The sequence below is a fragment of the Chryseobacterium sp. FG46 genome (assembly GCF_057809135.1).
This window is the reverse complement of sequence record NZ_JBMDJJ010000025.1, coordinates 1-57,671: the sequence shown is the minus strand read 5'-3', so window position 1 is coordinate 57,671 and position 57,671 is coordinate 1. Positions and strand designations below refer to the sequence as shown.

Annotated in this window: 50 protein-coding genes and 1 riboswitch (1 of these 51 running past the window's edge); of the genes, 29 read left to right on the top strand and 21 right to left on the bottom strand. The window is 36.7% G+C overall.

All coding sequences use genetic code 11. The annotated features are described in order from the left end of the window. From ACODR7_RS17075 to ACODR7_RS17060, 4 genes are all read left to right on the top strand, one after another. Positions 1-1,045: the 3' portion of a cytochrome-c peroxidase gene (locus ACODR7_RS17075; RefSeq protein ID WP_488840873.1), read on the top strand. It extends 770 nt beyond the left edge of the window; only the last 1,045 of its 1,815 coding nucleotides appear in the window; the start codon falls outside the window, past its left edge; it ends in the stop codon at positions 1,043-1,045. 306 nt (positions 1,046-1,351) lie between these two features. After that, a complete protein-coding gene (locus tag ACODR7_RS17070) occupies positions 1,352-3,679 on the top strand; it encodes a hypothetical protein (protein ID WP_488840871.1) in 2,328 nt (775 codons plus the stop codon). A 76-nt stretch (positions 3,680-3,755) separates the two neighbouring features. Beyond that, on the top strand, positions 3,756-3,992 hold the full coding sequence (locus ACODR7_RS17065; RefSeq protein WP_076595780.1) for a hypothetical protein: 237 nt from the start codon (positions 3,756-3,758) through the stop codon (positions 3,990-3,992). Positions 3,993-4,000: 8 nt separating this feature from the next. Then, positions 4,001-5,470 carry a M20/M25/M40 family metallo-hydrolase gene (locus tag ACODR7_RS17060; RefSeq protein ID WP_488840869.1) on the top strand — a complete coding sequence of 490 codons (1,470 nt, stop codon included), beginning with the start codon at positions 4,001-4,003 and terminating at the stop codon, positions 5,468-5,470. 322 nt (positions 5,471-5,792) lie between these two features. Here ACODR7_RS17060 and ilvA read toward each other — a convergent pair whose 3' ends face one another. From ilvA to folP, 7 genes are all read right to left on the bottom strand, one after another. After that, entirely contained in the window at positions 5,793-7,055 is a 1,263-nt protein-coding gene (gene ilvA / locus ACODR7_RS17055) for a threonine ammonia-lyase (protein ID WP_488840867.1), read from the bottom strand. A gap of 11 nt (positions 7,056-7,066) precedes the next feature. Then, on the bottom strand, positions 7,067-8,113 hold the full coding sequence (gene ilvC / locus ACODR7_RS17050) for a ketol-acid reductoisomerase (protein ID WP_488840866.1): 1,047 nt from the start codon (positions 8,111-8,113) through the stop codon (positions 7,067-7,069). A 45-nt stretch (positions 8,114-8,158) separates the two neighbouring features. Next, entirely contained in the window at positions 8,159-8,440 is a 282-nt protein-coding gene (locus ACODR7_RS17045; protein ID WP_076595724.1) for an ACT domain-containing protein, read from the bottom strand. Positions 8,441-8,450: 10 nt separating this feature from the next. Continuing rightward, entirely contained in the window at positions 8,451-10,175 is a 1,725-nt protein-coding gene (ilvB, locus tag ACODR7_RS17040; RefSeq protein WP_488840864.1) for a biosynthetic-type acetolactate synthase large subunit, read from the bottom strand. A 5-nt stretch (positions 10,176-10,180) separates the two neighbouring features. Further along, entirely contained in the window at positions 10,181-11,863 is a 1,683-nt protein-coding gene (gene ilvD, locus ACODR7_RS17035) for a dihydroxy-acid dehydratase (RefSeq protein WP_488840862.1), read from the bottom strand. Between the two features lie 180 nt (positions 11,864-12,043). Continuing rightward, the gene (gene ilvE, locus ACODR7_RS17030) at positions 12,044-12,916 is read right to left on the bottom strand and encodes a branched-chain-amino-acid transaminase (RefSeq protein ID WP_076595727.1); all 873 of its coding nucleotides are present in this window, start codon (positions 12,914-12,916) and stop codon (positions 12,044-12,046) included. 369 nt (positions 12,917-13,285) lie between these two features. Next, positions 13,286-14,152, bottom strand: coding sequence for a dihydropteroate synthase (gene folP, locus ACODR7_RS17025; RefSeq protein ID WP_488840884.1), 867 nt, complete (start codon positions 14,150-14,152; stop codon positions 13,286-13,288). A gap of 247 nt (positions 14,153-14,399) precedes the next feature. Here folP and ACODR7_RS17020 point away from each other — a divergent pair, with 247 nt between their 5' ends. From ACODR7_RS17020 to tpiA, 4 genes are all read left to right on the top strand, one after another. Then, positions 14,400-14,966 (top strand): DUF1599 domain-containing protein, encoded by a 567-nt coding sequence (locus ACODR7_RS17020; RefSeq protein WP_076595729.1) that lies wholly within the window; start codon positions 14,400-14,402, stop codon positions 14,964-14,966. 1 nt (position 14,967) lies between these two features. Further along, positions 14,968-16,077 (top strand): BT_3928 family protein, encoded by a 1,110-nt coding sequence (locus ACODR7_RS17015; RefSeq protein ID WP_488840860.1) that lies wholly within the window; start codon positions 14,968-14,970, stop codon positions 16,075-16,077. Between the two features lie 136 nt (positions 16,078-16,213). After that, positions 16,214-16,561 carry a tellurite resistance TerB family protein gene (locus ACODR7_RS17010; protein ID WP_488840858.1) on the top strand — a complete coding sequence of 116 codons (348 nt, stop codon included), beginning with the start codon at positions 16,214-16,216 and terminating at the stop codon, positions 16,559-16,561. A 40-nt stretch (positions 16,562-16,601) separates the two neighbouring features. Then, a complete protein-coding gene (gene tpiA, locus ACODR7_RS17005; RefSeq protein WP_488840856.1) occupies positions 16,602-17,360 on the top strand; it encodes a triose-phosphate isomerase in 759 nt (252 codons plus the stop codon). A gap of 370 nt (positions 17,361-17,730) precedes the next feature. Here the strand turns inward: tpiA and ACODR7_RS17000 are convergent, their stop codons facing one another. Next, positions 17,731-18,999, bottom strand: coding sequence for an esterase-like activity of phytase family protein (locus ACODR7_RS17000; protein ID WP_488840854.1), 1,269 nt, complete (start codon positions 18,997-18,999; stop codon positions 17,731-17,733). Positions 19,000-19,233: 234 nt separating this feature from the next. After that, positions 19,234-19,425, top strand: a riboswitch (cobalamin riboswitch). 63 nt (positions 19,426-19,488) lie between these two features. Between ACODR7_RS17000 and ACODR7_RS16995 the strand changes: the two genes are divergently transcribed. After that, complete coding sequence (locus ACODR7_RS16995; protein WP_488840852.1) at positions 19,489-20,595, top strand: T9SS type A sorting domain-containing protein; 1,107 nt, start codon at positions 19,489-19,491, stop codon at positions 20,593-20,595. Positions 20,596-20,835: 240 nt separating this feature from the next. Here the strand turns inward: ACODR7_RS16995 and clpP are convergent, their stop codons facing one another. Together clpP and dnaG are read right to left on the bottom strand one after the other, a co-directional pair. Beyond that, positions 20,836-21,522 (bottom strand): ATP-dependent Clp endopeptidase proteolytic subunit ClpP, encoded by a 687-nt coding sequence (gene clpP / locus ACODR7_RS16990; protein WP_027373257.1) that lies wholly within the window; start codon positions 21,520-21,522, stop codon positions 20,836-20,838. 112 nt (positions 21,523-21,634) lie between these two features. Next, a complete protein-coding gene (gene dnaG, locus ACODR7_RS16985; RefSeq protein ID WP_488840849.1) occupies positions 21,635-23,620 on the bottom strand; it encodes a DNA primase in 1,986 nt (661 codons plus the stop codon). A gap of 211 nt (positions 23,621-23,831) precedes the next feature. On the opposite strand from dnaG, the gene tsaE reads away from it, so the two are divergent. The 8 genes from tsaE to ACODR7_RS16945 all read left to right on the top strand — a co-directional run bounded on the left by tsaE (position 23,832) and on the right by ACODR7_RS16945 (position 31,037). Further along, the gene (tsaE, locus tag ACODR7_RS16980) at positions 23,832-24,239 is read left to right on the top strand and encodes a tRNA (adenosine(37)-N6)-threonylcarbamoyltransferase complex ATPase subunit type 1 TsaE (protein WP_488840847.1); all 408 of its coding nucleotides are present in this window, start codon (positions 23,832-23,834) and stop codon (positions 24,237-24,239) included. Positions 24,240-24,306: 67 nt separating this feature from the next. Then, positions 24,307-25,497: an alanine dehydrogenase gene (locus tag ACODR7_RS16975; RefSeq protein WP_488840846.1), complete on the top strand. Its 1,191-nt coding sequence runs from the start codon at positions 24,307-24,309 to the stop codon at positions 25,495-25,497. After that, on the top strand, positions 25,497-25,868 hold the full coding sequence (locus tag ACODR7_RS16970; protein ID WP_488840844.1) for a hypothetical protein: 372 nt from the start codon (positions 25,497-25,499) through the stop codon (positions 25,866-25,868). The genes ACODR7_RS16975 and ACODR7_RS16970 overlap by 1 nt, the downstream gene beginning before the upstream one ends. 19 nt (positions 25,869-25,887) lie before the next feature. Beyond that, the gene (locus ACODR7_RS16965) at positions 25,888-26,661 is read left to right on the top strand and encodes a histidine kinase (protein ID WP_276967329.1); all 774 of its coding nucleotides are present in this window, start codon (positions 25,888-25,890) and stop codon (positions 26,659-26,661) included. Continuing rightward, positions 26,636-27,346, top strand: coding sequence for a LytR/AlgR family response regulator transcription factor (locus ACODR7_RS16960; protein ID WP_076595741.1), 711 nt, complete (start codon positions 26,636-26,638; stop codon positions 27,344-27,346). Before ACODR7_RS16965 ends, ACODR7_RS16960 begins: the two co-directional genes overlap by 26 nt. A 250-nt stretch (positions 27,347-27,596) precedes the next feature. After that, on the top strand, positions 27,597-29,876 hold the full coding sequence (locus ACODR7_RS16955) for a cation:proton antiporter (protein ID WP_488840841.1): 2,280 nt from the start codon (positions 27,597-27,599) through the stop codon (positions 29,874-29,876). 82 nt (positions 29,877-29,958) lie between these two features. Then, complete coding sequence (locus ACODR7_RS16950; RefSeq protein ID WP_488840839.1) at positions 29,959-30,477, top strand: hypothetical protein; 519 nt, start codon at positions 29,959-29,961, stop codon at positions 30,475-30,477. Between the two features lie 20 nt (positions 30,478-30,497). After that, the gene (locus ACODR7_RS16945; RefSeq protein ID WP_488840837.1) at positions 30,498-31,037 is read left to right on the top strand and encodes a hypothetical protein; all 540 of its coding nucleotides are present in this window, start codon (positions 30,498-30,500) and stop codon (positions 31,035-31,037) included. Here ACODR7_RS16945 and ACODR7_RS16940 read toward each other — a convergent pair. Further along, positions 31,018-31,692, bottom strand: a complete 675-nt coding sequence (locus ACODR7_RS16940) for a hypothetical protein (protein ID WP_488840835.1) — start codon at positions 31,690-31,692, stop codon at positions 31,018-31,020. The genes ACODR7_RS16945 and ACODR7_RS16940 overlap by 20 nt on opposite strands. 461 nt (positions 31,693-32,153) lie before the next feature. Here ACODR7_RS16940 and ACODR7_RS16935 point away from each other — a divergent pair, with 461 nt between their 5' ends. From ACODR7_RS16935 to ACODR7_RS16900, 8 genes are all read left to right on the top strand, one after another. Continuing rightward, positions 32,154-33,176: a LysM peptidoglycan-binding domain-containing protein gene (locus ACODR7_RS16935; protein ID WP_488840834.1), complete on the top strand. Its 1,023-nt coding sequence runs from the start codon at positions 32,154-32,156 to the stop codon at positions 33,174-33,176. Between the two features lies 1 nt (position 33,177). Continuing rightward, on the top strand, positions 33,178-34,029 hold the full coding sequence (locus ACODR7_RS16930) for a PAAR-like protein (RefSeq protein ID WP_488840832.1): 852 nt from the start codon (positions 33,178-33,180) through the stop codon (positions 34,027-34,029). Positions 34,030-34,032: 3 nt separating this feature from the next. After that, the gene (locus tag ACODR7_RS16925; protein WP_488840831.1) at positions 34,033-36,699 is read left to right on the top strand and encodes a glycoside hydrolase family 19 protein; all 2,667 of its coding nucleotides are present in this window, start codon (positions 34,033-34,035) and stop codon (positions 36,697-36,699) included. 10 nt (positions 36,700-36,709) lie between these two features. Further along, positions 36,710-37,858, top strand: coding sequence for an SH3 domain-containing protein (locus ACODR7_RS16920; protein WP_488840829.1), 1,149 nt, complete (start codon positions 36,710-36,712; stop codon positions 37,856-37,858). A 13-nt stretch (positions 37,859-37,871) separates the two neighbouring features. Beyond that, positions 37,872-38,612: a hypothetical protein gene (locus ACODR7_RS16915; protein WP_488840827.1), complete on the top strand. Its 741-nt coding sequence runs from the start codon at positions 37,872-37,874 to the stop codon at positions 38,610-38,612. Positions 38,613-38,677: 65 nt separating this feature from the next. After that, on the top strand, positions 38,678-39,475 hold the full coding sequence (locus ACODR7_RS16910) for an SH3 domain-containing protein (RefSeq protein ID WP_488840825.1): 798 nt from the start codon (positions 38,678-38,680) through the stop codon (positions 39,473-39,475). Positions 39,476-39,488: 13 nt separating this feature from the next. Continuing rightward, positions 39,489-40,124 (top strand): hypothetical protein, encoded by a 636-nt coding sequence (locus ACODR7_RS16905; protein ID WP_488840823.1) that lies wholly within the window; start codon positions 39,489-39,491, stop codon positions 40,122-40,124. An 836-nt stretch (positions 40,125-40,960) separates the two neighbouring features. Further along, on the top strand, positions 40,961-41,803 hold the full coding sequence (locus tag ACODR7_RS16900; protein ID WP_488840821.1) for a prephenate dehydrogenase: 843 nt from the start codon (positions 40,961-40,963) through the stop codon (positions 41,801-41,803). Positions 41,804-41,921: 118 nt separating this feature from the next. Here the strand turns inward: ACODR7_RS16900 and ACODR7_RS16895 are convergent, their stop codons facing one another. The 7 genes from ACODR7_RS16895 to ACODR7_RS16865 form a co-directional block, all read right to left on the bottom strand. Continuing rightward, the gene (locus tag ACODR7_RS16895) at positions 41,922-43,340 is read right to left on the bottom strand and encodes an L-serine ammonia-lyase (protein WP_076595757.1); all 1,419 of its coding nucleotides are present in this window, start codon (positions 43,338-43,340) and stop codon (positions 41,922-41,924) included. Between the two features lie 100 nt (positions 43,341-43,440). Continuing rightward, positions 43,441-44,784 (bottom strand): ammonium transporter, encoded by a 1,344-nt coding sequence (locus tag ACODR7_RS16890; RefSeq protein WP_488840819.1) that lies wholly within the window; start codon positions 44,782-44,784, stop codon positions 43,441-43,443. 84 nt (positions 44,785-44,868) lie between these two features. Then, the gene (locus ACODR7_RS16885) at positions 44,869-45,534 is read right to left on the bottom strand and encodes an alpha/beta hydrolase (protein ID WP_488840817.1); all 666 of its coding nucleotides are present in this window, start codon (positions 45,532-45,534) and stop codon (positions 44,869-44,871) included. A 113-nt stretch (positions 45,535-45,647) separates the two neighbouring features. After that, entirely contained in the window at positions 45,648-46,274 is a 627-nt protein-coding gene (locus tag ACODR7_RS16880) for a YceI family protein (RefSeq protein WP_076595760.1), read from the bottom strand. A 78-nt stretch (positions 46,275-46,352) separates the two neighbouring features. Next, on the bottom strand, positions 46,353-46,919 hold the full coding sequence (locus ACODR7_RS16875) for a YceI family protein (RefSeq protein ID WP_488840815.1): 567 nt from the start codon (positions 46,917-46,919) through the stop codon (positions 46,353-46,355). Positions 46,920-47,062: 143 nt separating this feature from the next. Continuing rightward, positions 47,063-48,112: a glucokinase gene (locus ACODR7_RS16870; RefSeq protein WP_488840813.1), complete on the bottom strand. Its 1,050-nt coding sequence runs from the start codon at positions 48,110-48,112 to the stop codon at positions 47,063-47,065. Positions 48,113-48,228: 116 nt separating this feature from the next. Further along, positions 48,229-48,792 (bottom strand): hypothetical protein, encoded by a 564-nt coding sequence (locus ACODR7_RS16865; protein WP_488840811.1) that lies wholly within the window; start codon positions 48,790-48,792, stop codon positions 48,229-48,231. 382 nt (positions 48,793-49,174) lie between these two features. Between ACODR7_RS16865 and ACODR7_RS16860 the strand changes: the two genes are divergently transcribed. Together ACODR7_RS16860 and ACODR7_RS16855 are read left to right on the top strand one after the other, a co-directional pair. Next, positions 49,175-50,557, top strand: coding sequence for a DUF1800 domain-containing protein (locus ACODR7_RS16860; protein ID WP_488840809.1), 1,383 nt, complete (start codon positions 49,175-49,177; stop codon positions 50,555-50,557). Positions 50,558-50,721: 164 nt separating this feature from the next. Next, entirely contained in the window at positions 50,722-51,906 is a 1,185-nt protein-coding gene (locus ACODR7_RS16855; RefSeq protein WP_488840807.1) for a DUF1501 domain-containing protein, read from the top strand. 351 nt (positions 51,907-52,257) lie between these two features. Here ACODR7_RS16855 and ACODR7_RS16850 read toward each other — a convergent pair whose 3' ends face one another. The 3 genes from ACODR7_RS16850 to ACODR7_RS16840 form a co-directional block, all read right to left on the bottom strand. Continuing rightward, positions 52,258-52,395 carry a hypothetical protein gene (locus ACODR7_RS16850; protein WP_168801952.1) on the bottom strand — a complete coding sequence of 46 codons (138 nt, stop codon included), beginning with the start codon at positions 52,393-52,395 and terminating at the stop codon, positions 52,258-52,260. A gap of 106 nt (positions 52,396-52,501) precedes the next feature. Then, complete coding sequence (locus tag ACODR7_RS16845; protein ID WP_488840805.1) at positions 52,502-53,521, bottom strand: helix-turn-helix transcriptional regulator; 1,020 nt, start codon at positions 53,519-53,521, stop codon at positions 52,502-52,504. Positions 53,522-53,588: 67 nt separating this feature from the next. Beyond that, entirely contained in the window at positions 53,589-53,924 is a 336-nt protein-coding gene (locus tag ACODR7_RS16840; RefSeq protein ID WP_276966932.1) for a HopJ type III effector protein, read from the bottom strand. 740 nt (positions 53,925-54,664) lie between these two features. Between ACODR7_RS16840 and ACODR7_RS16835 the strand changes: the two genes are divergently transcribed. Next, the gene (locus ACODR7_RS16835) at positions 54,665-55,465 is read left to right on the top strand and encodes an RtcB family protein (protein WP_394343704.1); all 801 of its coding nucleotides are present in this window, start codon (positions 54,665-54,667) and stop codon (positions 55,463-55,465) included. A 326-nt stretch (positions 55,466-55,791) separates the two neighbouring features. Beyond that, positions 55,792-57,546: a hypothetical protein gene (locus ACODR7_RS16830; protein ID WP_488840804.1), complete on the top strand. Its 1,755-nt coding sequence runs from the start codon at positions 55,792-55,794 to the stop codon at positions 57,544-57,546. The last annotated feature ends 125 nt before the right edge of the window (positions 57,547-57,671 follow it).

Genomic DNA, 57,671 nt, shown 5'->3' with positions numbered 1-57,671 from the left:
GATCACAGCTTTGATGTTGGATTTTAAAAATCAGGAGAACATTCCGGATGTTGAAGTAACCACTGCTTTAAATAAAAATGCAGCTACTTTTTTCACTAAAAATGCTTTTAATCCTAATGCCTTCACTCCCGGAAAAGAATATGCCTACACGGAAGAAAAGGCAACACTAGGGCATCAGCTTTTTAATGACAAAATATTATCCAACAGCAATAGCCGAAGCTGTGCAACATGTCATATTCCAGAAAAAGCGTTTACAGACGGGCTTGCCAAGGCAATGTCCCTTGAAAAATCTGAACTGGCGAGAAATACACCTTCGCTTAACTATGCAGGATATCAGCATGGCCAGTTTTGGGATATGAGAAAGGATGATCTGGAAGGACAAAGCTCAGATGTGATTTCCAATAAGGAAGAGATGCATGGTGACCTGAATGTGATCCTTGTCAAAATCAATCAGGATAAAAATTATCAGGCCGCATTCAAAAAAATCTATCACTCCCCAAAAGCCGAAGTATGGCAGCTCCAGAATGTGCTGGCGAGTTATATTCGTTCTCTGGCGAAATTCGATTCTGCTTTTGATGAATATATGAGAGGAAACAAATCTGCAATGACAGAAAATCAAAAACTTGGTTTCAATCTGTTTGTGGGAAAAGCTCAGTGTGCTATCTGTCATTTTCTTCCTTTATTCAACGGGACAGTTCCTCCGAACTTCAAGAAAACCGAGCAGGAAATTCTTGGTGTTGCTGTGAATGCAGAGAATACAATATTTGATACTGATCCGGGAAGAGGAAAATTCCACGAAACGGTTCCTTCATTACAGCATTCTTTCAAAACCCCCACTCTTAGAAACATTCAAAAGACAGCTCCTTATATGCACAACGGAGGCTATAAAACCCTGAAAGAAGTGATGATTTTCTATAACAAAGGCGGTGGAAAAGCTTTTGGATTTAAAGTAGAAAACCAGACACTTTCTGATACTCCACTCCAGCTTACTGATAAGGAAATTGACAATATTATTGAGTTTATGAAAGCTCTTGATGATCAATAAATACGATTCCGGAAAACAAAACAGCGAAAAACAATCAAAACTCCTGAAACTTAACGGCAAAGGAGTTTTTATATTTAAAAATTCCGTTAAGATACAGAAAGACTATCTGTCAATTTCTTCATGGGGCTTTGTTCTTGCAAAGTCCATGAAAACATTAGATTAAATCAATGTTATACTCTGTTAAAAACTTTTCTACAATAATAAATATCATTATTTTTGACGTAGTTTTTTTACATGAAAAGGGGTTTACTGTTATTATTTTTTATGATCTGCTTTTTGGGGTATTCACAAACAAAAATTAAGGTTGTGGATGACGCCAGTCAAAAACCTGTCTTTAAAGCAAAGGTATCCTGTAATAATTCCGTTATCGGATATACTAATGAACAAGGTATTCTGGAATTTAAAACAGGATGTAAAAACATTGATGTGGCTGCTGATTCTTACCAAAAAGAAACCATTACAGTAGAAAGCAGTATGGAAGTTTCCCTGCTAAAAAAAACAAACAAAACTACCGATATTGAAACCGTAGTTATTGAGGATAAAAGTGATCCCAGGGCTCTGGAAATCCTTAGAAAAGTTAATAAGCTCTTCAAAGAAAACTCACCGAAAAGCTTAGGGTCTTATTCTTACAAATCTTACGAGAAAATATCTCTGGATATTGATGAAGACAGTCTTTCTGAATTTAATCAGTATTTCAATGATCTCAATATTTTCAAGAAAAAAAGAGAAAAAGATTCCCTGAATAATAGTAACGCAAGAAAAATATTTTCAAAAAGCAAACTCTTCCTTTGGGAAAGGGCTCAGGAGTTTTTATATTCCAAAAAGTACGGGGAAAAGATCAATATTCTGGACAACAGAATCTCCGGCCTGAAGCAGCCTATTTACGAAATGATTGCGCTCCAGCAAAGTAACAGAGATGTTGTTCCGGAGCAGTTGAAGCCTGAAAACAGAGGTCTTTACCGGTTCTTTCTTTCAGATACCATTACCCTTGACGGCAGGAAAAACTTTGTGATCCGCTTCCGTGAGGTGAATTACAAAAAGCCGGACAGAAAACGAAAGTATAATGGTGCTATCTATGTAGATACTGAAACTTACGGAGTCAAAAAAATTGAAAATTTCAGTAAAAACAAAAACGAAGGAATTATTACCAGTACCTGGGTATTTTATAATAACAAATGGTTTCTTGCCCACGAAAAAGCGAAGCTTAAAATGGGTAAAATGGCTATGGATGACAAAGTGCATGCCGATGATAAGAAAGACAAAAAAAGCTTTGGCACTTACGCTTTTCTTACCTCAAAATATTTTGATTTTGAAGCTCCTATTGAAGAGAACCCAAAAGACTTCAAAGGCTATACTTTCTCTGTAAAGAATATCGACGGGCAATCTCTGGACCAGTATAGAACGGAACCTCTTACCGAGAGGGAACAAAATACCTATAAAACCATCGATAGTTTAGGAAAAAAGTATAAAATTGACACCAAAGCCCAGATTTTATCAGGATTACTGAACGGACAGATCAGAGTAGGTTCCGTAGATTTTGCTGTAGATGAAATTGTTAATTATAACTCCTATGAAGGTTTCAGATTAGGTTTAAAAGCCAAGCTGAATGAAAACTTCAACCCTTATTTTTCACCGGATTACTACTTTGCATATGGTGTAAAAGACAGAAAATGGAAGTATGGAATGGGGCTTGATATGAGAACCACACTGGAGAAAAACTCCTTTTTCAGATTTGAAGTCTATGATGATGTAACGGCCTCAGGAGAATTCAACAGAAAGCTGTGGAATTTCAAGATGAGGATGATGAATTTCGGAAATAACCTGAATAACGACAGATATTTTCACTTTAAAGGAATGTCATTATCTTATCTGAACGATGTCACCAACGGACTTACTGTTGCCCTTGCTGTAAGAAGAAATACGGAAGAGGCTGAATTCGACTACCAGTTCAGGGACAGAGGAACTTCATACAGAAATTTCAATACCCTTTTTACCTTAAAATATTCCCCGAATTCTACCAATATTATGACACCACAGGGAAAATCTCTGATTGATCAGAAATACCCTGAACTCTATTTTAATTATGAGCAGAGTTACAAAATACTGCAGGGAGATTTTAATTATTCCCGTTTTGATGCCTTGTTTGTTCATAATTTCAAAACACCGATCGGGACTACAGGTTTCAGATTATACGGAGGTCTTGTTCTGGGTGGAGCACCTATCTGGAAAAACTTTACGATGAACGGACTGGCTTCTCCGGGTAAAGATTTTAATTTCAACCTTACTTCTTACCTTGGGTTTGCAACACTGGAAGGTGGAAAATACTATAATGATAGATTCGTAGCCTATTACTTTACCCATAAACTTCCCTGGTATTTCAAGAGTTTCGGCCATAATGTTTCCAGCTTTGATTTTGTCTTAAGAGGAACTATCGGGGATATGAAACATCCTGAATACCATCAGTTTAAGTTCAGAAAACTGGATCATCTGTATCAGGAAGTAGGTTTGGAATGGAACAATTTCCTTTCCAGTTATTTTAATCTTGGTTTATTCTACAGAGTGGGTTATTATGCGACACCCCATTTCAGAGAAAATTTTGCCATCCAGTTTAAGCTGAAGTTTCTGGAGTTTTAACACCTCGGGAAATACAAAATCTTTATTTTTGAATCAGAATTCAGAAATATTCAACGATAATATATATAAAAAGAACATGCAGAAAATCGAAATCAAAGCAGAACAGTTTTTTGAATTATTAAAATTAAAAGACACTCCAATGTGGGAGATTTTCTCACAAATGATTGATGGAAATGAGAAGGAAATTATCTTTTTAGACCATGAAGACAAGATCCTGTTTAATTATATTTTACCTTCTACAAAGGAAAAACTGGAAGAAGACAGAAAAGAGTTTTCAAAACAGTTTTCAGATAAACTGGCCAACTTCAATTAAGAGCTACCATGAATAAAAATTATGTTTTTTCTCTGCTTGGACTCTTCATACTTGCCTTTGGAAATGCTCAGAATTATAAGAAGCCTTTGGTTTCTGCCATCAAAGAAGCAGATCTACGCACCGATATGTATCAGCTGGCTGCAGACCAGTTCTGGGGACGTGAAGCCGGAACCCTGAATGAATTGAAAGTGTCTATGTGGCTGGCCGACAAAGCCAAAGAAGCAGGAATGAAACCTGCCGGAGATAACGGAACTTTTTTCCAGTTCTTTGATATGTACAGACATCAGGTGATCCCGCAAAGTACCCTTAAAATTGGAGATAACAGTTTAAAATTATGGAAAGATTTTCTGGTGGCAGAACCTGTAAATGCTTCTTTAGACGCTGAAATTGTATATGCCGGAAACACAGAGCCTGAAGATCTTGCGAAATTGAATATCCAAGGTAAAATTCTTGCTATAAACGCTTCTGACAAAAATATCCCGAAAGATATGACCCTTTTTGTAAGAAGATATCCTGGATTTGTAAGAAATAAATATTATGACAAAGCTTTTCAATTGGGAGCTAAAGCCATTATTTTCATTACAGATGATATTTCTGAACAAAGCTGGGTGGAAGTATTGCCTCAAATGACAAGAGGAAGCTATGGCGTAGAAGGATTAAGAGAAAAAATCACCAATAATATTCCTGTTCTGTGGATCAAAAGAGAAAATGCCGGCTGGGTAAAAAACAATCCTAAAGCTTCTCTGAGTCTGATTACTGAAACTTACCAATATCCTTCAGTGAATATCATAGGAAAAATAGAAGGTACAGATCCTGTTCTTAAAAATGAATATGTTTTATTGAGCGGACACCAGGATCATGACGGGATAAGACATCCTGTAAAGAATGACACTATCTACAATGGTGCTGATGATAATGCGAGTACCTGTGTGGCAATGCTTGCAATGGCGAGGGCTTACAAAAAACAGCCGGGAAAAAGAAGTATTTTGTTTGTTTTCCATGGCGCTGAAGAAAGAGGATTGCTGGGTTCAAGATGGCATGCAGCCCACCCTGTTGTTCCTAAAGAGAACATTGTAGCCGTTCTGAATGGTGATATGATCGGGAGAAATGACAATAATGAAGCCGCTTTATTAGGAGGAAATTCTCCTCACAAAAACTCTGAAGAACTTGTAAAAATGGCTGAAGATGCCAATAATGAAAGTACAAAATTCAAATACCTGAAAGATTGGGATTCTCCAAGTCATGCTGAGTATTTCTATTTCAGAAGTGACCATCTTCCGTATGCTAAAATCGGGATTCCTGCGATATTTTTCACCAGTGTGCTGCATGATCAGTATCATACCCCACAGGACGAATCTGAAAATATCAATTACAAAAAGCTTTTCAAAATGACCGAATGGATGTACAGAACATCATGGAAAGTAGCTAATGAAACGGTACGTCCAAAAGTAATTTCGAATTTTTCACTTGAAAGATAAAAATAAAAGCTTCACAGATTGTGAAGCTTTTTTCATCATTGTGTTTTTAGAATCTGCGAAAAAAATATCTTTTACTATTCTTTTACTTTGAAGCAAAAGAACCCAACATTCAAGACTTGCAAACTTCCGCTAAAAATGAAATCTGTTCTCTAACACTCTAGTTTGTACGGAAACATTCTATATTGAGGATTATATATTAGCCCACATTCAAACAGTAGAGTTTTTTTAATGTTCACAGAATTCATTTTCTTAACGCTTCAGGTTGTTATGTCATTTTTTAATTTCATCAAAAAAATATTTTTCTTTTTTCATCTAAAGTCTTTTAAATAAGAAGGTTCATCAGCGAAGGATCATTGTTCAGATAGTTGACAAAGAAATCATATTGTTTCATCTTATCGATCAATGGAGTGAAATCTTTATTTTGCTTCAGAGCAATTCCTACAACTGCAATTCCCTTTTCTTTTGAATTTTTTTGGGTGTACTCAAAATAGGTAATATCATCATCAGGTCCCAGCACATCTATCACAAAGGTTTTCAATGCTCCGGGACGCTGTGGAAATCTGACGAGGAAATAATGCTTTAATCCTGCATAAAGCAATGCTTTTTCCTTGATCTCTTCCATACGGGTAATATCATTATTACTTCCGCTGATGATACACACTACGTTTTTACCTTTTATTTCTTCTCTATATTTTTCCAATACTGCTACTGAAAGTGCGCCCGCAGGTTCTACTACGATAGCATCTTTATTGTAGAGTGACAGTATGGTTTCACAGACAAGTCCTTCATCTACCGTAGCCATATCATACAGGATATTTTTACAGCATTCAAAAGTGAGATCTCCCACTTGTTGTACGGCGGCTCCATCTACAAAACGGCTTATCTTTTCAAGAAGAACAGGTTTTCCCTTTTCCAGGGCTTTTTTCATGCTTGCTGCTGCGGAGGGTTCTACTCCAATAATCTTTGTTTGTGGAGACAAATGCTGAAATACAGTACAAACTCCTGCTGCCAGTCCACCACCGCCTATTGGAACAAAAAGATAGTCGACAATACCTTCTGCCTGTTCCAGAATCTCCAATGCTGTTGTAGCTTGGCCTTCAATAATAGCCGGATCATCAAAAGGATGAATAAATGCGCTGTTATGATCTTTGCAAAACCTCATTGCAGCATCTTTTGCCGCATCAAAAGTATCTCCATAAAGTATAACATCTATGTATTCTCCTCCGAACATCTTTACCTGTTCAAGCTTTTGTCCGGGTGTTGGCAAAGGCATAAAAATGGTGCCTTTCACCTTCATTGTCTGACATGCAAATGCAACACCCTGCGCGTGATTTCCGGCACTGGCACAAACAACTCCATTTGAAAGTTCTTTTTCAGACATGGTTGCCATCTTATTATAGGCACCTCTTATTTTATAGGATCTTACCCTTTGAAGATCTTCTCTTTTAAAACGAATATTCGCATTGTAAATAGCTGACAGATTATTATTGACAGCCAAAGGTGTTTTTACCACTACATTTCTTAATCGTTCCTCCGCTTTATAGACATTCTCTAAAACGGAGGAACTTACTCCCTCTTTCATCATCTGTTTAGTAATTAATTGTTTTCAGGTCTCAGGCTTCGTACCGTCTTACCCGCTTTCCACATTTCGCTTTCTCTCAACTCAGTAAGTTCGGCTTCTAATTTTTCACGATAATCCGGTTTGCTGTTACTGTCAATAGAACGTTGTGCTTCGTTTCCTTTCGCAACATTGTCATACAGTTCTTCAAACAAAGGTGAAGTAGCATCTCTGAAACGCTTCCACCAGTCTAAAGCTCCTCTCTGAGCTGTTGTGCTGCAATTGGCATACATCCAGTCCATTCCGTTTTCTGCAACTAAAGGCATTAATGACTGAGTGAGCTCTTCTACGGTTTCGTTAAATGCTTCGGAAGGGCTGTGTCCGTTTTTTCTCAATACATCGTACTGGGCAGCAAATATTCCCTGTACAGCTCCCATCAGTGTTCCACGTTCTCCTGCAAGGTCACTGTATACTTCTTTTTTAAAGTCGGTTTCAAAAAGATACCCGCTTCCGATTGCGATCCCCAATGCTGTTACCCTTTCTCTGGCTTTTCCGGTAGCATCCTGATATACGGCAAAACTGCTGTTCAGACCTCTATTCTGCAAAAACATTCTTCTCAAGGATGTTCCTGAACCTTTTGGTGCTACCAGAAATACGTCTACATCAGCTGGAGGAACAATTCCCGTACGTTCGCTGAACGTTATTCCGAAGCCATGAGAAAAGTATAATGCTTTTCCTGGGGTAAGATGCTGTTTTACTTTTGGCCAGTATTCAATCTGTGCAGCATCACTTAAAAGATAACAGATAACAGTTCCTTTTTCCAATGCTTCTTCAATTTCAAATAAGGTTTCTCCCGGTACAAATCCGTCTGCTACCGCTTTATCCCATGATTTAGAATTCTTTCTCTGCCCTACAATGACATTAATTCCGTTATCTTTTTGATTCAAAGCCTGTCCTGGTCCCTGTACTCCATATCCGATTACTGCTACTACTTCATTTTTTAATACTTCCTGAGCTTTTTCCAATGGAAATTCTTCTCTTGTTACTACATTTTCCTCTACTCCTCCGAAATTTAATTTTGCCATTTTATTTATTTTATTGATTATTGATTATGATGTTTAGTTTTATGCTTAGCTTGCGTGTTCTACTGCTGTCAGATATGGAGTTCTGTGATAATGTACTTCAAGAACATCTACCTGTTTTTCCATTTGTCTGCTGATCTTCTGAACAGAGTCTTCTGTTTCTCTGATTACAATAACAAACTTTTTTACCTTTTCAATTTCCGAAGGGCCTACATTGAAGGTCACCATAGAAATTCTTCTTCTTGAAAAAATAGCATTGATGCGGCTGATCAACCCTAAATAGTCTTCTGTATACGCTGTAATGGTATATTCTTTATAATCTGTTTTCATCTTTTTATTTTTACATTTTATTATTTAATACAATCTCCGAAACACTTTTTCCCTGGGGAATCATCGGAAATACATTATGTTCTTTTCCTGTCATTACTTCAAGCAGAAAAGATCCTTTATGATCAAGCATTTCACGAAGTGCCCATTTTAGTTCTTTCCTCTCGGATACTTTCTTTCCAGATATATTGTACCCCTTTGCTACCTGAACAAAATCCGGACTCTGAATATCTACTGAGGAATATCTTTCTTCGTGAAACAATTCCTGCCACTGCCTTACCATTCCCAGATAGCAATTATTAAGAATTAAAATCTTTACTTCCGGTTGGTACTGCATTATAGTTCCCAGTTCCTGAATATTCATCTGAGCTCCCCCATCACCCATTACTGCAATCACAGGGCGATTGGTCTCTGCATAGGAAGCTCCTATCGCAGCGGGAAGACAGAATCCCATTGTTCCCAGCCCTCCACTTGTTACATTGGTTCGGGAATGTTTGAAATGAGAGTAACGGCAAGTCGTCATCTGGTGCTGTCCTACATCTGTTACAATAATTGCTTCACCTTCTGTCATCTCATTCAGATGACGGATAACTTCCCCCATTGTAATCTCACCTTCTTCAGGGTACAGCTCTATATTAATCAGATTGATAGTTTCAATTTCATTACATTTTTTAAATCTTTTATGCCAGTGATGATGTTCTCTTTTTATAATCCTTTCCGTAAGAAGAGGAAGAGTATGTTTGCAGTTCCCAAGAACCGGAACATCCACTTTTACATTTTTATTAATCTCAGCATGATCAATATCAAAGTGAATAATCTTTGCCTGTTTTGCATACTGATCCAGTCTTCCGGTAACACGGTCATCGAACCTCATCCCGACAGCAATAAGAACATCACATTCGTTGGTTAATATATTCGGTCCATAGTTTCCATGCATGCCTACCATTCCTACAGCTTGCGGATGATTGGTTGGGATAGCGCTCATTCCTAAAACAGTCCATGCTACCGGAATTCCCGATTTTTCAGCAAACTGTAAAAACTCTTTTTCTGCTTTCCCCAGCATAATCCCCTGTCCTGCAATGATGAATGGTTTTTCTCCATTATTGATAAGCTCTGCAGCTTTTTCGATACTATTAAAACATGGATCAGGATCCGGTTTATAACTCCTCAATGAATAACATGGAGAATATCCTTTATAAGCAACAGACTGCAGCTGGGCATTTTTAGTCACATCAATCAATACAGGACCGGGACGACCCGATTTTGCAATGTAAAATGCTTTTGCCAATACTTCGGAAAGCTCATTGGCATCAGTAACCTGATAATTCCATTTGGTAACCGGACTTGTAACGTTGATTACATCTATTTCCTGAAAGGCATCGGTTCCGAGAAGGTGTTCAAAAACCTGTCCTGTGATACAGACCAAAGGAGTATTATCCAGTAGAGCATCTGCCAAACCTGTTACAAGATTAGTTGCTCCGGGTCCACTGGTTGCCAATACAACACCAACTTCTCCTGAGACTCTGGCTAAACCCTGCGCCGCATGTACAGCCGCCTGCTCATGGCGTACAAGTATATGTTTCAGATTTTCCTGATAGTCGTAAAGGGCATCATAAATAGGGATAATAGCACCTCCCGGATATCCGAAAATGGTTTTCACCCCTTCCTGCAGAAATGTTTCAAGAATGATACGGCTTCCGCTAAGTTGTATTTCTGTTGATGTATTAAGGTTTTCCATATTTTTTATTGAGTGATTTCGTCTGTTACACAGCCTTCTGCCGCTGATGATACTGTTAATGCATATTTATAAAGCAATCCTTTCTGTACTTTAAGGGGTGGCTTTTGCCATCCTTTCTTTCTTCTTTCTATTTCTTCTTCCGAAACTTTGAGCTGTATGGTATTGTTTACGGCATCAATTTCAATCAGGTCGTCATTATTTACAAAGGCGATCAGACCTCCTTCATGAGCTTCCGGAGTAATATGTCCTACTACAAAACCATGAGTTCCTCCGCTAAATCTTCCGTCTGTAATCAAGGCAACACTGCTTCCCAGTCCTGCTCCTATCAGCGCGCTGGTAGGTTTCAGCATTTCCGGCATTCCGGGAGCTCCTTTCGGACCTTCATGACGGATGACGATGACATCACCATGCTGTACAGTTCCATCCTGAATTCCTCTGATCAGATTTTTTTCACCATCAAATACACGGGCTTTGCCTACGAAGCGTTCGCCCTCTTTCCCTGTAATCTTTGCAACACTTCCCTTTTCAGCAAGATTTCCATATAATATTCTCAGGTGTCCTGTCTCTTTTACAGGTTCTGATAATGGTTTAATAATTTTTTGAGTATTAAAATCAAGATCAGGAACATTTTCTAAATTTTCGGCTACTGTTTTCCCGGTTACTGTTAAGCAATCACCGTGTAATAATCCCTGATTTAAAAGGTATTTCATTACTGATGGTATTCCTCCGTGTTCATACAGATCCTGCATCAGATATTTTCCGCTTGGCTTCAGGTCCGCCAGTACCGGAGTTTTATCACTCATCTTCTGGAAATCATCCTGAGTAAGTGGTACTCCAACACTTTTTGCCATGGCTATAAAATGTAAAACCGCATTGGTACTTCCTCCAAGAATAACAATCATACGAAGAGCGTTCTCAAAAGCTTTGCGGGTCATGATATCCGAAGGTTTAATGTCTTTTTCCAATAATACTTTCAGATATTTTCCTGCTTCAAGACATTCTTCCTGTTTTTCTTTACTTAAAGCCGGGTTGGAAGAAGAATACGGAAGACTCATTCCTAAAGCCTCAATAGCGGAAGCCATTGTATTGGCTGTATACATTCCGCCACATGCACCTGCCCCCGGACATGAATTCTTTACAACTCCATCAAAATCTTCTTCAGTAATTTCTCCTGCAATCTTTTTCCCCAACGCTTCAAAAGCAGAAACAATATTAAGCTGTTCTCCTTTATAGCATCCCGGAGCTATAGTTCCTCCGTACACCATGATTGAGGGTCTGTTCAGCCTTCCCATCGCAATGATGGTTCCCGGCATATTTTTGTCGCAGCCTGGCAATGCGATCAATCCGTCGTAGTATTGTGCTCCACAGATGGCTTCGATACTGTCTGCAATTACATCACGGCTTACAAGAGAATAGCGCATTCCATCTGTTCCGTTGCTCATTCCGTCACTTACTCCGATGGTGTTAAAAATCAATCCGGCTAATCCATGATTCCATGTTCCCTTTTTTACAACCTGAGCAAGATCATTCAAATGCATATTGCAGGTGTTTCCATCATAGCCCATACTGGCGATTCCGACCTGAGCCTTGTGCATATCTTCTTCTGTAAATCCTATCCCGTACAACATAGCTTTGGCTGCGGGCTGTTCACTGTTCTGCGTGAATGTTTTTGAATATTTATTTAACATATTTATTATGCATTTCCTGTTATTTTCTTCTCCTAAAAATGGAGTTCTTTACTAAATTTCGATCCAAAACTACATTTTGTAATACTCTTTTCATTTTCCGTTTTTCTAAAAAATACAATATTCAATCATTTACAAAACACACACAATCAACTAATAATCAAATATTTAAATCCTAAAAATCTACAATGACAGAACTCTTACCAATTTTAAATATGCCTGCTGTACTCTCCTGCTTGCCGTATTTTCCCAATTTTTGGCAAACGGAACATCATCAAGCGAATCCAGGGCAACAATTTCTGCTGCAGTACCACAAAAAAAGCCTGCATCTGCACCTCTCATTTCTTCCGGCTTAAAAAAGGTTTCTTTTACTGGAATATCAAGCTCATTACAAATCTCCATCACGGTTTGTCTTGTAATTCCCGGGAGGATACTTCCTTTGGCCGGAGTATATAAAACCCCGTCTTTTTCGTAGAAAACGTTAGCGCCTGAACTCTCGGCAACATTTCCGTTTTCATCCAGAACCAGCGCTTCATCATAGCCTTTGTCTTTGGCATCCTGACAGGCTAATATGGAATTTACATAATGCCCTCCTACTTTGGCCTCCACCTTGAAGGCTTTAGGATTAGGACGTTGAAAAGGAGAAGTCATAATTTTCATTTTATCTGCCAGATAGCCGTTGTTCCATTCCCAGGCAAGAAGAGACAGGTAAGATTTTTGTCCTTTTGAAAGTGACATATTGGGAGAACACGTAACCAATGGACGGATATAAGCATCTGTAAACCCATTTCGATCCAGAAGTTCATAAGTCAATTCTGTAAGCTGCTCTGCAGAATAATCAAAGGGAATATGCATGAGTTCTGCTGATCTTTTCAGTCTTTCGTAATGTTCTTTTGCTTTGAAGATTTGGGTTCCCTGATCTGTGCTGTAGGATTTGATTCCTTCAAAAACAGAGTAACCATAGTGAAGTGATTGTCCATAAAGATCTGTTCCGGCATCTTTTGCTTTCATAAATTTTCCGTCAAAATAGATCGTCGTGTCGTCGTTGTAATACATGTTATAGAGATTTAAAAAATTAATAATTGGAAATAAAAAAGCCCTCTCACGTTGTGAGAGGGCTCAATATATGTACAGTCATACATTTTCCTTCTCACAGACGCAAGGGAATAATAATGACGATAATAATTACTGATAATAACTGATACATATTTTTGTACTATAAAAAATTAAAATAAAAAAAACCGTTTCATAATTTGAAACGGTTTTATATATAATTTAAATTAAAATCTATTTAAAATGCCGTTTCCTTACTGTTGCTAATGACAACAGCGATAATAGAAATGACAATAATATTTTTCTGATTCGTAAAATCCATATTGCAAATGTATAAAATTTTTAATTACTCACAAATTTTTTTCAAACTTTTTATTTTTTTCGTAAAAAAAGAGTCAATGTTTCCTTTGCTGAAGCTACATCATGGACTCTTAAAATTTTTGCTCCCTGCTCCAATACCTTCATATGAAGTGTTTGTGTTTCCTCATTGATATCAAGAGGTGATTTTCCCAAAGGTTTATAGATAAATGATTTTCTGGAAATACCTATTAAGATAGGGAATTTTCCAAATCCGAGATATTCCACTTCGTGGATCATTTTCATCTGGTCTTCTACTGTTTTTCCGAAACCAAAACCGGGATCAAGAATGATGTCATTCACTCCTTTTTCTAAAAGCTCTTTTGTTTTTTTGGAAAAATATTGGTTCACTTCCAGCGTAATATCTTCGAATTTAATTTTATCGTGCATGGTTTCATAGGAAGGATTTATATGCATCAGGATGTAAGGAAGCTTCGTTTCAGCAGCTGTATCAAACATTTCTGCATCATACTGACCGCCAGAAATATCGTTGATGAGATCTATTCCTTCATTAAATCCGAATCTTACTGTTTCCGCATAAAAAGTATCAAGCGAAATCAGAGCTTCCGGAAATTCTTTTTTGATCAGAGAAATAAGATTTCCTATTCGGTTTATTTCTTCGGCAGCGTTTAAGAATTCGGCATTTGGACGTGTAGACTGAGGTCCGATATCCAGTATTTCAGCTCCTTCTTTCAAGAGCTTTTCGGCATGATTCAACGCAGATTTTTCATTATTGAATTTTCCACCATCAGAGAATGAATCCGGTGTCAGATTAAGGATTCCCATGATTTTTGGAGTGTCGAGCTGTACTAATCGGCCATTGCAATTGATTGAATAGACTTTAGGGTCTGAGGATTCGAGAGTTAGAGGGTTGGAGAGCATAAGTTTGATGATGATAGATAAATGATAGTTGATAATTAATGAATGATTTCTGTATTGCAAAATTAGTGATTTATAAGTTTTTAATGAGAAGAAATTAGAATTTACAGGTTGAAGGCTAGAAGTTGGAGGTTGGGCCCTCTCTAATCCTAAAACCCTCTTACTCTCCAACCCTCTTACTCACAAACTCAGCTTTTCAAATTCAAAAATCTAAAACCGAATTCGTATATTTGGAAGATTAAGAAAATTTATGCTAAAAACATCAGTACAGTTCGAGAAAGTTATCAGTCAGTGTCGTGATCTTTTCGGTAAAAAATTACAGGATTATGGTGCGGCATGGAGGGTTTTGAGGCCTAGTTCCATTACAGATCAGATTTATATCAAAGTCAACAGGATCCGTACGCTGCAGATGACTGATAAAAAAATGGTGGATGAGAGTGAGGAAGATGAATTTATCGCCATTGTGAACTATTCTATCATTGGGCTTATTCAGCTGGAGAAAGGTCTTTCCAATGATTTCAATGAAAATAAAGAAGAAATTTTAGGTCTGTATGACCAATATGCCAATGAAGCGAAAGCTTTGATGGAAAGAAAAAACCATGATTATGGTGAAGCATGGAGGGATATGAGAATTTCTTCCATTACGGATCTTATTTATCAGAAAGTATTGAGAACTAAACAGATTGAAGATAATCAGGGAAAAACAATCGTTTCAGAAGGGCTTGATGCCAACTATTTCGATATGCTGAATTATGCGGTCTTCTGTCTGATCAAGTTCTCAGAAAAAGAAAATCAATTCGAACCCAAAACTATTTAATATGCTCAAAGGTTTATTACGCTTTATTATTGCTGTTATTTTTATCCTTTCAGGCTTTGTGAAAGCCGTGGATCTGGTAGGTTTTTCTTTCAAGATGGAAGAATATTTTGCGCCTCCGGTTTTCAACATGCCATTTTTAGAAAAGTTTGCCCTGCTGTTTTCCATTATTGTGGTGGTACTGGAGCTTTTCTTAGGATTTATGCTGCTGCTTAAATTAAAGCTTAAATTTACCTTGTCCATATTAATTGCACTTTGTATTTTCTTTGGATTCCTTACATTCTATTCAGCCTATTTCAATGTGGTAACAGACTGTGGATGTTTTGGAGATGCCATTAAATTCACTCCCTGGCAGAGTTTCCTGAAGGATGTTGTACTGCTCGTGGGATTGATTATTCTTTTTGTTCTGTACAGAAAAGATTTCCGTAAAAAGGATGAGTATGGAATCACTCAAAAAGAGCCTTCCAACACATTTAAATATATTCTTTTAACCATATTTTCTCTAGGTATGATTTACGTTATGGCACAGGGAATTATGCATGAACCGATCATTGATTTCCGTGATTATAAAATCGGTACTGATATTAAAGGTGAAAAAATAAAAATTGATAAAAATCCTTCAGAATATAAAACTTTCTACACGCTGAAAAATCAGAAGACAGGAGCTGTTGTAAAAGTAAATCAGGATGATTATATCAAAAAAACAGAATACTGGGCAGAAGGATCTCCCTGGAAAATTGAGGATGGAAAGAATGAATCTGTCCTGATCAAAGAAGGTTATAAATCCGAAATTGTAAAATTTAAGATTGAAGATCCTACAGGAATGGAAGTTACCCAGGAAATCATTAACGCTCCTAAAGCCATTCTGGTTTTCTCATACCAGCCAAAAGATGTTCCTGCAGATCTGCTTCAGAAAGTGGAAGCGAAAGTAAATGCCCAGAAAGGTACTCTCATCTATGGAATTTCCACAGAGCCTAATACTTTTAAAACCATCAAAAATGGACTAATGGATGGTACCGCCATCAAAACGATAGCGAGAAGCAACCCATTTATATTGATTCTTGAAAAAGGAAAAATTGTGGATAAACAACCTGCAAAAGACTACATTAACTAATTATAAATGATGAGTGATGAATTATAAATGATCTTTTTGACGAGAGCCAATCGTAGATCAATTATCAATTATCAATTATCAATTATCAATTATCAATTATCAAATTTAAACACTAAACTTAAACATACAACAACTCATGCAAAAATCAAATAAATCAATAGCCGGTTATCACTTATTAATGATCCTTTCATCTGTAGACGGAGAATTTGCTCCTGAAGAAGGAATGCTGGTACAGCAATACATGGCGGATGAATTTCCGTTCAGAATGAACCTTGACAACGAATTAGACACCTTAGCTCTTTTACAGCCTGAAGAATGGAAAGATCATTTTGAATTCCATGCAAGATGTTTCCATGAAGATTCTACAGAAGACGAACGTGTAAAATTTGTTCAATTTGCAAAGTCGCTGATCAAAGCCGATAATAAAGTAACCGAAGAGGAACATACGTTTTACGTACTGTTGAAAAACCTTTGGGGATTGTAAACAACTACGAAAAAATAAAATAAATCTATATTTAAATCTTATGAGAAGAAAAATAGTTGCAGGAAACTGGAAAATGAACAAAAATGTAATTGATGCACAACAATTAATGATTCAGTTACTAAGCTATAAAAACAACAATGCTACGAACTGTGAGGTTTGGATTGCTCCACCTGCATTGTATTTGATGATGGCAAAAGATGTTTTTGAAAAGGATGAAATCGGGGTATTTTCTCAGGATATGAGCGAGCATGAAAGCGGTGCCTATACTGGTGAAATTTCTGCAGATATGCTGGAATCTATTGATGCAACAGGTTCATTGATCGGGCACTCTGAAAGAAGACAATACCACGGAGAAACAGACTCTCACTGTAACAGAAAAATCAAATTAGCGCTTGATAAAGGTCTTATTCCTGTTTACTGTAATGGAGAAACTCTTGAGCAGAGAAAAGCAGGACAACACCTTGAAGTCGTAAAAAATCAGACTGAAGTAGCTCTTTTTACGCTTTCTGCTGAAGAGATCAAAAAAGTTGTGATTGCTTACGAGCCGGTTTGGGCTATCGGAACGGGAGAAACGGCAAGTCCGGAGCAGGCTCAGGAAATCCACGCTCATATCAGAAAAATTATTGCTGCAAAATACGGGCAGGAAGTTGCTGACGAAGTTTCAATCCTTTACGGAGGTTCTGTAAAGCCAGATAACGCTAAAGAAATTTTCTCTCAGCCTGATATCGACGGTGGTCTTATCGGAGGAGCAGCCTTAAAATTAGAGGATTTCTCTAAGATCATCGAAGCTTTTAACTAAAATAAAGGAAGTTTTAGGACAGACATGAAAAATTTCATTTTAATATTCTTCGGACTTCTTTTATTTGATTTTATTTATGTCTTTGTTTATGATCAGTTTTTAATTGGCATAAAACCTGACTTTTTGAGTTATCTATTGGCTCTGATCAAGGTTCTGGCATTATTTCCAGCTGTATTATTTAATAAATCATTGCCGTTTTATGCCATTATTCCAACTTATCAGGCGGTGCTCATATTCATTGGAAATGTTCTGATACAAACGTTTTTATTGTATAGAGTTTTCTTTAAAAAGACAAAGGTTAGCTAAAAACACCATACAATAAAAAGCGGCGGAATCTTCGATTCCGCCGCTTTTTCGTTAAAAAATCTAATTATTGAATATCGACTACATACATTGTTCCTTTGTCTACCTTACCTGTTTTAGGTAAAATTTTGGCTTTAGGATTTCCGCTTCCGTCATCCACTACTCCAAAGTCATCATCATTGAAAACAGCCAGTTTATTATTCCCCAAATAAACAATTCCTTCGAATTTATCATGCTCATAGCCCAGTTTTGCTACCAGATCTACGGCTAATGTTTTGGTAACAGCTTTTATTCCGGCATTGGTAATTTCATCCCATGAACACTGTTCTAAAGCTTTTCCGTTAATTTTCATTCCGTCCACTGCATTAATATCGGCTCCGTTTACATCGGAAGCGTTGCTGAGGCTGATTCTGTATACTCTTTTAATTCCTCCCTGAGAACCGAAATTTCCGTCCCTTTCTATCACCAGAAATTCATTATTACTTAATGCTGTAATATCACACACCGAATCAGAAGCTCCACCATCCTGTTTGTATAAAAACTGCCTGGTCTGCCCTGTAATAATATCAAAAGTGACAATTCTCGTTAAAGTTGTATTAGTTGCCAATGCCTTACTAGGAACAAACATCATCGATTGCATTGTACCTACCAGCGTTCTTCCATCCGGAGTGATGCAAAGTCCTTCCATTCCTCTGTTAGCTCTTCTTTTTGCTAAAACAGCAGGTAATTTTCTTGGTCCTGTATCTACCCCAATCGGGCTTATTCTTTCCATCTCCATTCCATCAGCACTGTAATGCACAATATGTGGTCCATATTCATCAGAAACCCAGAATGTACCATCAGCAGCGGCAACAATACTTTCACTGTCTAATCCATATTTATCTGTTCCTAACACATTCCCGGAAGCATCATAAGCAATTTCCCCCGTACTTCCCATTCCGATAGGATTTGGAAGGCCTGTAATAGGCTGTCCGGATGGGTTTTTAAGTTTAATATATTTGATCACCTCTACATTTCCGTCAGCATTGATTTTAAAGTGCATAATGGTTGGGGTAAAATTAGGCGCAAGAAACTTTTTACCATTCTGGAAATCGGTATTAGGGCCTCTATCCGTAATGACGTAGAATTCACCTTTTCTTGTAGGGTGAGCGGCTGCACCGGAGCCAAATCCTCCGTTTATCACATCTACTCCATTGATGGTAGCCAGTTTTGTAAATGGAAATTCCTGAGGCAGTTTGGAATAATTAATATCCTGATTAATCATTGTGGTATCGTCATCATTTTTACATGAAGCCAATACTGCCAGCACTACGGCAGACAATAGCAATTTTTTCATATTTACTTTTATGGCTGCGAAAGTATAAATTGATTGTAAACTGATCTTGAATATAATGATAATTGTTTTTTAACAATGGAACAGATAAAATAGCTGGAAGATGAACAGAAAAACAACAGATTTAGAAATAAAAATCCAATAATCCGGTTAAATAACCAATCAATATGAAAATCAAATTTTTAAGAATATCTGAAAAATAATAATTCACAAAACGGACTCACAGATTTATATGATATATTTGCAGCGTTTTAAGGCTGAACAATGTTCATTAATAGGGAATCAAGTGAGAATGATATTCAAATCTTGAGCTGTACCCGCAACTGTAAACTGTTTAAACTTACCGCACAAAAATCCACTGGATCTTAAAATCCGGGAAGGAAGCTGTAAGATGTGAGCCAGGAGACCTGCCTTAGAATACTGACTTCAGAGAACGAACCGTTTCTACTCTGAAGATAAGTTTCGGGAATAAAACTTTAAATTAATTATATCATGAGGAAAATTTATCTTTTTTTCTTACTGCTTTGCATGCAGGTATTATCAGCCCAATTCACAGAAAACGACATTAAATTTTGGGTAGGAACCGGATCTAAAAAAGCATATTTCATTGCGGACTTTAATGACAACAACACACCCAATTCTTATGCATGGGGATACCGTTTTGATGGCGATGGACTGTTGATGGAAGATCTTATCAATGCAATTGTGGCAGCAGAACCCAAAATGCAGGTTGACATTCCTACAGGATATCTTTCTATTCTGAATTATAATCATCACACTTCCACTACTGATGACAGCTGGATAACATGGTCTGGATCCAGCTCATCAAACATGACATGGAACAATGGGGTAGGTTATACTCCCTTGGTGGACGGAAAATGGTATGGGGTTACATACGGCCTTGATCATTACGACATTCCTCCCTCTCCTCCCGTTCCAGCCTACAGTTCTGCATGGTTTACTCCGTCTCAGGTTACAAACTGGGTGGGAAGCGGAAGTAATAAAAGCCTAATAGTTATTGATTTCGGAACTGATAATGCTAACGGGAATGCCAATTCTTTTGTTTTTGGAATTAAATATAACGGAAGCATCACTGCTGAACAGGCGTTACAATTGATCCAGGTTCAGGCTTCCTATTTTAATTTTACATCAGCGAATAATCAAATTACTACCCTATCATTAAATTCCTTTACCGGAAATACTTCCGGATCAGACGGATGGAAATTGTATAAAGGAAAAGACCTATCAAGCTGGCAAACGAAAGCCAATCTTTCTCAGATTCAACTGGGCAATAATGAGTGGTTGGGATTAAGTTTCGGGCAAAGAAGACCATTTACACCCACCGAGGCACAGCTGACTTTAGGAATTTCTTCCGTTACAAAGAAAAAATTCAGTGTTTATCCAAATCCGGCAAGTGATTTCATTCAGATTGAAACGGCTGAGAAACTGAAAGAAGTGAATATTTATTCAGCTACAGGACAAAAGGTAATAACTTCTCAAGAATTAAAGATTGCTATCCAGCCTTTACCTTCAGGTGTTTATTTTGTTGAGATTAAAACCAATGATAGTTCCACGATACATAAGATGGTTAAGAAATAAAGAAAAGTACCTTTAAAAAGGCGCTTTTTTAATGAGGATATGTGGGAAAATCACCCCGTCAAAAATTCTTTGAATTTTCGCAACCTTTCCAAAGGATGGGAATTTTTACATCTTCAGTTGGAGTTTGGCCTGGATTACAGATTCCTTCTGAATAATCAAGAATACAGTTCAAAATCCATAATTGATTCAACAAAAAAACCGCACCAGATGGGTGCGGTTTTCTTATGATATTACCATCAATTATTTTTTCTCAGTAGATCTTTGTAAAACCTCATCTACCATTCCGTAGCCTTTAGCTTCTTCAGAAGTCATCCAGTAATCTCTGTCAGATGATTTTTCTACCCACTCATACGTTTGTCCTGAGTGATGGCCGATGATTTCATAAAGCTCCTGCTTCAGTTTCAACATCTCTCTCAAGTTGATCTCCATATCAGAAGCGACCCCCTGTGCACCTCCTGAAGGCTGGTGAATCATTACTCTGGAATGTTTAAGCGCAGAACGCTTTCCTTTTTCTCCGGCAACCAGTAATACAGCTCCCATGGAAGCTGCCATACCTGTACAGATAGTCGCTACATCCGGCTTAATGATCTGCATAGTGTCATAAATACCTAGACCTGCATATACACTACCACCAGGAGAGTTGATATAGATCTGAATATCTTTTGATGGATCAGCACTTTCTAAGAATAAAAGCTGAGCCGTAACGATGTTTGCAACCTGATCATCAATACCTGTTCCCAAGAAGATAATTCTGTCCATCATCAAACGGGAAAAAACGTCCATCTGAGCAACGTTTAATCTTCTCTCTTCCATGATGTACGGAGTAAGATTCGTTGGGCCATACATTCCCATATACTGATCGGTAACCAAACCGTTGTTTCCTAAATGTTTTACAGAGAAATCTCTGAATTCCTTTTTAATGTCCATATTTCTATTATGTATTATTTTTAAAATATTCTCGAAGTTTAAATTACAATATTTATTCCTAAAATTTTATAGGACTTTTTGTCATAGGATGCCAAAAAAATCTGACTTCAAATTATCTTTTTCTGTCTACATAAATTCCTTTGATAGGTGAATATTCGATGATATTGCTCAACCGTATGGAAGCCTGCTTCAGTAAAGTGATTTTTTTGATCAGCTCATAATACTTTACTTCATCCGTACTGCTGTACTGATCAAGTTCTTTAGCTGTTTCCCTGATCAGATAATCAATATATCTGTATTTATGTAACAGAACATCTCCCTGGATCTGATCTGCCACTTTATCACCATAATTGGGAGGGTAAATATTTCTGGAAGCCCAGTTTTCAAGCTCGTCCAGCGGGATCAGAGCATCTACAACCTTTGTGGTGATTTCTTCGTCCATAAAAGATACAAAAAAGTTTCCACTTCTGAGCTCATCTTTTTGAATCCCTTCCCTCACCTGATTGATAATAATTTCATTTTCTCTGACTAAAAATGTATACTGCTCTTCTTCGAAATGATGAAGGATTTCTTCAATAACAGTTATCTCATATTCTTCATTCTGTTCGTTTTTTCTTTTCAGAATGATATCTCCGAACATCAGCATATGATCTACCAGCTTGTTTTCCATGAACAGTACATCATACAGAAAAGGATCTTCTTTTTCCTGATCCAAAGGAACAATCTCCATCTTCGGAGCTGCTTTTTCCTTCTGCTGTTGCTGAACATGATGGGTCTGATTTTGCGTAATCTGCTTCTGAACATCCAGCTCATTAAACAAGCTTTGCTCCGAAAGTCCGAATTTGTTGGAAACCTCTTTAAGGTAAACCTCTCTTTTCAGGGCATTCTGTACAAAAGATACGGATTTTACAATATCTCTGATCGCTTCAGCCTTTTTAATCGGATCATTTCCGATATCTCTTAAGAGAATTTCCGCCTTGAAGTCGATGAAATCCATCGCTTCATTTTCAATGTATTTTTCAACATACTCCTGCGGATGTTTTCTGGCAAAGGAATCCGGGTCATCTCCATCAGGGAAAAGCAGAACACGAATGTTCATTCCCTCAGTCAGTAACATGTCAATACTTCGGAAACTGGCTTTGATACCTGCATTATCACCGTCAAAAAGAATCGTTACGTTTTCCGTAAGTCTTTTAATCAGTTTGATCTGCTCTGTAGTCAGAGACGTTCCGGAACTTGCCACTACGTTTTCAATTCCGGACATGTGAAGGGAAATCACATCCATATATCCTTCTACCAAAAGACAGGCATTCTTCCTTGAAATTGCCTGTTTACTCTGGTTTAATCCATAAAGAACATTGGATTTATGATAGATCTCCGTTTCCGGTGAATTGAGATATTTTGCTGTTTTGATGTTGTTCTTCAGGATTCTTGCCCCAAAACCTAAAACCCTTCCAGAAAAACTGTGAATAGGGAAAATGACCCTTTCTCTGAAACGGTCAACGCCAGCAGGTGTATTTTCCGGAAAAATAGAAAGTCCTGATTTTTCAAGAATGTCTTTATTATATCCTTTTTCCAGAGCATAAGCCGTAAAAGCGTTTTTCTTTTCCGGAGAATATCCCAGCTGAAATTTTTTGATGATATCATCCCTCAATTCCCTTTCTTTGAAATACGAAAGACCTATGCTTCTGCCTTCCTGATCATCCCAAAGAATCTCCTGAAAATAAGTATTCGCTACTTCATGGATCTTATACAAAAGATCTTTTTCAGTCTGGGCATTTTTGGCTTCTTCAGAAATTTCACGCTGGTCTTCTTCAATTTCAATCCCGTACTTTTTCGCAGCGTGGCGGAGGGCTTCAGGATAGGTAAAGTTCTCAATTTCCATAAGGAAAGAGATGGCTGTACCTCCTTTTCCGGTTGAAAAGTCCTTCCATATCTGTTTGCTTGGTGAAACAACAAAACTTGGAGACTTTTCTTCATGAAACGGACTGAGTCCTTTATAGTTAGACCCTGCTCTTTTCAACTGCACGTATTCACCCACAATCTCTTCAACGCGGATCGTGGAGAATATCTTATCAATGGTCTGTTTGGAAATCATGCTGTAAAATTAAGTATTTTTATGGATAAGTTGGAAGAGTTTCAAAGTTTGAGAGTCGGAGGGTTTGAGGGTTTAAGAGTGGGAGTGTAAAAGTTGCTTTTTTCAACTTCCAGCCTCTAACTTCCAGCTTCCAGCCTGCAATTTATAATTTCTAACTTCTTCCACTCATTAAAAACTCATAAATCACTATTTTTGCAAAACAAATTAGTATATGCAGTTCACTATCAATACAATCGAAGACTGGCAGGAAGTTGTTGACACCATCATTCCTCAATTAAAACATAATATCTTTTTATTAAAGGGAAATCTTGGAGCCGGGAAAACGACCTTCACGCAATTTCTGCTTAAAAACATGGGCAGCAAAGACGAAGTAAACTCTCCTACTTATTCTATTGTGAATGAATACAATACAGAAAAAGGGAAAGTCTATCATTTTGATCTTTACCGCTTAAAAAATATTGAAGAGGTTTATGATATCGGGATTGAAGAGTACCTTGACAATTCTTTTTTATGCATTATTGAATGGCCGGAAGTCTATGAAGAGGAGCTTTATGGTCTTAACTACCACACAATGAGTATTGTGAATACGGGCGAAAAAAGAGAAATTTCATTCGAGTAAATATTATGTATCTTTGCTTCTTAATTGAGTGTAAAAAACAATCTGTAAGACATAATTTAATTTAAGGATGAGTACAAATATTTTTACTCCTTTCACAGAAGAAGAATTAATGCCGAAAGAGGAAAAATTGGAGGTTATAAAGAAGGGAAAACAGTTCAGTATTGGAATTCCTAAAGAAACCTGTCTCAACGAAAGGAGAACCTGCATTACTCCTGACGCCGTACAGGTGTTGGTAGAACACGGCCATGAGATCATTATTGAGGCGGGGGCCGGAGAAGGTTCATTCTTTACAGATTTACAATATTCGGAATCAGGAGCGAAGATCACTAATGATCCTAAGGAAGCTTTCGGACAGGATCTTATCCTGAAGATAAATCCCCCTACAGAAGATGAAATTGAGTACATGAAACCTAATACTTATCTGGTTTCGGCACTTCAGATCAATCTCAGAGACAAGGAATATTTCTTAAAGCTTGCAGAGAAAAAAATAAATGCCATCGCCTTTGAATTTATCGTGGATGAATACAAGCAGTTAGCTTTGGTAAGACTGGTCGGGGAAATTGCAGGAACTGTTTCTATTTTATACGCTTCCGAATTATTAGCCTTATCCAATGGTTTAATGCTTGGAGGTATTACAGGAGTAAGACCTGCTGAAGTAGTTGTTCTGGGTGCTGGTATTGTAGGAGAATTTGCTACGAAAGCCGCAATAGGTCTTGGAGCCAGCGTAAAAGTTTTCGATAACTCTTTATCAAAACTGAGAAGGCTTCATACTATCGTTGACAGCCGTGTACCTACTTCCATTATTGATCCCAAAGAACTCAGCAAAAGTTTAAGACGTGCTGATGTAGTGATCGGGGCACTTCCAAGATTGAACATGACGCCTATCGTTACAGAAGATATGGTCATGAAAATGAAAAAAGGCAGTGTCATCATCGATATTACCATAGATAACGGTAAAGTGATCGAGACTTCAGAACTTACCACCATGGAAGATCCTTATGTCATCAAACACGGTGTCATCCACTGCGGACTTCCGAACCTTACTTCAAGAATGCCGAGAACCACCACCAAAGCCATCTCGAATTTCTTCCTTTCCTATATTTTAAATTATGATGAGGAGGGCGGCTTTGAAAACATGCTGATCCGCAAAAATGAAATGAAGCAGAGCTTATATATGTACAAAGGAAGACATACCAAAAAGATCATCTGCGACCGTTTCGGACTTACGTACCACGATATCAATCTTTTAATTTTCTAATGAAGAAACTGAAATTTTATGCAATAGGCTTCGTTCCGGGGCTTTTGATCGTATTTTTTATTTTAAACAAAAAAGGGGCAAGCTGCAGCGGTTATTTACCGAACAGCCGCGTTATTGCTGAAAGTCTTTCCAAAGAATTCAAATATTCTGAAGAGGCTAAAAATGCAATGGCAGCCTACAAGATTGATGAGAAATTTATAAAAGACAGTATTATTACGAACGGAAAAGTAGACTTTGACCGCAGCCATGCTCAGAAAAAACCATGTCCTGATTATCTTATCACTTATCCTGAAAAAAATCCGTCTTACGAGATCACTTTTGAAAAATGTGAAGAAACCGTGACGGTTAACGGTCTTAAAAAACTGAAATAGTTTTCAATAACAACAAACTATGGACGGCAATTACTACATGATTCATGACTATCTGATATTCATCGGAGTTTTTGCCATTTTTCTTTTCCTGACAATAAGCATTTATCTTTTCAGCCAGAATCAGAAGCTGAAACAGAGAAATACCAAATTGTCAGAGGCCAATAAGCTTATTGAACAGCGTCTGAATGAAGTTCGTCTGGAACATATCGGGACAAAGCTGAATCCGCATTTGTTTAAGAATATTCTCAATTCGGTGCAGTCTCATGCCTATCAGACCTATATGTCATTGGATAAGCTGGCGAATGTGCTGGACTATATTTTATACGAAAGCAACAATAAGTATGTAAGTCCGAAAGAAGAGCTTAATTTTGCTTTAAGCCTTATTGAGATTAATAAAATCAAGATCAATCCCCTTTTTGATTTCAGGATCAAATCCAGGATCAATAAATCTGATGCTTTATACGAAGAAAAGGTATTTGCTCCGCTGATCTCTGTGGATCTTATTGAAAATGCCTTCAAACATACAGATTTCCTGGCTCAGGATTCTTTTATTTCTATTTATATGGAACTTGAAGGTGGAATTTTCACCATGAAAGTCAGTAATAAAGCTTCCCTGAAAAACATTCTGGAAAAAGAAAAAAGCGGTTTTGGAAGCCAGTCTTTTGATCAGAGGCTCAAAATGATCTACAGTACTTATTATCAGCTGGAAAGAAGCTCAAAAAACGGAATCTTTACGGCGGAATTAAAAATTAATTTAGGAGAGTTCTATGATAAAATGCGTTATTCTGGATGATGAATTACTGGCCATCAGTTATTTAAAGCTTCTATGCGAACAAATTGACAATGTAGAAGTGGTAAAAGCATTCAATGATCCTAAAGTTTTCCTGAACGAAATAGACAACCTCGACTGCAACTTGTGTATTCTGGATATTGAAATGCCCGGAATGACAGGCCTTCAGGTAGCTGAGATCATTTCAGGTTCCAAAAAAATCATTTTTACAACGGCTTACAAAGAATACGCAGCTGAAGCTTTTGATCTGAATGTGGTGGATTATGTACGAAAACCCATCAAAAAAGAACGGCTGGTTCAGGCATTTGAGAAAGCTAAGGAACTGGTAAAAGAAAGCCCTAAAAAAACTTTTATCGAGTGGAATACCAATATCGGGAAAACCGTCATATTCACCGAGCAGATTTCTTATATCAAAACCTCTGAAATCGACAGCCGGGATAAAGATATTATGCTTATAGACGGAACTACCATCGTTTTAAAAAACCTGAATTTTAAAAATCTTCTGGAAATGCTTCCTGCAAAAGATTTTGCACAGGTCAACAAAAAAGAGATCATTGCACGTTCTTCTGTTAAAGTATTTTCCACCACCGAAATTATTACGACCATTCCTACCGAAGACCATACTTTTCTGAAACTTCAGATTGGAGATGCCTATAAAAATTCCCTGATGGAGCTGTTTGGAAAATAGGACTATTTCAAATATTTCCGGGTTTCACCACATAACTTCCAGCCTGTACTGCAACTCTCTTTTCAATATAGAATCGGTTTGCTTTTGTTCAAAACCCATTGATATGATGAAAGCCAGGCTTTAGCTCAAAACATCAAACCAGCTTTCCATTAGATTTTTATTACATTTTTCAGAGCATTCATTACATTTAAAAAAAAAGAGTATTTACCATAACTATATTCTTATCAACTTTGCATAAAATATTGGAATCATGAATTTGGGAAAATACAAAAATCTAATTTTCTATATTACAACCATAGCCGTTTTTTCTGCACTGATGTATTATTTCATCATCGAAGGACAGACATTGGAAGTAAAAGAAAATATCGTTGCTAAAACCAGCAGCGGCTCAACATGGGAAAATTTTCTGGAATCATTTAAAACCAATCTTCACCATCCGCTTGCTTTATTATTGGCCCAAATCGTCACCATTATTATGACGGCAAGGCTTTTCGGATGGATTTGTATGAAAATAAAACAGCCTACCGTAATCGGAGAAATGATTGCAGGTATAGTGCTGGGACCATCTCTTGTAGGAATGTATTTTCCAGAATTTTCAGCATTTCTTTTCCCAAAAGAATCATTGGGGAATCTGCAGTTTCTGAGTCAGATAGGTCTTATTCTTTTTATGTATATCGTAGGAATGGAGCTGGATCTGAGTGTATTAAGAAAAAAAGCTCATGATGCTGTAGTAATCAGCCATGCCAGTATCATTATTCCTTTTGCGTTGGGAATAGGACTTTCCTATTTTGTTTATCAGGAATTTGCTCCGGATGGTATTCAGTTTACGTCTTTTGCTTTATTTATAGCCATTTCGATGAGTATCACAGCATTTCCGGTACTGGCGAGAATCGTACAGGAAAGAAATCTCCAGAAAACCAAACTGGGAACAATTGTTATTACCTGTGCTGCTGCCGATGATATTACAGCATGGTGTATTCTTGCGGCCGTAATTGCTATTGTAAAAGCAGGTTCTTTCACAAGTTCAATCTATGTGATTATCATGGCCATTGCCTATGTATTTTTAATGATCAAAATTGTCAGACCATTCCTGAAAAGAATCGGAGACCTTCAGGCAGGAAAAAATACGATCAGCAAGCCCATGGTTGCTATCTTTTTCCTGACCCTGATCCTGTCTGCATACGCCACTGAGGTAATTGGTATCCACGCCTTATTTGGAGCTTTTATGGCCGGAGCTATTATGCCGGAAAATACAAAGTTCCGCACCCTTTTTATTGATAAGGTAGAGGATGTGGCTTTGGTACTTTTACTTCCGTTGTTCTTTGTATTTACAGGACTTCGTACGCAGATCGGCCTGCTTAACGACAGCCATCTGTGGATGACGGCCGGATTTATTATTATGACCGCAGTTCTCGGAAAATTTGCAGGAAGTGCCCTCACCGCCAGATTTGTAGGTATAAACTGGAAAGAAAGCTTAACGATAGGAGCTCTGATGAATACAAGGGGCCTTATGGAACTTATTGTCCTGAATATCGGATACGACCTTGGTGTTTTAAGCCCCGAAATATTTGCAATGCTTGTAATTATGGCACTTTTTACAACCTTCATGACAGGGCCTGCACTGGACTTCATCAATTTTATTTTTAAATCTAAAAAAGATCCGGACGAATCTATGCAGAGTAACGATTCTAAGTACCGCGTTCTTCTCTCTTTTGATAAACCGGAATCCGGAAGCACTTTGTTGAAACTTGCACACAACTTTACTCATAAAATGAATGGCAATAAGAGCATCACTGCCATGAATATTGCTCCGGTAGATGAAATGCATGCCTATGACATCAATGAGTATGAAGAATCCCAATTCCAGAATGTGATTGAAACCTCTCATGACCTTAATCTGGAGGTTACAACATTCTTTAAAGCATCTACCGATATTGAAAGTGACCTTGCCAATATTACCAATAAAGGCCATTATGATCTCCTGCTGATCATGCTTGGAAAATCAATGTATGAAGGAAGTTTATTAGGAAGATTATTAGGCTTTACAACTAAAATTATTAATCCTGAAAAGCTTCTGAATACGGTAAAAGGCAAAGGAAATATCTTCAACAATTCTCCTTTTGACGATTTTACCCTTCAGATTCTCGATAAAACCAATATTCCTGTAGGTGTTCTGGTGGAAAAAGATTTTAAGGCCGCAGACAAAGTGTTTGTTCCGATCTTTAATCTGAGTGATTTCTACCTTCTTGAATATGCTAAAAGACTGATCAATAACAATAATTCTCAGATTATCATCCTTGATGCTGCAGGACAGATCCGAAATAATATTGAAGTGAAAGAACTGATCAGAAGTATTGAACAGGTTGCTCCTAATCATATCACCCTGTACAATGAGAAAAAAATTGAGAAAGAATTCCTGAATTCTCAGGACCTGATGCTCATCAGCAGTAAAAGCTGGAAAAATCTGATCGACACCAAAAGTCTTTGGCTGTCTGATATCCCATCCACATTAATAATATCAAATCCATAACACATAACACACACCGATATTTCTATTTCTACTGAAGCTGTAAATATTATTCGTTGTCTGTAAAGAAAAAACGGGTATATTTATGGCTTCAATTTTTTGGGACATGCTGATTAACAGTGAAAATGGAGTTATAGAGCTGGAAGCCTTTGCTACCACACTTTATAAAGGAATGAGTCTTGACCAGCTGAAACAGTCTGATTTTTATAAAGAAAAGTATCATGATCTGTGGGACGTAAAAACCGGATATTTTTGGTATTATTTTAAGCCTGTAGAAATACAAGGATATCAGGTATCTTTCAGTCTGTGCTTTTTTAAAGATCAGCTGGACACCATCCATATGAATACATGGGAAAACAGTGATGCCAAAGATTGGAATGAATGGACAGAAGAAAAAGAAATGAAGGTTTTTCACCGGAACAACACTTTTCTGTCTAAAATTCTGAATAAGCCTCCAACCCAAAAAAAGAAAAATCCTTACCCAAGCTGTACCTTCAAATTTCCCTGGGGAGACATATGGTCGGTTTACGACCCAAGAAGTGCAAGCAGCTTTATGGGAATCAATTATAATGAAGAGGAAAAACAAATACAAAATAACTTATAACCAAAGAATAAGATAATACTATGTGCCGATATGCCATGATGGTTTACAAAGGACATTATGCCTGTTTCAACTGCCAGAAAACATTCAAACGCCGCCTCTTGACAGATGTAAACCGGGATGCTAAAGCATCGGTAGAAGCCAAATGTCCGGAATGTGGAAATCTGATGGCCAATATGGGACTTGACTTTAAATCACCGGCCAAAAATGATGACAAACAATGGGCTCACATCCGGGATTTGTATATGGTGGGAATCACTTTTCATTCATGTGGATGCTCTGGTCCGGGATATATTCCCCAGGACCAAATGGCTATAATTGATTATCTTGAAAAAGTTCGTTCAGAATATATGAAATCTCTGGTATTCTGGAGATACCGGATAGAGCCTGAAAATAAAAAAGAGCGCGAACTGGACTATCAAAAAAACAGCTCACAGCTACGGGCCATCAACCGTAATGCTTCCAAAGAAACAGTGACCAATCAGGAAGGAATTAACTATTGGCTCAAAAGAATCAATGAGGTTGAGGAAAGACTGAATATCATCAAGGCTGCTCAATCATAACGCTGCTCTGGTTTACAAGCTTCAGAAGCCTTTTAAAATCTTCTTTGATCTTTTCCTCCTGCTCAGCGGGATAATCCGCACTGATATTAAATCCACGTCCTGTAGTATTGGTGATCATAATGATATTTCCATTTTCAAAATAATTCCGGGTCATTATTACCTTTGATTTTTTCAAATCAAAGGTTTCCGTGTCATTATTTTCTTTCATTGCTTTAGTGTCATAGAAAAGCGGTCGGTTATACCTATACTCTTTCCCGAAAACAAAAGAAAGCTGTCCGTTCATAAGATAATATTCTATCAGCATTTGTCCCATTTCTCCATAATGTCTGGCTATAACTTTTTCCAGCCCTTTATCTGTGTAATAAAATGTGGCCTCCCCGCCTTCTGCAGATTCTCCTTCAATATCCTTCTTTTTAACAGAAGTCCATTTTGTCACGGAATTGATACTTTTAAAATTAGCCTGGATAGGTTTTATCCTGTTTTTTAAACTCTTGCTGTCCGTAGTATCTTTGTCGATCAATGTTTCACCAATCTTTAAAGTATCCTGTGCTTTAGTGGTGAAAAAAACAGGCACTTGATCACCGGACTTTTGAGCATATGCAGAACTCAAACTGATCCATATTATGAAAAATCCATGCAAGAATCTATTCTTCATATTTTCTTTTTTGTAGCTTTAAAATTAACAATAACTTTTGGTTGTACTGTATATCATGAAACCACAAAAGTTTTTTTGGCTTGCTTTAAGTTACAACTAACTGTTTTAAAAGTACATAAGTTTTAAAATATAGCAGCTTAGATTCCTACGGAATGACATAATTGGAGTGATAGTCTTACCCATACAGTTTATCATTCCGTAGAAATTCAGCCACATTAAACCAACAAGAAAAGCATCAACAAAAACTCCAATCCTGACCAGTATCACAACTGAAGACGTAAAATTTTCATCCTCCGGAAGGGTGACGAAAATTCAAAGAATTTTTGACGGGGTGGTTTTCGGGGTGGTTTCTTCACACCATCAGTTTCGTGTCGTAATTCTACTACAATTTTTAAAATTTAATCCCAAAAATTAATTTAAAATAGAGTTTTTTAATAGCTTTATCTGATAATTCACTTTGGATGGAAATTGATTTCTTACAATATCAGGTACGAAACGGAGACACGCTTACCTCCATCGCTTCCCGGCTGGGTATGACCAATGAGGAGCTTAAGGTGTTTCATAATTCTCATTGCCCGAAAATGGATAAAGTCTGGTTTGAAAACCTTAATGACGTTAAAAATATTTTTGTCCCTACTCATTTTAAAACAGAATCACAGAAGGAAAATGAAAGGAATAACAGTCTTCCCGGCCAGTTCTCCGATTCCTTTTGGGCCCAAACTTATAGTATTAATGAGACTTTTGAAACGTCTTTTGAATCTTCGGTTAACATCGATTATACCATTGATGTAAATCTCCGAAAAGACAAAAACACAGGTCTGTATATCCTTAGCTACAGTCAGAGAGACTTTAAATCCGGAGGAAATGAACCAGATGATAAGATAAGCGGCCTTTCTCTAGCCTGTATGAAAAGCATTATGCCGCTTGAATTTGTCCTAAATGAACAAGGCAGGATAAAAGGATTGGCAGATCATAAAAAAATAACTGACACTTTTACCAGACAGCGTAAAGATCTTGAAGAGTTTTATATAGGCAAAGTTGCTCAAAATTATATGGATTCTTTTGAAAGGAACATCAGCAATGAAGCGTTTTTATTACAGCAATTTCAGAGTACACTACTGTTTCAGACTCTGTTTCCCCAAACAGACTGGTTTCAGAGAAAAGTAAAGTGGGCAGAACGTTTCTATTTTGTACAGAATTCATTTCCGGTAGCTTGTGAAATCAATCCTGAACATAAAAATAAAGAAGAAAACTCTGTTTTGACTATTTTAAACGGAAAAATCACTGAACTATGCACTCCACAGGAGATCATGCGCGGGATTAGGCTCAAAGAATCAGCGGCAATACCAGCTTCAGGAAATATTGTATTAGAATACACCACTCACACTAAAAATAAAAATCTTCTTCAGGCTAAAGCCTCGGTTTTACTCAGCCATGAAGAGGTATTGATACACCAACATCACATCAATATAACACAAGGATAATATGAAAAATTATGTCATACAAAAAGGCGATACTTTCAGTTCTCTGGCCCGGCAGCTTAAGCTGAAAAATGAGGGCATTTTAAAAACTTACCATAATCTCCACTGCCCGCCGGAAGATGTCATGGAGGAACCTGTTCCGGGAAAAACGATTTTGATTCCGGAAGACCCAAACCTCATGGCTGAGGAAACAGAACCTCAAAATATAACAGCATCTTCTCAGGAGGAATCTACAGAAAATGTAGGTTCTGATGAAGGAAATTCAACGGAAGAAACTCCACAAAATCAAGAGCAGTCATCCGGAAAAGCGAAACAAAAAAGTGATAAAGAAGAAAAGGAAGATCAAAAAGAAGATAGTGGTTCCAGTCCTCATGAAGGAAAATATTTCATTGTGCAGAAAGGAACCGTGCAATGTAATCAGGGATTTAAATTTCCAAAATTTAAAGTGACCAGCCACCAGAAACACTACTGGAATGATGAAGAAGGAAACGCTGATTATCTGGCCGTAACAGAGGATGATCTTCAGCTCGATCCTGCGGCACAGCCGTTTGGACAATGCAAGCTCAAGCCAAGTTCGGGAGGATATCTTCCGTGTGCTTATGCTCCTGCAGGAAAGTGGCAGAAGACGTATGAAAAAGTAAAAGTGATGGGAAAAAGCTGTCTTACGGAAATCTCAGAACTGATGTGCAGCACGGGCGGGAAAATCACCATCCTCAAGCACGGACAGCAAAGCGAAATCGGTAAAAGCCAGGTTGCCAAAGCAAATACGCAGGAACAGCAGGTTTATAATCCCGTTGTGGATTTTGATGAATTCAAGGAAGATATAAAAGGTACAGACCAACTTTATTACAGCTAAGCCATGACAGCAACTATTATCGGGAATCAGAATCCTCTGGTAGGAACAACCTATACCTACGAAATAAAACCTTCAGGACTTTCATTTGGTCTTAAAGGTGATTATGAATGGTATCTTTTTAAGAAACAAAAGAACGGAAGCTGGAAAGACATCACCGGAAAGCCCAAGACCGGTGAAAAGGTGACGTACAACTTTGGAGAAATTGCGCTGGGAATAGAGTTTCAGATGAAAGTCTATGAAACTAAAAAAGGTATTTTACCTGGTCTTCCCTCCCCCAGAGAACTGGCTGGCAGCTGCATATTAATTCCTACCAGCAACAAAGTTCCAAAGATTGATAAAGTAGTACTCTTCAACAGAGGAGCAAAAGACGTCAATAAAGCCAGCTACCGTGATACTCTTATTGCGCAGGCTCATTGTATTGCGATGTTTAATAAAGAGATTGAGTTTCACCTTTGGGAAGATGACGCGCCTGGAAAAGGGCACGATGCCAGTATTAACAAAAACAACCGTCACACCCGCAGCTATAAGGCTCGCGTCAATGAAAAAGGAATTGCAGAAGTGTCAATACCTCTGATGTCTGATGAAAAAATCCTTCGTCAGATGGCCAATCAGTTTCTGATGAAAGGTGACAGAAATGAGGGAGCGAATCATGAGTATTATGTTACGGCCACTTATTCAGGGCAAATTCAGGGAGCCAGCCAGGTGAATGTAGAGGTGGCCAACCCTGATTATAAAGGGCAGCCTCAAAATCAGCCCAAACCCAAGCCGCAACCTGAGAAACACACGCCAAAATTCCCGGCCGGACAAGGAGGTGGTCCCAAACAGCCGGATCCTAAAGGCAATATTATAGAAGCTGTTTTCATAGATGATACAGGAAAAGAGCTTTCCAAAGTAGCGGTAGGTGATAAAGTAAGGGTAAGAATTCACTCCAAAAATATGGTAGGGAAACACATCCAATATGTTATCTGGGAATATGATACCACTTCCAATGATGAAGTCTACAGAAGCGGAAATATTAAAATTCCTGCCGATGTATGTGATACTTCAGGATTTATCATTACCAAAGACATTTTCGGAAAAGGAATAGACTCTCCTATCGGTGATCCGGATTCCGATACACAAAATTATTTCATCGAAATTATCTCCAAAGATCTTTCTGCAGAATCTCAGAAATTTGGGGTAAATTCGGAAGGTCTGATGCAGGTGGAGAAGGTGAAGAGTGCGGCGGGGGTGCAAAAAACGCAAGATCCCAAACCAGAAAACGGAAAATGTCCGAATTGTGAGAAGGATATAACCTTAGAACAAATTAAATCAATATGTGTAAGTAAAAAAAATAAAAATGGTAGCGAAACATGTCTTATAAAAGATGACTCACTTATTAAAGCTGCATTACCATTTCTAAATAGTTATAGAAAAAAAGCTGACATAAATACTTGTATTACCAAAGCACATTTTATCGCTCAACTATGCCAGGAATCTAAATTTTATGATTTACAAGAAGCTTTCAGGTACAGAGACCCTGAAAGAATGAGAAAATTATTTTTTTCTTATTTTAAGCAGTTTGGTAGTTTAGAAAAGCAACGTGCAGAAGCTAAAAGACTTTCAGATTTATCTTTGGATTCTAAAAATTGGAAAACTGTAGCAAATGCAATTTATGGAAAAACTCATCCAAATGGTAAAAATAATACTGATAAAGATGATGGTTGGCGATATAGTGGAAAAGGATTCAAACAAATTACTTGGAGGGATAATTATTTAAATATACAGAAAACTGCAAAAAATATATTTGAAAAAAATGTTACTTGGGTAGATAATGATAATCCATATAAATTAGTGAATTCCTCTGAGGACTCCATGCTATCTGCACTAGCATTTTGGAAACGAGGTAATATCAGTGGTAAGGCCACAGAAATAAGTGATGAGGCGGTAACAAATGTCACCTCACTTGTCAATCCCGCTTTAGTGGGTTTAGATGAACGAAAAAGATTCTTCAAAAAAGCTGTAGAAATACTGCAAGTAGATAAATGCAAACCTAAAGGAAAAGTAAATAATGGTAAGGAAGATGGAACTGTTGTTGTTGTTTCTGGTACAGATACAAAAATAGAAAATGATGCTTTTAAACCTACAGAGTTTTCATGGAAAATGTATAAAACAAGCGTCTACAAAAATATGAGTTTAAACACATATTATAATTTAGAAAAAAACAATAAATTACCTGAGGCAGACTATGTAACTTATTTAAGTAGAGATACACATCAGACTTCTACCAGTAAAGGAAAAATTTTAAAACATTCAGATAAGAGATTTGGAACCTATAATGAAATTCCACCAGGAGAATACTATCTTGTACCAGGTGTTTCCGGACAAAAATATAAAATATATGTAATTGATTCTGAAAGCAAATCAGCTGCTGCTGAAAATGGTATTGACGGACCTGATGGTACACGAGGAGGAGTAGCTTTACACCATTATACTCCACGTTTTTCTGTTGGATGTTTTACGTTTAATTCAGGAAATGATACAAGTCCTGTTCAAAAATTAATTGACAACTTACCAGACTTGCCATTAAATGATAAGAAACCTGTCCGTTTTATTGTTAAGGAAAGAAAGGTGAAAGAATCTACATGGAGCAACTCCAGCTTTGGAACTAAAAAATGGACAGGAATTTAAAAAAAAGAAAATGAAAAATATTACAGCTTACCTCTTAGCAGGCTTGTCTCTTTTCATATCATGTAATGGGCAAGAAAATAAATCACAAAAAATTAAAGAAACAAAAAAAGATATGAACTCTTTAAAAACAGCACCCTATAATATTACAGATGAAGGAGACGGCACAAAATCAAACTATGATGACCTGTCTCCTGAATTTATCAATAAAGCAAAAAAAGTATTAGAGCAAAGAAAATTTCAATTTCCTGATGAAAATACCTTTAATCAAAAAATTTTGGATGTATTTTCTTTCAATTTGAAAGATTATAAAAATTCCATAATTGCTTTACGTCCGGCAATGTTTCCAGAGGTAGCTATTAAAGAAAATAAATTTATTTTCATTCAGGACGCTGGTGCTGCCGAACCAGAGTTTATAAATCCTGACTTGTTGTATCATTTTAATTCTTATATATTTTATAATACTCCCGTATCTTATGTTTGGCTGCAAACAAACAATTCAAATCTTTTATACGATTTAGTTGTTTACTATGGATACAATAAGGATAAAAAGCTTGTAGAATCAGTATTTAAAAAATTCGATTTTAATAGTCTTTCCGATATGGAGCAGTTAATTTTTATAGATTCTGGCGGGTATAAAAAATTGAAAAAACAAATATTTGACGACATAGAAACTATTATTTATAAAGGTAAAGTTGAAGACTTTTCTTATGCTAAAGAAGGTGATGGTTATTTAAGAATAGGTGATATTATAAGTAAAATATCATCATCTCCCAAAGAATATTTTGAACCTGAAAAAACAATATCTTATTTATTTGAGAGAGAATTAAGAGTTGGAATACAAGGTGATATTGAAAGCTATTTAAATAAAAATCCAACATATAAATCAAATCTGGAAAAAAATAAATTTTATGATTTACCTACTTTAAAAGACTATGTGAAATACATTTACCAAAAAGAAAGCAATACCAATTTTATCATTCAGGATAGTGATGGTTTTACCAACCTAAGAAAGGAGAAAAACTCTTCTTCCCAAATCCTGCAAAAAATCAACACAGGTGAACAAGTTGAAGTTTTAGATCAAAACGGAGATTGGTGGTTAGTGGTTTCTAAAGAAGGTAAAAAAGGATATGTTCACAAAAGCAGGATGAAATCTGAATAAATAACTTAATTAAATGATGAAACCCTTTTTAATGCTATTTGTACTTATACTTGTTGCATGTTCAGACAAGCCAAGAGAAACATCAACATCTGAAGTTTCAAGCAAGTCGAATAACACTAAAAACCTACTTCAATTAACTAAAATCAATTGTTACGAAGAAAGTACAGAAACAGCAAATTATACATTAAACTGTAAAAACTTCACTGTCTCAAATACCCTTATTGAAGGAAGTGATCAAAACAGATATGAACTTATAACTTTTGTTTTTAATGACATAGAGAAGGCTATAATTAGGAAAATCAATAATGAAGATCTGGAAACCTCTTCTCCTATTGTATATTTTTCAAATACCTCTAAAAACTATATCATCTTCTTTCCTATAAATGGTGAAAACCATTTTGGGTGGAAATTATATTTGTATAAAAATAAAGTTTTATACCCGTTGGGACAAAGGGTATTGTATTGGAAACCAGATTATGAAGAATCTAATATTAATTATTCTGATATATTAAAAATCTATGAAACAGGAAATAACATTCTTGTTGAAATACCAAGTAAGTACATTATTAAAAATGATAATGATTACCAAAATTATCCTAATTATTTAGATGGAAAATATTATGAGAAGGAAGAGAAATCCTACTTTGAATTTTCAATATCAAAAATAGAATATTACAAAAAGTATAAAAATGGACTTTTTGAAGGAGATTATAATAAAATGATTAATAATAAAATAATTGATCTTATAAAATAAGTCAGTTTAAAGAAATTAAGCTTACTGATTTCAAAACCTTCAAAGTTACAGTTAAATTAAACTTTATGAAAAATATATTCCTGTTTATTGCTTTAACACTCGGTTTCACCTGCTTTTCTCAACATAAAAACAAAGGTATTGTAAAACTCCGACAGCCATCAGCTGAAACTAAAAGAAGCTCATTCGAAACCTACATCAATAATGAAGATTATTTCATAAAAACCTTTGACGTCAACAAGGATGGCATCTCTGACAAAATTGTAAGTAACAAACCTTATCAAGGAGAAAATTTATTTATTTTTTTGGGGGATAAGCAAGGTAAATATACATTAGCACTGGAAACAAGAAACTTCTCTGAGGATGGAGGTAATGTTATCAATGATATCCTTCCAATATCCGGAATTAAAGGGTTCACTATAAAAACATCCTTCCCTGACCGCGGATATTATGAAAAAGAATATAATATTATCCTGGATAATAACACCTGGCTTCTTAAAAATATTATCTATAAAACAATGTCAGATATTTCTCAGGATGCAGTAAAATATATTTGCGATGTTCCCCAAAATATTGATATCCAGAAATCCGGATGGACTGATAAAATAATACCCATTCCTGAAGAAAATGTAAGAGCGAAAAAATGTAGAGTAGAAAAAAGTCAAAATAAAACAACCTTATACATTCAAGATAGTGATGGTTTTACCAATCTAAGGAAGGAGAAAAGCTCTTCTTCCCAAATCCTGGAAAAAATCAACACAGGTGAAGAAGTTGAAGTTTTAGACCAAAACGGAGATTGGTGGTTAGTGGTTTCTAAAGAAGGTAAAAAAGGATATGTTCATAAAAGCAGGATTAGATCTGAATAAATAACTTAATCAAATGATGAAATCCGTTTTAACTTTATTACCTCTCATATCTTTCTTTTTAAGCTGTAAAGAGAATAACTTGAAGGCTATAGACACCAATGAATCACAATATGAAACACCATATTTTGATGATGATCATACTAAAGATAAAGCTGTAATTAAAGCAAAACAAAATACAGAACTATCAAGTTTTGTATTATCCATCCACTTATCTTCATTGAACAAAACGGTTGAAATTCCTATATTAAACAATAGCATTCTATATAACAATACTGAAGCTGATTATTATTTAAGTGATCCAATTATTAATAACAAAGTCATTACCATTCGAGTAGATTATGCCGATCAAATTACAAAACCAAATATTTCCGGAGAAAGAAAGAATCTGATTGAAAAAATAAAATTTAGGTTTGATCCTAAAAACAAAAAAATACAAGTTATTGGGTATGATCTAAGTTATACAAAAGCTCAAAAGAATTATTCAAAATCATTTAATTTTAGTACAGGTAAGTTTTATTCTACGTTATCCTTTGATGGCAAAAAAGAAGAATCATCAGGTTGGGCTTCAGAACTTCAAAACATATATATAGAGAATTTGAACAGTGATTTTTTCAATAAACTTTCATTATACGGAAATGAAATTGAATAAAAAACTTATAAATAAAAGCACATTGATGAAAAACATTTTAACTTTATTAGTTCTCATATTACTTTTTTCGGCTGTAAAGGTCAAAAAGAGAAAACTGTTTCTCCCATAAATATTGAAAACCACTCTTCCATCAATTTTCTGGATACTAAATACCAAGAAACTGGTTTTTTCATTCCAGACGCCTCCAATCCTTATCCAACATATACCTATTCAGATAAAAAAATAGGTGTTTTCAGCTTAGATTTTATTGGAAAAAAGGATGAAACTCAATATTTTTGGAATCCTAATAATTCTAAAGGTTATTATTCAAAATCTACTAACCCTGAAAATGATGCCCAAAATTCAAAAGCGATAAAAAATCTTATTAAAGAAAATGATTATTATGTAGTTGCCTCATATCTACCTAATAAATTCATTACTTATACTGGAGGGGAAGATGGAGAATTTGAACCAAAACAAAATGCAAAAACAACATTTTATTTATATGAAGATAGAAAATGGAAACAAATAGGAGAAATAGAAACTTCAAAAATTCCAGAAGATATTTTAACATTTGAAACTGACCTTGTCAAAAAATTTCAAAACTCAATTAATAAAAAATAAGTAGTTGGCCTACTCCTACCTTCAAAAAAACAATTCATCCCAGCTCCAGATAATTTAGAAAAGAAAATTTCGTCTCATTAAAAAAAATATTTATACCTTTGCTCTGTGATTTTTAACAACGGAACATATTATTATAGAATTTTTACCTCAGCTCTGGGATAGGGATTCTTATGAATATAATTTAAAACCTCGTCCTAGGGACGAGGTTTTTTTATTTAAAAAAATAGAGAAAGATGAAAATAAGTATTATTGGAGTGGGATTAATCGGAGGTTCGATGGCCTTGAAATTAAGAGAGAAAAACATCGCCAGCTTCATCTACGGAATCGATAACAATACACAGCATATCAGTGACGCATTAGATCTTAAAATCATTGATGCGGGAGTAGATCTTGAGCATGGAATTAAAAATTCTGATCTGATTATTCTTGCTATTCCTGTAGATGCTGCCAGAAAACTGTTACCATCTGTTCTGGATCTTGTATCTGATCAACAGACTGTAATGGATGCAGGTTCCACCAAAGCAGGCATTGTACATGCAGTAAAAAACCATCCGAAACGGTCAAGATTTGTAGCGTTTCACCCAATGTGGGGAACAGAAAACAATGGTCCAAAATCTGCCATTGCAGAAAGTTTCTCCGGAAAAGCAGGCGTGATATGCAACAAAGAAGAATCGGCTGACGATGCTCTGGCTACCGTTGAAAAAGTAGTCAATGCTCTGGATATGCACATGATTTATATGAATGCAGAAGATCATGATGTTCATACCGCTTATATTTCCCATATCTCCCATATTACATCTTACGCCCTTGCCAATACCGTATTGGAAAAAGAACGTGAAGAAGAAACGATTTTCCAGCTTGCCAGTTCCGGTTTTTCAAGTACTGTTCGTCTTGCCAAGTCGCATCCGGAAATGTGGGTTCCCATTTTTAAACAGAACAAAGAAAATGTACTGGATGTTTTGAACGAACATATCACTCAGCTCAGAAAATTCAAATCTGCTCTGGAAAAAGAGAATTATAAATACCTTGAAGAGCTGATCTCCAACGCCAACAGAATCAGAGGAATTTTAAGGTAAACAATTCCATACGATACTAAAGGCCCAACGGCTTTTACTTTTATTTTATTTTATTTTATTAAGAAACCCTTAGACATTACTGACTAAGGGTTTTATTTTTAAAACAATGTTGTTTCTATTAACACTCAGGAACGTTAACGGCAATGGCCAGTCCGCCTTCGGAAGTTTCTTTAAAACGGTCACTCATAGACTGAGCGGTTTCCCACATCGTCAGAATCACCTCATCCAATGTTACTTTTGCTTTGGCAGGATCACTTTCCAGTGCAATATTGGCTGCCGTAATGGCTTTCATCGCTCCCATCGTATTTCTTTCAATACATGGAATCTGTACCAGCCCTTTAATTGGATCGCAGGTTAATCCAAGGTGATGCTCCATGGCAATTTCTGCTGCCATCAATACCTGCCCTACACTTCCTCCTAAGATTTCTGTAAGTCCGGCTGCTGCCATTGCAGAAGATACTCCGATTTCCGCCTGACATCCACCCATGGCTGCAGAAATGGTTGCATTTTTCTTGAATAAGGTACCGATTTCTCCTGCCACAAGCAGAAATCTTATAATATCCTCCTCACTCGTAAATGGTGTAAATGCCTGAGAGTACATCAATACCGCCGGAATAACGCCACTCGCGCCATTCGTAGGTGCGGTAATAATCCTTCCGAAACTTGCATTCTCTTCGTTCACTGCCAGTGCAAAACAGGCAATCCATTTGTTGATATTGGTAAAGTTCTCTTCAGCATCTACCACCTGCTGGAACCACTCATCTTTATTTTTATAAATTTTGTCTCCCAGCAGTTTTCTGTTGATTCCTGCTGCTCTTCGGGAAACATTCAGTCCGCCCGGAAGGATTCCTTCCTTATTGACGCCTTTGTAAATACATTCTTTGATCTGCTGCCAGATATAAAGCGCTTCCTGCCTCGTTTCCTCCTGACTTCTCCAGCTTTCTTCATTCATGAAAATCAAATCTGACATTTTATCAAATCCCAGCTTTTCACAGTATTTTGCAATATCTGAAGCTTTATGACAAGGATACAGCGTACGTACACACTGCTTCTGAATAGAGTTTTTTTCCTGGCTGGCAATGAAACCGCCTCCTACAGAATAAAAATCCTGCACAAGTTCAGTTCCGTCTTCGAAAACAGCTCTGAAGATCATTCCGTTCGGATGAAAATCAAGGCTCTTTTTCATGTTTAAAATCAAATGATGCCCGTAGATAAACGGAATTATCTTCTCACCACCAAGATTAATGGTTTGAGTACTCTTGATGTAATCTATCTTTTCATCAATTTTTGAAGTATTGATGGTTTTAAAATCTTCCCCATTCAACCCAAGCATTCCTGCAATATCAGTTCCGTGCCCAATCCCCGTTTTTGCGAGTGAGCCAAAAAATTCAAGAAAAACCTCTTTAACTTCTTCTATTGATCTTTCTCTTTTTATAATCCTGATAAATGCAGCTGCTGCATTCCAAGGTCCCATTGTATGCGAACTGGACGGGCCTATTCCTACTTTAATAATTTCAAAAACCGATATTGATTCCATAAATGATTCGTCATTTTCCTCAAAAACAAAGATACATGATAAATCCCAAAATCAATCTTCAAATTCTTATTGAAATCAATATCTGACCGGAATATAAAAGCTATTGCAGACATTCCTCATGCTGAGAAAGATCAAGCCCTTTATTTTCGGACTCTTCGGAAACTCTTAATGTGATCATTGAATCTGTAAGTTTATATAAAATTAATGAACCTAAAAAAGTAAAAACAGATACCAAAACAAGGGCTGCCATATGATGAAGAAAAACATCAACTCCGCCATGAAGCAGACTAGCTTTTTCACCATGTGCAAAAATGGCGGTAAGAATCATTCCCATAATCCCTCCTACTCCATGGCAGGCAAAAACATCAAGCGTATCATCTACTTTTTTTAAAACCTTCCAGTTCACCATCAGGTTGGAAACGATCGCTGTGATAAACCCGATAAAAAGGCTTTCCTGAATGCTTACAAAACCACATCCCGGAGTAATAGCAACAAGTCCCACTACAGCTCCGATACAGGCTCCCAAAGCGGAAACACTCCTCCCGTTGATCCTGTCAAAAAAGATCCAGGTCATCATCGCGGAAGCAGACGCTATGGTGGTTGTCCCAAAAGCTGTAGCTGCAGAAGCAGAAGCACTCAAAGCAGATCCTGCATTAAATCCAAACCATCCGAACCACAGCATTCCTGTTCCCAGAAGCACATACGGAATATTGGAAGGCTCATGGTGAGGGTTTTTCCGGTTTCCTACCACCAAAGCTCCGGCAAGCGCAGCAAAACCGGCACTCATATGCACCACCGTTCCCCCTGCAAAGTCTTTCACACCAAAATATTTGTTTAAAAGACCATCAGGATGCCATACCATATGACAAAGCGGTGTATAAATAAACAGGCTGAAAAGAACAATGAATAATAAATAAGATATAAAACGAACTCTTTCCGCAAAAGATCCGGTAATAATAGCCGGAGTGATAACCGCAAATTTCATTTGAAACAGAGCAAAAAGAATAAAAGGAATTGTGGGAGCCATCAGTTTATGAGGAAGATTTCCTACTCCGCTAAAAAAGGGGTAACTAAGCGGATTTCCAATGATTCCGTAATGCTTTCCGGCAATTGTAATCCCTATAGATTCACCAAAAGATAAAGAAAATCCCACAACTACCCAAACCATAGAGATAACGCCTAAAGCAATAAAGCTCTGCAGCATGGTAGAAATTACATTTTTCCTCCCGACCATTCCTCCGTAAAAAAAGGAAAGACCAGGAGTCATCAACAGGACAAGACCCGCTGCCGCCAGAATCCAGGCAACATCAGCGCCTACAATTTTATCTTCACTTAAAAATTCTCCTGTATCAGGAATATCCGCAGCCGGATTCCAGAACAAGCCGCCTATGGCAACGATTGCAATAACACAGAATGAGACGATCCATTTTAATCCTATTTTCATACAATTTACATTTAACCCTATCAAATTTAAATATAAATTCTATAAAAATCATATTTTTAGATCAAACACCCTTTAAAAAAATATTCAATTAACATTTTTTTCTATTTTTTCAGAAAATATTTCTTTCAGTATTTTGGATACTTCTTTAGATTTAGTGGCCGGAAAAAGATGTGTCCCTCCTTTCACCACATAATTCGGATTGGAATAGCGGATGGGGAAAACAATGTCTTTATCACCTAATATCTGAATGACATTGGGGTTCTCCTCAAATTTCCATTCGGAAACCTTTTCTACGGACCATTTCAGGTAATAAGGATCTCTTACTTTAAAATATTGAAGGAGTTTCGGATTTTTAGGATCAAAAAGCTTTCGGACAACGGCATATACATTGGCTGCTTTGTCGTTGAACAAGCTTACAGGAAGAATTCTTGGGATTTTGGTAACTTCACCTGTCCTGATGAATCTGGATTTTTCCCTGTCGGATTTTATACTTCCCAGGATCACCACTTTTTCTGCAGGTTTCAGTTGATTGATCTCCTGCACAATAATTCCTCCGAAAGAATACCCCAATAAACAAAAAGGCTCGGAATCATCTATTTTTTCTGCCATTCTTTTAACATAAGCATCGAAAGGCTCATTTTTTTCAGGAATAAGCCAGTCTATAAAAATCAATTCACAGTGTTTGGGAAACTCTATTCTTTCAAGGACCTTGAAGTCTGCTCCCAGACCGCTTACGATATAAATTTTCATACCACTAATTTATAAAAAATACATAAACAAGAGAAGTACGGGATCAGATCTTTAAATAAGGAAAATAAAAAAGCAGTCCTTACGAACTGCTCTTCTGTATTAATAAATATATCTTATTTTTTCTTTTTCGGAACTCTGTTCTCGTTATCCAGCATTTCTGTAGTAACTTTGAATTGGATGTCCATTTCGTTCTTAATGAAATAATCTTTCAATGAAGACTGATAGAATACTTTAAAGTCTCTTCTGTTCAGAGAAAACTTTGCAGACTCAATAGAAGTTGTGAACTGAGTAACGTATACATTGGCAGGGAAAGAAATTGTTTTTCTCACTCCTTTAAGGGTAAGGTCACCGTACACTGTAGAATTGTATTCACTGTTTGCTAAAGGAATAATTTTAGTCAAATGGAATTTTGCAACAGGAAATTTCTTCACTTCAAAGAAGTTTGAGCTTTTCAGATCATTAGTAAGCTTGATCTGATCTTCATCAGACACATCGCCCGCCATCAGACTTCTCATATCTATTACAAACTCTCCATCTACCAGAACCGTATGGTCAAAGTTGAATTTTCCGCTTTTCAGTTTTACTGTTCCCGAGTGGGAAGTTTCTTCGGTTTTCACCACTTTATACCCCCACCATCTGATCTCTGATGAAGTCACTTTTGAAACTTTATCAAATTTCTTCTGGGCAGAAACAAACGACATGCTTGCGCACACCATAGCAAACAATAGTAATCTTTTCATTCTTTTTTATTTACAATTCAACAAAAATAAAAAAAAGTGTAGAAATTCTACACTTTTAACAATCTTTTTTTGATTAATTTATTGAGCAGTTACCTTTACAAGCATATCAATATCATCTTTCACAAAAACATCCTGCATAGTAGACTTGTAAGCTACGTCAAATTTCTGTCTGTTGAAAGAGAATTTATTGGATACCAAACTTACTACTCCCTTGCTGTAAGAAATCTTCGCAGGGAAAGAGATTGGGCTGGTTTTTCCTTTTACAGTAAGGTTTCCTGTTACAAGAGAATTGTAGATTTTATCATTGTTTTTCTTTACTCCTGTAATTTTGAAGGTTGCTGTTGGGAATTTTTCAACTTCAAAGAAGTCACCATTTTTAAGGTGTCCGTTTAATTTCTGCTGATATTCTCCTGTAAGGTCAGTAGAGTTAATTGAAGTCATATCCAATACGAAGCTTCCGCCCACCAATTGGTTTCCTTTCATTACCATATCTCCGGACTTTACTTTTACAGTACCGTCGTGAGAGCTGGCCTCAGATTTTGCTACTTTATATCCCCACCAGTGTACATCAGATGCTACTACTTTTTTCGACTGTCCGAAAGCCAGACCACCAGCTAAAACTGCTAATAAAAATATTTTTTTCATTGAATAGAGTTGTTTACTTATTTAACGATACAAAGGTAGGTATCTTACTCAATAGATTTCATTGATGTATATCAAGAAAATTTATTATTTTCATGAATAATATCATCTCATAAAAAAACTCCGAATTTCTTCGGAGCTTTCTTTTATACCTGATAGTAAGCCGTATAAAGTGCTATACCATTTAATGCAGTGTGATTTTGCTTGACCAGATAGATGGGAGTATTTTTAAGCATTTCCTCCATTTTATCACTGATCTTGAATTTCTCATAGAATTTCGCCTTATCAATATATTCTGCAATCATCTGAGGAATATCTCCGGCAATCAGTAATCCTCCGGTAGCTTTCAATTTTAATGTTAAGTTGTTCGCTTCCCTTGCCAGAAATTCAAGGAAAGTATCTAAAGCAATTCTGCAAATTAAAACCTTCTCCTCTACAGCAGCTTTATAAAGTTCTTCCACAAAATTCCCCTGCGCAAGACGTTCTCCTAACCATTCCGGCTCAGGATGTCTTTTTACATCTCTCAGGAATCTGTATATATTGAATAACCCTGACTTGGATAGTACATTTTCCCAGCTTACAATACCATAGATATTATTTAAGAACTGGTAAAATTCAACTTCCACATTGGTTCTTGGAGAAAACTCTGAGTGTCCTCCTTCTGTTGCAAAAGGTCTCAGGTATTTTCCGTCAAAGAAATATCCCGCCTCTCCCAATCCGTTTCCGGGAGCAAGAACCGCTACATTTCCTTTTTCAAGATGTCCGCTTGTATAGATAGCTTCAAGATGATTGTCTTCAAGAAGAGCCATTCCATAGGCAGAAGCTTCCAGGTCATTCAGCATATCCACTCTTTCAAACCCGAAATCACGTGTATATTCGGCAATATCTAAATGCCAGCCCAATCTTGCCGGACTGCTCTTCCCATCCAATACAGGACCTGGCACTGCCATTCCCAGACGTTTTACATTTTCAAGCTGATTATCCTGAATAAACTTCTTTAAGATATCTGAAAAGGAAGCATATTCTTTGGTTGCATATGTATTTTGTACTTTTATCTCAAGACCTCCGTTCCCGGAAACGAAATAGCCTAAGATTGTTATATCTTCACGGAGGCTTGCCCCAATGATAGAAACATTATCATTATTACTGTTCTCTACTCCTGGTAAATAAAGTGGAAATTTTGGATTCAGAATCATAACCTCAAATTTTACCAAATATAATAATTGTTTTTGTAAATCCTGCACAGAACAAAAAAACCTTTCCACTTTCGTGAAAAGGTTTTGGTTAATAATTGTTTATATATTAAATCTAACTACTTTCCTAATGGAATATTGTAACCGAATCCTACTCCGATATTCCCCACATTATAGTCCTGACCTGGCAAATCTCCTTTAGTTCCTACAAAAACCTTTTGGTATTGTACAAAGAAATTCCAGTCTCTGTTGTGGTATCCGATCTCCGGCTTAAGGTAGAAACCTCCACCTGCTCTTTCAACATTGGTATTGGATGCTACTGTTTTGTCTCCAACAAGGAATCCGTATCCTAAATCAGTTCCTAAATAGAAACCTGTTTGTTTTGGATAAATTCTGATTAAAGCGGCTACAGGAACTACACCTACATCATTGTTTTTATATCCGTTATTTTCTTTTCCGAAATAGTGAGTATATCCTGATGCGATACCCAGTCCGAATCCTGGTGTGATCAGATTCTGGTAAGCTACATCCACTCCTACTGCTGCAGAAAGGTTATCTGCGGGAACTGCTAAACCAACATTTGCACCTACCTTGATCATATTATTCATTTGAGCACTTTGGGCGCTTGCGATACCTGCTGTTAAAATACCAGCCAGTACTATTGCTTGTTTAAACATTTTCATAACTCTAATTTTTAAATTTTACTAAACAGGAGGATGTAAAAATCATGCCAAGCAAAAGGTTTTCTTTGATTTTAACAGTCAAAAAATTCATAAAACAATGAATATCAACCTGTTATTTTTTAACGAAATTTAAATATTTGTTTAACAAAAATTATCAAAAATGATAGCTAAAAAGTGAATTAAAGGATGGAAGAAAGGAAGCTGGATGCGGGAAGAAATAGAACTCCATAAAATCAACTCTATTTCTACGATACAAAACTTAAAACCTCAAACTTCCTACCTCCTGCTTCCAGCTTCCAGCCTAATACAACAATATTAACAATCCTTAACCCGTTATCATTTTAACCTTTTTCTTCAAAATACATCAAAAAATAAATTCTCCATGATGGCTGATTCATTATTAAAAAACAAGCATCTTCTCTGGCGCGCAGGTTTTGGTGTTGGCATTAATCAAATTGATGATTTGAAAAATAAAAACATTAAAGCGTTACTTAATGAATTATTTAAAGAAGAAAACTTCAGCGAAATTACATATGACACTCCTGATCCTGTTTCAGCAGCGGATTATATGAGCAGTACAGCTCCCGCAGAGAAAAAAAAAGAAATGCAGCGGATTAACAGAGAGCAAAATAGTGAACTCAACCTGAATTTCCTGAACGCCATCGTTAATAACAAGGAGCAGATGAGAGAAAAGATGGCCTTTTTCTGGCATGGACATTTTGCATCAAGGGTACTCAATCCAAGATTCAATAAACAGCTTTTAAATACGATCAGAAAAAATGCGCTTGGAAATTTCAAAGATCTGCTTTTTGAAGTAAGCCAGTCGCCGGCGATGCTTAATTTTCTCAATAACCAACAGAATAAAAAAGACCATCCTAATGAAAATTTCGCCCGTGAAGTTATGGAACTTTTTACCATGGGAAGAGGAAATTACACTGAAAAGGATGTAAGAGAAGGCGCCAGAGCCTTTACAGGATGGAGTTATGATAAAGAAGGGAATTTTAAGGAAAGAAAAAATCTCCATGATGAAGGCAGCAAAACTTTTTTAGGAAGAACAGGCAACTTTGATGGAAGCGATGTTTTAAATATTATTTTGGAGCAAAAAGCTACGGCACAGTTTATTACAACAAAGATCTATAAGTTTTTTGTGAATGAAAAAGCAGATCAGGATATCATCAATAAGCTCAGCAACAATTTCTACAATTCAGGATATGACATCAAAAAGCTAATGACTGAGATATTTTCGAGCACCTGGTTTTATGATCAGAAGAATATGGGCAACAGGATAAAATCTCCTGTAGAACTGATGGCAGGAATCATGCGAATCCTTCCTATGCAAATTCAAAACCCTGAAAACCTCATCGTTTATCAGAAGTTATTGGGACAGATGCTGCTTTATCCACCCAATGTAGCAGGATGGCCAAATGGAAGATCGTGGATTGACAGTTCTACTCTGATGCTGAGACTTCAGATTCCGCAGATATGGTCAGGACTTCGCCCTTTGGAATACAGTCCCCGCCAGGATGATGATATCGATATGGGAATGAAGTCCCGGGAAACTGCTTTGAACAAAAGCTTTAAAAATCCCAATATCACCATCGACTGGGAGCGTATTGAAAAGATTTTCGCCAGTAAAAACTGTGAAGATTATCTTTTGCAGAATACTCAAAGTCTGGATATGAATTCTGTAAGGAATTTTTCTGACAAGAGTATCAAAATGAATGTCATCAACCTGATGTCAACCCCGGAATACCAGTTGATGTAGGTTGCAGGTTACAGGTAATAGCTGTCAAAATATAGCTTAATTGCCATTTATTTATCTTTTACTAGTATAAAAATGAATGCCAGTAAAAATGTCGCTCAGCCTTACAACCAGAAACCTATAAACCACTACCTATCAGCCGCCACCTTCAACCTAAAAACAAAATTATGTTAATCAAAAGAAGAGAATTCCTCAAAATAAGTTCACTGGCTACCGCTTCCATGCTGATGCCGAATTTCTTAAAAGCCATGACTCTGGATGAAGCGCTGAATCCCGGCCAGAACATTCTGGTAGTTCTTCAGTTTACAGGTGGAAATGATGGTTTGAATACGATCATTCCGGCTAAAAATGATATTTATTTCAGGGAAAGGAAGACACTGGCTATTCAGGACTCTGTACCCCTTACAGATGAGGCAGGAATCAATCCGTCTCTCTCCTATTTCAAAGAGCTTTTTGACAACGGAGAGCTTTCTGTGATGAATAATGTGGGATATCCCAACCCGGATAAGTCGCATTTCCGAAGCATGGATATCTGGCAATCGGCAAGCAGAAGTGATCAGTTTCTGGAAACAGGCTGGCTGGGGCGTTTTCTGGACGAAGAATGCTATCGCTGCGACCATCCTACCCAGGCACTGGAAGTAGATGATATGTTAAGCCTTGCACTAAAAGGAGAAAATAATAAAGCATTTGCCTTTAAGGATCCCAAAAGACTGTATCAGACCAGTCAGGAAAAATATTTTAAATCTCTCTATGACCACCATCACGATGATGAAACCGTCTCTTACCTTTACCAGACTTTAGGTTCTACCATTAATAATGCTGATTATATTTTTGAAAAAAGCAAAGCGAAAAAGACGGAACAAGTTTACCCCAATTCTCAGCTGGGAAAAGACTTTAAAACGGTAGCTTCTTTAATAAAATCTGACATTAATACTCAGGTATACTATCTTTCGATCGGAAGTTTCGATACACACGTCAATCAGAATGACAGACAGAAAAAATTATTCAATGATATTAATGAAGCTGTAAAATCCTTTGTTGCCGATATGAAAAGCAATGGTCTTTTCAAAAATATCCTGCTAATGACATTCTCAGAGTTTGGCCGTCGTGTGGCACAGAATGCCAGTAACGGAACGGATCACGGAACTGCCAACCAAATGTTCTTTATAAGCGGAAACCTGAAGAAAAAAGGGCTGTTAAACGCACTTCCTGATCTGCAGAATCTGAATGAAGGTGATCTTATTTATAAGGAAGATTTCAGAAAAGTATACGCAACAATCCTGAAAAACTGGCTTAAGGCGGATTCTTCAAAAGTTCTGGGATGGAAAGACGGGATTTATGATTTTGTGTAGGGAAACCGAAACCGCAAAAGTCACAATTTTTTTTAGAAGCATTGATCTAAAAAAATGGATAATAAGTATGTTTAGATTCTTACCGGAATGACACAATTGGAATGGTAATCTATCCACACAGCTTGTCATTCCGTAGGAATCCAGCCTTCTTTTCCCAAAAACATAATCCAGACCAACACCTCAACTGAAGACGTGAAAATCCCCCTCCCTCGGAGGGTTGACAAAAATTCAAAGAATTTTTGACGGGGTGGTTTTCAGCATTCATCAAAAAGATCCATTAACAAAAAAAGAGACCATACATCCTTATGACAGTCTCTTTTCAATAATTTTAAATGTAAACTACTTTTACGTTTAAGCCGTAATCTGCTTTTTTTCGCTCTCTTTGTCTTCCTGTTTTTTATCTATTTTCTCAGATATTTTCTTTACGATATACTCTATCGCCAGTGGTGCTATGATCGCAATTAATGCTTTAAATATTCTTGATTTCATAATTAATTTGGTATTGTTAACGTAATAATACAATTTCCAAGCCAAGATAAAATGTGGAAATAAGTAATTTGCAATAATGCTTTGCTAATCATACATCTAAAACAAGTTAGTTTTCCTCAGGAACAATCAGACTCTGATAATTTCTACATCCTGCATTAAACTTTTCCTCCATTTTCAGCCGTAGCTTTTTAGGCTTATGTACAATCAGAGAGTCTCCAAATCCAAGCAAGAGCCTTTCCAGTTCATAATTAATCTGAACACATATTTTAAAAAGAGTTCCGTCATGATCTTCCTTTATGATCTCCTGACTTTTATGCAACGGTTTTGTTTTCACATAAGGGGCATTTCCTGAATCTACCCAAAAGACTACATTCCTGGGATCCATTGATTCTGAAACAGTAACCCCAACAATATCTTTGAAGTATTCATCGCCATCCAGTTCCTTGTCAATATATACAAGACTATCATCTGTTTCGATACTTTCCATTCTGTCCAATGCCAGATTGTACATTTTCTGTTTGTAAAGACAGATCAGAAACCAGCGGTTGTTGAATTCCTTCAGCAGCTGCGGATGTACTGTAAAAACATTGGATTCCCTTGCTGTAAAGCTTTTATAAAGAATCTTCAGTACCTTTTTACCGGCAATGCTTTCATACAGAATATCAATATGCTCCAGCCCCTTCAGCTGTTCATTTTTATCCAGATGAATAATGGATTTCTGGCTGGTGGCATGAATGGAATCTTCCAGTTTCTGAATAACCCCATTCATTTCTTTGAACATGGAAAAATCCTTGAACTGTTTTAAAATCTGAACTGCATTGTTCATTGCCTTCAGATCGCTCTCATTCACAGAAATATTATGAATACTGTACTCCGGATCGCTGTAACGGTAATATTTTCTTTCGTAAACTTCAATAGGAGCTTCATACCCGAATTTCTCACTCCTCATATTCTGAAGATCAAGCTGAACGGTTCTCTTACTTACATAAGATTCTTTTCCCTCAAATTCAAACAATGCTTCTGAACATTCATCAATGAGATCTTCCAGCGTATATTTCCTGTATTTATTTTTAAGACATTTATCTAATGTTTTGTACCTGATCAGAGCATTTTTATTGGATGACATACCTTAGTGTTTAATGATTGGGTGTTTTTTAATAAGAATTGCTTTTCTTTCTGCTCTTTTCTTACAATTATTTTTCTTTTAATGCATTGTCATCAAAAGTAATTCCTTCCCAGCCGAATTTCATAAAGTTCCGGATATTCTGATGATCATTTCCTTCAGGTTTTTTCAAAACATCTTCTCTGTAAAACTCACCAAACAGCCAAAGTGTTTCTTCCTTCGTCAGATCCTTAATGCTTGCAAAGCTGAAAACTTTGCATGAACCGTTGTTCTGCCCGGCCTGATTGGTGGTATCACCGTTTTGAAATGCGGTAGGAGTAAATTCATAATGTTCATCAATATGAGCGATCACATCATTAAACTGGATGGTTTCCGGGAAATGTTTTAATTGTTCTAATAATACCATGGGACTTGTTTTTTTAATTATATACTCTTTTACGAATCAGCCAAAGGGCTTTTTTTTACTTTTTTTAATAAATCTTTGTAAAAATAATTAAAATTTCTTTACCTGCGCAAAACTATTGCGCAATAATGATATTACTTTGCATCATCAAAATGAACAAAATGGAATTTAATGGAAATCATTTAATCGAATTAGGATATAGACCGGCAAAATGGTTTAAAGATGCCATCAGCTATATCAATGAGAATAATCTGGATGAGCATCAGACCGCAGAATATCTGCTACAGTTCAAACAACCTGATATTATTCCGCTTCATGAAACGGCTAAAGATTTTATAATCAATATCCGTGCAGAACATGAAAGTGAAAATGATAATGTGGACAAGGTAATCAAAACGATGAATGTTCTGATGAAAACCCCTACTCTGGTTGGCGGAGCTTTAATGCCTGATGCCTGTCCTACAGGCCCTGAAGGCCAGATTCCGGTAGGAGGTGTGGTTGTCGCTCAAAATGCCATTCACCCGGGATTTCACAGCGCCGATATCTGTTGTTCAGTAATGCTGACGGATTTCGGAAAGACCAATCCTAAAGATGTTCTGGATGCTGCGCATTCTATTACCCACTTCGGATATGGAGGAAGACCAAGAGGTGAACAGATGCCAATGTCTCAGGAACTGATGGATGCTTTCAGAGAAAATAAATTCTTAAATGATGAAAAACTAATCAGCATTGCCCGTTCTCATATGGGAACACAGGGAGACGGAAACCATTTCCTTTTCGTTGGAATTTCCAAAAATACAGGAAACACGATGATGGTAACGCATCACGGATCAAGAGCACCGGGAGCTGCCTTATATGATAAAGGAATGAAGGTTGCCAACCGTTTCAGACAGGAAATCTCCCCTGAAACATTGAGAGAAAACGCCTGGATTCCTTATGATACCGAAGAAGGAAAATCTTATTGGGAAGCACTGCAATTGATTAGACAATGGACCAAAGAAAACCATACTTCTCTTCATGACGCCGTACTGAACAAACTGGAAATGGAGAAAGAAAACAGATATTGGAACGAACATAACTTCGTTTTCAAAGACGGAGACCTGTTCTATCATGCGAAAGGAGCTACTCCGCTGGATGATAAATTCATGCCTGATATTACAGGACCAAGACTGATTCCTTTAAATATGGCAGAACCGGTACTGATTGTTCAGGGAAAAACGAATGAAAGAAACTTAGGTTTTGCACCGCATGGAGCAGGAAGAAATTTCAGCAGAAGCCAGCATAAAAGATCTTTGGCTCATAAAACAACCGAAGAAATCTTCAATGAGGAAACGGCAGGATTGGATATCCGTTTCTACTCCAATGAGATTGATATTTCTGAACTTCCAAGCGCTTATAAAAGTGCTAAGAATGTAAGAGCACAGATAGAAGAATACGGACTTTGTGAAGTTCTGGATGAAGTGATGCCCTACGGATGTATCATGGCCGGAGATGTGCAGAAGAATGCTCCATGGAAGAAAAAGAAGAAATTCAGAAAAGCATAATTTTTTATGATTAAAATTGTTTAAACTTATTTAAAAGCTTGCTTACTATTCAAACCTTACGGGTTTTAGAAACCCGTAAGGTTTAATTAAAAAAACAATAACCCAAATTTCACAGCACTAAAAAGGTATTTAAAAAGTTTAAAGGCACAGAAAGTTCCTATATTTCCAGATTTACTTTCCGCTTTTTTACAGATTACAAGGCAAAGGGAGTTCCTATATTTTTTGGAAAAATACTCCCCGCTTTTTATAAACTATAGGTAAAAGGAGTTCCTATACCCTTCACTTTTAATGAATCTACTCCTCACTTATTTTTTAAACTTAAAACAATGAAAACACTACAATTATTCAATGCTGTACTGGCCAGAAAATCTGACGAAAAACCATTTGTTTCCAATGATGGTTTTATTATTGAACCAGATGCTTTATGGGCAAAAAATGAGATCATTTCTTATTATGCAAAGGAAAAACTGAATGGTAATGATTTGAATAAAACCTTTCATAAATCCTGGGAGAAAATAAAGAACACTTCCAGAATTGATTTATTTTTTGAACAGATCAGACATTATATTTCAACCTACGGAAGTAATTTCCAAAGTGAAATCTATATTCCCAATGAAATCTTGAATGTTCCTGATATGAAGCTGGTTTTTAAAGTTATCAAAGCCTACTCTGTGGAAGAAATGCAGGAAAAATGTCTTGCTCTTTTAAGATCAGGTATTGCTTTAAAAGAAGAAACCATTGATGATTTGCTTTCTATTTTACATACGGAGCTGGAATACGATTTTACAGGAAAAGAGAACATCAGAAATAAAGAAGCGGTTATAAAAATAGCGGATCTGTATGATGTTTATCCTGAAAATCCCATTGAGTTTTTCCGTTATGTTATTTATAAAACAACAAACACTACACTTTTAATCAAAAATGATGATTTGATTAATTTAATTAAGCAAAGCAATTTCAATCCGACGTACCTGTTTGAAAGCTTTGGAATGGAAAAAATGGCAGAAATTTTCAACAGATTCAAACCATTATTCCTGGCTTATAAAAACAGAGCACCCAAAGCGATCAACAAAATATCCAAGCTGTCTAAAGTATACCATAAACCATTGATTTCAAACCCGTTGAATGATGCTACCAATACAATACTGGAAAACAGCGATTGGCACTGGCTGGAAAATGCGACACCGTTTGCCTTATTCAAAGCATTGTCAGCATGTTACTCAAGAATGTACGGTCAGGATACCTTTGTCTACAGAGTCCGAAACGGAAAATCATGGACTAAAAAAGGGAAGGAAACTTACGTGAATCAGTTCAATTATGATTTCATTCTGGACTTTTTGAAACTGAAATATGAAAACCTTTCCGGAAAGAAATTCTACTTCCCAGAGAATGTAGAATTTGCATTGCCAACTTCTGAAAAAATGTTTGTTGGAAATATTCCTGCCGGAACGCGTTTTTATGGTGATAGACTGGCTGTAGGTATTTATTGGAAAGATCAATGGGGTGCCAATGACCTTGATCTTTCAGGATTAAATATCGCGGGAAAAATAGGTTGGAATGCCACCTATAATCATGGTGACGGACAATTGATGTATTCAGGAGATATGACTTCTGCTCCTAACGGTGCTGTTGAATATCTTTACGCCAATAAAGGCCTGTGTGCACCAACATTAGTAATGAATAACGTTTTCAGCGGAGACGCGAATTGTGGATATAAAATTGTGATCGGAAAAGGAGACGATATTTCCTACGATTATATGATGAATCCCAATCATCTCTTTGCTGAAGCCAGATGTAATTCTGTTCAGAAGCAGATGATTCTGGGAATGCTGGTGACAAAAAATGAAAAACAATGTTTCGTACTGTTGAATTTCGGAGCCGGACATGCTCATGTTTCAGGAAACAGCCAGGTTTCCATGATGGCAACACGTGCATTGTATCAGCAATGGTATGAAGCGATGTCTTTCAATGAGCTTATCAAAGAGCTTGGAGGTAAGATTACCTCAGAAAAAACAGATGCTGATTTTGATTTCTCGCTGGAAAGCCTGGAAAAAGATAGTTTTATCAGAATTTTTAAATAAATTCCATGACGTCATCTGATGGTATCGGGTGGCGTTTTTTCGTGGTGATTTGGTTAGGTAAACGTTGAGAACCACCCCGTCAAAAATTCTTTGAATTTTTGCCACCCCTCCGAGGGACTATCGTG

What these genes read in the sequence shown, in the direction of transcription:
- ACODR7_RS17065 (WP_076595780.1), top strand. Translation starts at nt 3,756, where the DNA reads ATGCAGAAAATCGAAATCAAAGCAGAACAGTTTTTTGAATTATTAAAA.
- ACODR7_RS17060 (WP_488840869.1), top strand. Translation starts at nt 4,001, where the DNA reads ATGAATAAAAATTATGTTTTTTCTCTGCTTGGACTCTTCATACTTGCC.
- ilvA (WP_488840867.1), bottom strand. Translation starts at nt 7,055, where the DNA reads ATGATGAAAGAGGGAGTAAGTTCCTCCGTTTTAGAGAATGTCTATAAA.
- ilvC (WP_488840866.1), bottom strand. Translation starts at nt 8,113, where the DNA reads ATGGCAAAATTAAATTTCGGAGGAGTAGAGGAAAATGTAGTAACAAGA.
- ACODR7_RS17045 (WP_076595724.1), bottom strand. Translation starts at nt 8,440, where the DNA reads ATGAAAACAGATTATAAAGAATATACCATTACAGCGTATACAGAAGAC.
- ilvB (WP_488840864.1), bottom strand. Translation starts at nt 10,175, where the DNA reads ATGGAAAACCTTAATACATCAACAGAAATACAACTTAGCGGAAGCCGT.
- ilvD (WP_488840862.1), bottom strand. Translation starts at nt 11,863, where the DNA reads ATGTTAAATAAATATTCAAAAACATTCACGCAGAACAGTGAACAGCCC.
- ilvE (WP_076595727.1), bottom strand. Translation starts at nt 12,916, where the DNA reads ATGTATTACAACGACGACACGACGATCTATTTTGACGGAAAATTTATG.
- folP (WP_488840884.1), bottom strand. Translation starts at nt 14,152, where the DNA reads ATGCTCTCCAACCCTCTAACTCTCGAATCCTCAGACCCTAAAGTCTAT.
- ACODR7_RS17020 (WP_076595729.1), top strand. Translation starts at nt 14,400, where the DNA reads ATGCTAAAAACATCAGTACAGTTCGAGAAAGTTATCAGTCAGTGTCGT.
- ACODR7_RS17015 (WP_488840860.1), top strand. Translation starts at nt 14,968, where the DNA reads ATGCTCAAAGGTTTATTACGCTTTATTATTGCTGTTATTTTTATCCTT.
- ACODR7_RS17010 (WP_488840858.1), top strand. Translation starts at nt 16,214, where the DNA reads ATGCAAAAATCAAATAAATCAATAGCCGGTTATCACTTATTAATGATC.
- tpiA (WP_488840856.1), top strand. Translation starts at nt 16,602, where the DNA reads ATGAGAAGAAAAATAGTTGCAGGAAACTGGAAAATGAACAAAAATGTA.
- ACODR7_RS17000 (WP_488840854.1), bottom strand. Translation starts at nt 18,999, where the DNA reads ATGAAAAAATTGCTATTGTCTGCCGTAGTGCTGGCAGTATTGGCTTCA.
- ACODR7_RS16995 (WP_488840852.1), top strand. Translation starts at nt 19,489, where the DNA reads ATGAGGAAAATTTATCTTTTTTTCTTACTGCTTTGCATGCAGGTATTA.
- clpP (WP_027373257.1), bottom strand. Translation starts at nt 21,522, where the DNA reads ATGGACATTAAAAAGGAATTCAGAGATTTCTCTGTAAAACATTTAGGA.
- dnaG (WP_488840849.1), bottom strand. Translation starts at nt 23,620, where the DNA reads ATGATTTCCAAACAGACCATTGATAAGATATTCTCCACGATCCGCGTT.
- tsaE (WP_488840847.1), top strand. Translation starts at nt 23,832, where the DNA reads ATGCAGTTCACTATCAATACAATCGAAGACTGGCAGGAAGTTGTTGAC.
- ACODR7_RS16975 (WP_488840846.1), top strand. Translation starts at nt 24,307, where the DNA reads ATGAGTACAAATATTTTTACTCCTTTCACAGAAGAAGAATTAATGCCG.
- ACODR7_RS16970 (WP_488840844.1), top strand. Translation starts at nt 25,497, where the DNA reads ATGAAGAAACTGAAATTTTATGCAATAGGCTTCGTTCCGGGGCTTTTG.
- ACODR7_RS16965 (WP_276967329.1), top strand. Translation starts at nt 25,888, where the DNA reads ATGGACGGCAATTACTACATGATTCATGACTATCTGATATTCATCGGA.
- ACODR7_RS16960 (WP_076595741.1), top strand. Translation starts at nt 26,636, where the DNA reads ATGATAAAATGCGTTATTCTGGATGATGAATTACTGGCCATCAGTTAT.
- ACODR7_RS16955 (WP_488840841.1), top strand. Translation starts at nt 27,597, where the DNA reads ATGAATTTGGGAAAATACAAAAATCTAATTTTCTATATTACAACCATA.
- ACODR7_RS16950 (WP_488840839.1), top strand. Translation starts at nt 29,959, where the DNA reads ATGGCTTCAATTTTTTGGGACATGCTGATTAACAGTGAAAATGGAGTT.
- ACODR7_RS16945 (WP_488840837.1), top strand. Translation starts at nt 30,498, where the DNA reads ATGTGCCGATATGCCATGATGGTTTACAAAGGACATTATGCCTGTTTC.
- ACODR7_RS16940 (WP_488840835.1), bottom strand. Translation starts at nt 31,692, where the DNA reads ATGAAGAATAGATTCTTGCATGGATTTTTCATAATATGGATCAGTTTG.
- ACODR7_RS16935 (WP_488840834.1), top strand. Translation starts at nt 32,154, where the DNA reads ATGGAAATTGATTTCTTACAATATCAGGTACGAAACGGAGACACGCTT.
- ACODR7_RS16930 (WP_488840832.1), top strand. Translation starts at nt 33,178, where the DNA reads ATGAAAAATTATGTCATACAAAAAGGCGATACTTTCAGTTCTCTGGCC.
- ACODR7_RS16925 (WP_488840831.1), top strand. Translation starts at nt 34,033, where the DNA reads ATGACAGCAACTATTATCGGGAATCAGAATCCTCTGGTAGGAACAACC.
- ACODR7_RS16920 (WP_488840829.1), top strand. Translation starts at nt 36,710, where the DNA reads ATGAAAAATATTACAGCTTACCTCTTAGCAGGCTTGTCTCTTTTCATA.
- ACODR7_RS16915 (WP_488840827.1), top strand. Translation starts at nt 37,872, where the DNA reads ATGATGAAACCCTTTTTAATGCTATTTGTACTTATACTTGTTGCATGT.
- ACODR7_RS16910 (WP_488840825.1), top strand. Translation starts at nt 38,678, where the DNA reads ATGAAAAATATATTCCTGTTTATTGCTTTAACACTCGGTTTCACCTGC.
- ACODR7_RS16905 (WP_488840823.1), top strand. Translation starts at nt 39,489, where the DNA reads ATGATGAAATCCGTTTTAACTTTATTACCTCTCATATCTTTCTTTTTA.
- ACODR7_RS16900 (WP_488840821.1), top strand. Translation starts at nt 40,961, where the DNA reads ATGAAAATAAGTATTATTGGAGTGGGATTAATCGGAGGTTCGATGGCC.
- ACODR7_RS16895 (WP_076595757.1), bottom strand. Translation starts at nt 43,340, where the DNA reads ATGGAATCAATATCGGTTTTTGAAATTATTAAAGTAGGAATAGGCCCG.
- ACODR7_RS16890 (WP_488840819.1), bottom strand. Translation starts at nt 44,784, where the DNA reads ATGAAAATAGGATTAAAATGGATCGTCTCATTCTGTGTTATTGCAATC.
- ACODR7_RS16885 (WP_488840817.1), bottom strand. Translation starts at nt 45,534, where the DNA reads ATGAAAATTTATATCGTAAGCGGTCTGGGAGCAGACTTCAAGGTCCTT.
- ACODR7_RS16880 (WP_076595760.1), bottom strand. Translation starts at nt 46,274, where the DNA reads ATGAAAAGATTACTATTGTTTGCTATGGTGTGCGCAAGCATGTCGTTT.
- ACODR7_RS16875 (WP_488840815.1), bottom strand. Translation starts at nt 46,919, where the DNA reads ATGAAAAAAATATTTTTATTAGCAGTTTTAGCTGGTGGTCTGGCTTTC.
- ACODR7_RS16870 (WP_488840813.1), bottom strand. Translation starts at nt 48,112, where the DNA reads ATGATTCTGAATCCAAAATTTCCACTTTATTTACCAGGAGTAGAGAAC.
- ACODR7_RS16865 (WP_488840811.1), bottom strand. Translation starts at nt 48,792, where the DNA reads ATGAAAATGTTTAAACAAGCAATAGTACTGGCTGGTATTTTAACAGCA.
- ACODR7_RS16860 (WP_488840809.1), top strand. Translation starts at nt 49,175, where the DNA reads ATGATGGCTGATTCATTATTAAAAAACAAGCATCTTCTCTGGCGCGCA.
- ACODR7_RS16855 (WP_488840807.1), top strand. Translation starts at nt 50,722, where the DNA reads ATGTTAATCAAAAGAAGAGAATTCCTCAAAATAAGTTCACTGGCTACC.
- ACODR7_RS16850 (WP_168801952.1), bottom strand. Translation starts at nt 52,395, where the DNA reads ATGAAATCAAGAATATTTAAAGCATTAATTGCGATCATAGCACCACTG.
- ACODR7_RS16845 (WP_488840805.1), bottom strand. Translation starts at nt 53,521, where the DNA reads ATGTCATCCAATAAAAATGCTCTGATCAGGTACAAAACATTAGATAAA.
- ACODR7_RS16840 (WP_276966932.1), bottom strand. Translation starts at nt 53,924, where the DNA reads ATGGTATTATTAGAACAATTAAAACATTTCCCGGAAACCATCCAGTTT.
- ACODR7_RS16835 (WP_394343704.1), top strand. Translation starts at nt 54,665, where the DNA reads ATGGGAACACAGGGAGACGGAAACCATTTCCTTTTCGTTGGAATTTCC.
- ACODR7_RS16830 (WP_488840804.1), top strand. Translation starts at nt 55,792, where the DNA reads ATGAAAACACTACAATTATTCAATGCTGTACTGGCCAGAAAATCTGAC.